Below are 57671 nucleotides of genomic sequence, written 5' to 3' on the forward strand. Positions count from 1 at the left end.
TACAGAGCTGATCAAGCTTGGCCAGGGCACCCCGGTGCTGATCATGACCAGCTATGCCAGCCTGCGCTCGGCAGTGGATTCCATGAAAATGGGCGCGGTGGACTACATCGCCAAGCCTTTCGACCATGATGAGATGCTCCAGGCCGTGGCGCGCATCCTGCGTGACCGGCAGTCGGCCAGCAGCGCACCGACCGAACAGCGCCCCACCGGCAAGGCCGGCGGCGGTGCCGACAAGCCAGGCATTGATAACAGCAATGGCGAGATCGGCATCATCGGCTCCTGCCCACCGATGCAGGACCTGTACAGCAAGATCCGCAAAGTGGCGCCTACCGACTCCAATGTTTTGATCCAGGGGGAGTCGGGTACCGGTAAGGAACTGGTGGCCCGCGCCCTGCACAACCTCTCCAAGCGCGCCAAGGCACCGATGATTTCGGTGAACTGCGCAGCGATCCCCGAATCGCTGATCGAATCCGAACTGTTCGGCCACGAGAAAGGCGCCTTCACGGGCGCCAGCGCCGGGCGTGCGGGCCTGGTGGAAGCGGCGGACGGCGGCACACTGTTCCTCGACGAAATCGGCGAACTGCCCCTGGAAGCCCAGGCGCGTTTACTGCGCGTGCTACAGGAAGGCGAAATCCGCCGCGTCGGCTCGGTACAGTCGCAGAAGGTCGACGTGCGCCTGATCGCGGCAACCCACCGCGACCTGAAGAGCCTGGCCAAGATCGGCCAGTTCCGCGAAGACTTGTATTACCGCCTGCACGTCATCGCTCTCAAGCTGCCGCCGCTGCGTGAGCGTGGTGCCGACGTCAACGAGATCGCCAATGCGTTCCTGCTACGCCAGAGCGCGCGCATCAACCGTACGGACCTGAAGTTTGCCCCGGACGCCGAGCAAGCGATCCGTCATTACTCGTGGCCGGGCAACGTACGTGAGCTGGAAAATGCGGTTGAGCGTGCAGTGATCCTGTCGGAGAGCCCGGAAATTTCCGCCGAGCTGCTGGGCATCGACATCGAACTGAGCGATCTGGACGATGACGACTTCATTGGCCTGGCCCCGCAACAGGGCGGCGGTGGCAATACCAGCCATGAGCCGACTGAAGATTTGTCACTGGAAGATTACTTCCAGCACTTTGTCCTGGAGCATCAGGACCACATGACCGAGACCGAACTGGCCCGCAAATTGGGCGTAAGCCGCAAGTGCCTGTGGGAACGGCGCCAGCGCCTGGGCATTCCACGGCGCAAGACCGGCGTAGCCAGCGAGAGTTGAGGGTGCGCGCCCACAGGTAACACCCTCAGATGTGAAAAAACTGTTACCGCGGATTTTTTGCGTAACAAAAGCCGGGGCTTACGGTAACGAAGCCCCGGCTTTTTTTTGCCCGCAGAAATCAAAAATCAGCTCAACCCCCCGGTTTTGCTGGTCGGCGCAAAAGTTGGCACGCACCCTGCTATATGCTTAGTACAAAAACAATAACAAGCTTTGTACAAGACAATAAAAATAAGACGAATCGACTCACGCACAATAAAAACAACACGGCGGAGGCGCAGCTAACTGATTCTTTTGGAGAGGCGTTGCATTGGGGCTTGCCCCGCAACCAGGCCGAGAACAACAAAAACTGCCCTAAGGCAGAGCCTGAACTGGTTGGATCGTAGATCAGCAACACAGCGACCAAAGCAATCCGTTTGCTCTTGACTCCCGATTGGGAGTGTCATGAAGGTGAAGCTTCATGGCGAGGGCGATCAACAAAAACAAGAAGCCCGAAATCAATAATAAAAATAGAGCACGCAACTACTTCTGGGGGAGCTTCGGCTCCCCTTGTAGTTTCTGGCATTTGGCATTTTCAAGGCTTATGGCGCAAGGCCTGTAGCTTGTTCCTACACCATCCCCTGACTAAATGCTAGAATCCCCGCCCATCATGCGGTCATTCTTCGTTATGGCCGAACATTCCTTCAAACAGTGCATCCCATGCTGAAGAAGTTGTTCCAGTCATTCCGTTCTCCCTTGCGTCGTACGCAACACAAACGCAGCACGCCTGAAGTGCTCAACAGCAGCCAACATTCGCTGCAACGCGCTCAGTTCAGCCGTTATGCAGTGAACATCGTCGAACGTTTGCAGAACGCCGGCTACCAGGCTTATCTGGTGGGCGGGTGCGTACGCGACATGTTGCTCAACATCACGCCCAAGGATTTCGACGTCGCCACCAGTGCCACGCCAGAGCAAGTGCGCGCCGAGTTTCGCAATGCGCGCATCATCGGCCGCCGTTTCAAGTTGGTGCACATCCACTTTGGTCGCGAAATCATCGAGGTCGCTACCTTCCGTGCAGGCCATCCGCAAAACGATGAAGAGGAGGACACCAATCAGTCTTCCCGCAACGAGAGCGGGCGCATCCTGCGCGACAACGTCTATGGCACTTTGGAAGAAGACGCGCAGCGTCGCGACTTCACCATCAACGCCCTCTATTACGACCCGGTCAGTGAGCGCATTCTTGATTACGCCAACGGCGTACACGACATCCGTAACAACCTGGTCCGCCTGATCGGCGACCCAGTGCAGCGCTACCAGGAGGACCCGGTTCGTATGCTGCGGGCCGTGCGCTTTGCGGCCAAGCTGAACTTCGGTATCGAGCGACACACCGCTGCGCCGATTCGTGAACTGGCCCCCATGCTGCAGGAGATTCCCTCGGCGCGCCTGTTCGAAGAAGTGCTCAAGCTGTTCCTCTCGGGCTACGCCGCCGACACCTTCGAAATGCTCGTCGACCTGCAGTTGTTCGACCCCTTGTTCCCGGCCAGCGCCGAGGCCCTGGAATACAACCCGACGTATACCCACACATTGATCAGCGAAGCGTTGATCAATACCGATCTGCGCATCAAACAGAACAAACCGGTAACCCCGGCGTTCCTGTTTGCTGCCCTGCTGTGGCCGGCCCTGCCAAAACGCGTACTGCGCCTGCAAGAACGTGGCATGCCGCCGATTCCAGCCATGCAGGAAGCCGCTCACGAACTGATCACCGAGCAATGCCAGCGCATCGCTATCCCGAAACGCTTCACCATGCCGATCCGCGAAATCTGGGATATGCAGGAGCGCCTGCCCCGCCGCAGCGGCAAGCGTGCCGACCTGTTGCTGGACAACCCGCGCTTCCGCGCTGGCTACGACTTCCTGCTGCTGCGTGAAAGCGCTGGCGAGCAGACCGACGGCCTGGGCGAATGGTGGACCGACTACCAGGACGCCAATGACAGCGAACGCCGCGAGATGATTCGTGAGCTCGGCAGCAAAGGCGAAGGCGCCAGCGAGGGGCCCAAGAAGCGTCGTCGCAGCGGCACCAAGCGTAAACGCAGCGCCGCCGATGCCTCGGGCGCCGCGGGCGAATAAACGTGGAACGCATCTACATCGGCATGGGCAGCAACCTGGCCGCCCCGGATCAGCAATTGCGCAGCGCTATCGAGGCGCTGGCACAATTGCCCGGCACCCGCCTCGTCGGTGTGTCCTCCTTCTATCAAAGTGATTCCCTACTCCCGGGCCAACCGCGCTATACCAACGCGGTTGCGGCCCTGGACAGCAGCCTTGCACCGCTGGACCTGCTTGACGCACTGCAAGCCATCGAGAATGACCAGGGCCGCGAGCGCCTCGAGCGTTGGGGGCCGCGCACGCTTGACCTGGATATCCTGCTGTTTGGTGATCGCCTGATCGACGAACCACGCCTCAAGGTGCCGCACTACCAGATGCACGTGCGCGCGTTTGTGTTGTACCCCTTGGCCGAACTGGCCCCTGCCGACCTGCAACTGCCTGACGGCCAAACACTCAGCAAACTGCTGGCGGCCTGCCCGTTTGTCGGCTTGGAACGCTTACCTTTGTAGGCGCGGGCTTGCTCGCGAAAATCGTCAACGATAACGCGCACGCCCTGATTAAACGTGGTGCCTGCGTGTTCTTCACGAGCACCCTCGCACCTGCAATCGCGTCAGTAACAGCGGTAACATCGCGGTCGTAACAATGCGGTAACACATCCAATTGACTTCCCGTGTCCTCCTCACGACTATAGGCGTCCCGCTGCCGCCAACCCGGCGCTAAAGGGCGCAATCCAGGCCATATAAGCACTGCTTTCAAGACAGTGCGCCTGTATAAACAAAGACTCACGCGCGTTACTCGCTGTTTCCAAGCGCCTGAACGAGGACCCTTTTCATGCCAGACATTACCCTGACCACCTTGCAGAGCCTCAAGCTCAAAGGTGAAAAAATCACCATGCTGACCTGCTATGACGCTACCTTCGCCCACGCCAGCTGCCAGGCAGGTGTCGAAGTGTTATTGGTGGGCGACTCCCTGGGCATGGTTCTTCAAGGGAATGACAGCACCCTGCCCGTTACCACCGATGAGCTCGCCTACCACACCGCCAGCGTCAAGCGCGGTAACGACGGCGCCTTCATCATCGCCGACCTGCCGTTCATGGGTTACGCCACCCTCGAACAGACCTTCCAGAACGCCGGCAAACTGATGCAAGCCGGCGCGCACATGATCAAGGTGGAAGGGGCCGTCTGGCTCGCCGAATCGATCCGCCTGCTGGCTGAACGGGGTGTTCCTGTGTGCGCGCACATGGGCCTGACGCCGCAGTCCGTGAATATCCTGGGTGGCTATAAGGTACAAGGCCGCAATGAGGCCCAGGCGCGCCAGATGCGTGCCGATGCCATCGCCCTGGAGCAGGCCGGCGCCGCAATGATCCTGCTCGAATGCGTTCCCAGTGAGTTGGCGGCGGAAATCACCCACGCCGTTAAAGTCCCGGTGATCGGCATTGGTGCCGGTTCCGCCACCGACGGCCAGGTCCTGGTGCTGCACGACATGCTCGGCCTGTCGATGACTGGCCGGGTGCCGAAGTTCGTGAAGAACTTCATGATTGGCCAGGACAGTATCCACGCCGCTTTGAGCGCCTACGTCGCTGAAGTCAAGGGCGTGACCTTCCCAGGTGCCGAACACGGGTTTTCTGCATGAACACGGTAAAAACCATACGTGAACTGCGGGCCGCCGTGGCCCATGCCCGCAACGCCGGCAAACGCATCGGCTTCGTGCCCACCATGGGCAACCTGCACAGCGGCCACGCTACCCTGGTGGCCAAGGCCGCCCAGCAGGCGGACTTCGTGGTCGCCAGCATCTTCGTCAACCCGCTGCAGTTCGGCGCCGGCGAAGACCTCGACAAGTACCCGCGCACCCTCGCCGCAGACCAGGAAAAGCTCCTGCAAGCCGGCTGCAACCTGCTGTTCGCCCCCACTGTCGAGGAAATGTACCCCGACGGCATGGCCGGCCAGACCCGCGTCAGTGTCCCGCAACTGTCTGAAGGCCTGTGCGGTGCCAGCCGTCCCGGTCACTTTGAAGGAGTGGCCACGGTAGTCAGCAAGCTGTTCAACATGGTCCAGCCGGACATGGCTGTGTTCGGGCAGAAGGACTATCAGCAACTGGCCGTGATCCGCGCCATGGTCCATGACCTGAACATGCCGATCCAGATCATCGGCGAGCCTACCGTCCGCGCCGAAGATGGCCTGGCGCTGTCCTCGCGCAACGGCTACCTCACCGAAGCCCAACGCGCGGTCGCGCCGGTGTTGTACCGCAGCCTCAGCCAGATTGCCGCCGCCATCAAAGGCGGTGACCGCGACTTCGCCAAACTGCGTGCCGAACAGGTCCAGCAGATCGAAGCCGCCGGGTTGCGCCTGGATTACCTCGAAGTGCGCCAAGGCGTGAACCTGCGCCCGGCCACGGCCGAAGATCGCGACGTGGTGATCCTGGTGGCAGCTTATCTGGGGGCCACGCGCCTCATCGATAACCTGCACCTGAACCTCGCCTGACCCCCTCTCGACACCCCGCCTGCGACCCTGCCTGATGTGCCGGTATAAAAAAGTACCGGCCACAGCGCAGACAAAGCCAAGACATATCGACACGCTAGGTTTAATGTAATCGCCCTGCGCTATGGTTAGCGCTGTCCGGCACCCAGCCCTTGATAAAAGACTGGACGTTCCGGGCTTTGAAATGTCCTAAAGGCAGTCCCCGTAATAAAAGGAAACCCGCAGCGATGGCGTACTACCGCACTCCTCATGACGTTACCGCTCTGCCCGCCTGGCAAGCGCTCAATCAACACCGCCAAGCCATGCAGGATTTCAGCATGCGCGAAGCGTTCAATGCCGATCCTCAGCGTTTTTCCCAGTTCACCTTGAGCAGCTGCGGACTTTTCCTCGATTACTCGAAAAACCTGATCACCAGCGAAACCCGCGACCTGCTCGTGGCACTGGCCAAGGAAGTCGACCTCAAGGCCGCCATTGACGCGCTGTACGCTGGCGAGCCGGTCAACTCCTCGGAAGGTCGCCCTGCCCTGCACACGGCACTGCGCCGCCCGGTGGGTGACAAGTTGTCGGTCAACGGTGTGAACATCATGCCGGACGTGCACAAGGTGCTGAACCAGATCACTGACCTGGTTGGCCGCATCCATGACGGCCTATGGCGTGGCTACACCGAGAAGCCGATCACCGACGTGGTGAACATCGGCATCGGCGGCTCCTTCCTCGGCCCGGAGCTGGTCTCCGAGGCACTGTTGTCCTACGCCCATAAAGGCGTGCGCTGCCATTACCTGGCGAACATCGACGGCAGCGAGTTCCATGAGCTGACCATGAAGCTGCGCGCCGAGACCACGTTGTTCATCGTCTCGTCGAAATCGTTCAACACCCTGGAAACCCTGAAGAACGCCCAGGCCGCCCGTGCCTGGTACCTGGCCCAGGGTGGCTCGGAAGCGGAGCTGTACCGCCACTTTATCGCCGTATCAAGCAACAACGCGGCAGCCGTGGCCTTCGGTATCCGCGAAGAAAACATCTTCCCGATGTGGGACTGGGTCGGCGGTCGCTACTCGCTGTGGTCGGCCATCGGCTTGCCAATCGCATTGGCCATCGGCATGTCCAACTTCAAAGAGCTGCTGTCCGGTGCCTACACCATGGACCAGCATTTCCAGAACGCGCCGTTCGAGGCCAACATGCCAGTGCTGCTGGGCTTGCTCGGCGTGTGGTATGGCAACTTCTGGGGTGCGCAGAGCCATGCGATCCTGCCGTACGACCATTACCTGCGCAATATCACCAAACACTTGCAACAGTTGGACATGGAATCCAACGGCAAGAGCGTGCGCCAGGACGGCACGCCCGTGTCCACCGATACCGGCCCCGTCATCTGGGGCGGCGTCGGCTGCAACGGTCAGCACGCCTATCACCAGTTGCTGCACCAAGGGACCCAACTAATCCCGGCCGACTTCATCGTGCCGATCGTCAGCTTCAACCCTGTGTCCGACCACCATCAGTGGCTGTATGCCAACTGCCTGTCCCAGAGCCAGGCGCTGATGCTCGGCAAGACCCGCAGCGAAGCCGAAGCCGAGCTGCGCGACAAGGGCATCCCGGAAGACGACGTGCAGAAGCTGGCCCCGCACAAGGTGATCCCCGGGAACCGTCCGAGCAACACCTTGGTCGTCGAGCGCATTAGCCCCCGTCGCTTGGGCGCGCTGGTGGCGATGTATGAACACAAGGTGTTCGTGCAGAGCGTGATCTGGGGCATCAACGCCTTTGACCAATGGGGCGTTGAGCTGGGCAAGGAGCTGGGCAAAGGCGTCTACAACCGCCTGACCGGTGCCGAAGAAACCAGCGCCGAAGATGCTTCGACCCAGGGCCTGATCAACTATTTCCGCGGTCGTCACCGCGGCTGATACCGGTACGACAGGGTCAACGTCCGTTTGGACGTTGGCCTTGAACCCTCCCCCCACAGGGTGCATCTTTATGACTTGTCGCCAAAACAAGAATAAGGAGCGCTCATGTTCGATATCAGCACCTTTCCCAGCGCCGATGCCGTCCGCCGGGCTGCGCAACTCAGTCAAGAGGACTACCAACGCCTCTATCGCCAATCCATCGAACAGCCAGACACCTTCTGGGCCGAGCAGGCCAAGGCGTTTCTTGACTGGATGAAGCCGTGGCACACGGTCCAGCACTGCGATATCAACACCGGCGCCGCCCAATGGTTTGCCGGCGGCCAACTGAACGTGAGCTATAACTGCATCGACCGTCACTTGGCGCAACGCGCCGAGCAGCCCGCCTTTATCTGGGAAGGCGATGACCCGACCAAGTCCGTCAAGATCACCTACCGTCAACTGCATCAACACGTCTGCCGCCTGGCCAATGTGCTGAAAAGCCGTGGCGTGAAGAAAGGCGACCGCGTGTGCATCTACATGCCCATGATTCCGGAAGCGGCCTACGCCATGCTGGCCTGTACGCGCATCGGGGCGGTGCATTCGGTGGTGTTTGGTGGTTTCTCGCCGGATGCCCTGCGCGACCGTATTCTCGACGCCGATTGCCGCACGGTCATCACCGCCGATGAAGGCGTGCGCGGCGGCAAGCCCGTGGCACTGAAACAGAATGTCGACAAAGCCCTGGCCAATTGCCCGAATGTCAGCACGGTACTGGTGGTGGAGCGTACCGGGGCTGCCGTGAACTGGAGCGAAGGCCGCGACCTCAAGTACCGGCAGGCCCTGGACACCGCGAGCGATGATTGCCCGCCCGAGCCGATGGACGCCGAGGCCCCGCTGTTTATCCTCTACACCTCCGGCAGCACCGGCAAACCCAAGGGCGTGCTGCACACCACCGGCGGCTACCTGCTGCAAGCGGCAATGACCTTCAAGTACGTGCTCGATTATCGCGATGGCGAGGTGTTCTGGTGCACCGCGGATGTGGGCTGGGTCACCGGTCATAGCTACATCGTGTATGGCCCGTTGGCCAATGGCGCCACCTCGCTGATGTTCGAAGGTGTGCCGAGTTACCCGGACAGCTCGCGCTTCTGGCAGGTGATCGACAAACACCAGGTCAATATCTTCTACACCGCGCCAACCGCGCTGCGCGCCTTGATGCGTGAAGGCCATGGCCCGCTTGAGAATACCTCCCGCGCCAGCCTGCGCCTGTTGGGCAGCGTCGGGGAACCGATCAACCCGGAAGCCTGGGACTGGTACTTCAATGCAGTCGGCGAGCAGCGCTGCCCCATTGTGGATACCTGGTGGCAGACCGAAACCGGCGGCATCATGCTCAGCCCGTTGGTCAGCGCCCAGCGGATCAAACCCGGGTGTGCCACCCAGCCGATGTTTGGCGTACAACCCGTGCTGCTCGATGAACAAGGCAAGGCATTCAGCGGTGCCGGCAGCGGCGTGCTCGCGATCAAGGCCAGTTGGCCGGGGCAGATTCGCAGTGTCTACGGTGACCCACAGCGCATGATCGACACTTATTTCAAACCCTACCCCGGCTATTACTTCACCGGTGATGGCGCACGCCGCGATGAAGACGGTGACTACTGGATCACCGGGCGCATCGACGACGTGATCAACGTCTCCGGCCACCGCATCGGCACAGCCGAAGTAGAAAGCGCGCTGGTGCTGCATGACCAGGTCGCCGAAGCGGCCGTGGTGGGCTACCCACATGACGTCAAAGGCCAAGGTATCTATGCCTTTGTGACCCCGATGAGTGGTGTCGAACCCAGCGATGCGCTGAAAAAGCACCTGCTGGACCTGGTCAGCAAAGAAATCGGCAGCTTTGCCAAACCAGAGCTGATCCAATGGGCGCCTGCCCTGCCGAAAACCCGTTCCGGCAAGATCATGCGGCGGATTCTGCGTAAGATCGCCTGCAATGAACTGGACAGCCTGGGCGATACATCGACCCTGGCCGACCCGAGCGTGGTCGACGGTTTGATCGACAAACGCCTGAACCGCTAGGAAATCCGAGTCGCCATGGAATTTATCCGCAGCCGTATAGAAACCCAGTTGATGAGCCTCACCGGCTTGTCGCTGGGCCAACTGGACCTGGAAAACCCCAAGGGCGATCCCGGCCTGTTCGGCCCGGACTCGGTCAGTTGGCAAGTCCATGGCGACTTCAGCAGCATGCTCATCGGCGGCATCAGCGCCTTGATGCTGCAAGCCCTGCACCCCCTGGCCCTGGCCGGCGTGTGGGACCATTCGAATTTTCGCCAGGACATGCTCGGGCGTTTACGCCGTACTTCGCAATTCATCTCCGGCACCACATTCGGCTCGCGCAAAGACGCCGAGTGGCTGATTGAGAAAGTGCGCACCATTCACCTGCAGGTCGTCGGGCACGCCCCGGACGGACGGCCTTACGCGGCCAGCGATCCGGAGTTGCTGACCTGGGTACACGTAGCGGAAGTCAGCAACTTTCTCGCTGCCCACTTGCGGTATCGCAATCCGCAGCTGTCGGGGCGGGACCAGGATCGCTACTACAGCGAAATCGCCCTGGTGGCCGAACGCCTGGGTGCCCGGCAGGTTCCGCGCTCCCGGCAGGAAGTCTCGGATTATCTGGCACGTGTTCGCCCACAACTGCTGTGCGACGAGCGCAGCCGCGAAGTGCTGCGCCTGCTGCTCAATGCGCCCGCCCCCAGCCACCTGGCCAAACCCTTTGGCGCGTTGATGATGCAGGCCGGGATCGACCTGTTGCCGGACTGGGCCAGCGCCATGCTCGAGCAGCACCAAAGTCCGCTGCAGCGCCAGATGATCCGCGCCGGGGTCAAGCGCAGCGCGCCCTTGTTGCGTTGGGCGATGCGCAATGGTTCGGTCCAACGCGCCCATCGGCGGATGGGGCTGATGTAGCCCGCGGCCCATAGCTGTTAGACTCCGCGCCCTCATTGCCCACAATTACCTAAAGCAAGGCGCGCTCCATGTCTCCCCTGAACCAGGCGCTGCGCGCCGCCCTCGATCAACGCCAGGACCTGATCAACGAACTGCATGCCCAGGGCACCGATTGCTATCGGCTGTTCCATGGTAGCCAGGAAGGCGCCGGCGGCCTGACGATCGACCGCTACGGCCCGCAGTTGCTGGTACAAAGCTTCCACCAGGCGCTGGACACCCACGAGCTGCTGGACCTGCACCGGCTGATCAACCAGTACATGGGCCTGGAATTGCTGCTGGTGTACAACGACCGCTCGCGTGGCAACTCGCGCATCGACCGCGAAGACACGGTATACCGCGCCGAGCCTGCGGCGCTGGAGGACCTGGTCGGCCACGAATGGGGCCTCAACTACCGCGTGCGCGGGCGCCATGTCGGGCAGGACCCGCTGCTGTTCCTCGACCTGCGCAACACTCGCGGTTGGGTCAAGGCCCACAGCGCCGGCAAAAGTGTACTGAACCTGTTTGCCTATACGTGTGGGGTCGGCTTGAGTGCCGCCGCCGGTGGCGCACGTGAGGTGTGCAACCTGGACTTTGCCGAAGGTAACCTGGCGGTCGGTCGTGAGAACGGCCTGTTGAATCCGCAATTACCCACCATGGAATTTGTGCAGTCCGATTACTTCCCGGCGATTCGCCAACTGGCCGGCCTGCCGATCGCTCAGCGTCGCGGGCAAAAGCTGCCGAGCTATCCGCGCCTGGAGCAACGTCAATACGACCTGGTGTTACTCGACCCGCCCGCCTGGGCCAAGAGCGCCTTCGGCACCGTCGACCTGCTGCGTGACTACCAGAGCCTGCTCAAGCCGGCATTGCTGGCAACCGCCGACAACGGCGTACTGATCTGCTGTAACAACCTGGCAAAAGTGAGCATGGACGATTGGCGTGACCAGGTACTGCGTTGCGCCGAGAAAGCGGGGCGCCCGGTACGCGACTGGCGCATCATGGCGCCCGGCGCCGATTTTCCTTCGCAAGACCAACAGCCACCGCTGAAGACAATGATCCTGCAGTTATAGGAATTATCGCAAAAGGACTGGCTCTTCGGAACCGAAAACCCGTGCCATACTCCAAGGCACTCCTGTTCGACATAGATGGCGCCGCCCCCATGCCCAAAGGATTGATTCGCGCCGCTGGCGCCTTGTTGACTGCCGTAGCCCTGTACAGCTTGCTGGGCTTTCTGATTTTGCCCGGCATCGCCCTCCGCATAGCCAATCAACAACTGGCCAACTACGCCACGGTGCCAGCCCGCATCGAACGCATCGAGCTCAACCCGTTCAGCCTGGAGCTGACCGTGTGGGGCCTGCAAATCGGCGATCCAGGCAAGGAACAGGTCGGTTTCGAGCGGCTGTATGCCAACCTGCAGCTCGACAGCCTGTGGACCCGCGCCGTGCACTTGGCGGATATGCAACTCGACAAGCCCAAGACCGAGCTGCTGTTCGACAAATCCGGCCAACTGAACCTCGCGCAACTGTTCAAGTTGCCGCCCAGCGAGCCAACCCCGGCCGATCCCAACGCCAAACCGTTCCCGTTGCGTATCGACAACATCAAGCTGGCCGGCGGCTATTTACATTTCGAAGACCTGCGCCCCGGCGAGCCCATCGAGTTCCTCTATGACAAACTCGACTTCGAGCTGAAAAACCTCAGCACGCTGCCGGAAGACAACGCCGACATGACCCTCGTGGCCGCGGGCCCCCAGGGTGGGCAGATCGACTGGAAAGGCAATTTCAGCCTGGTGCCGATCACCTCCAAAGGCACATTGAAGGTCACCGACGGCAAGATGAAAGCCTGGTGGCCGTATGTGCGGGATGCACTGCCACTGGTGCTTGAGGACGGTGCGCTCAACTTCAGTACCGACTACACATTCAGCCTGGCCAATGAGACTGCGCTGAACCTGAACAACACGGCCGCGAGCATCGCGCCCTTTGCCATCAAGGCGCCGGATGGCCGCCCACTGGTACGCTTGGAGCGCCTGGACATCAGCGAAACAACAGTGGACCTGGCCAAGCAGCAAGTGGTGGTCGGCAAGATCCGCAGCAACAAGCTGGAAACCTGGGCCGCCCGCGAAGCCGATGGGCAATTGGACTGGCAAAAACTATTCGCCAGCCAGCCAGGCAAACCGGCCAAGGCACCGGAACCGGCCAGCGCACCGGCCACTGCCGACTCGCCAAAACCTGCACCGGCAGCGCCCAGCAAACCCTGGCAAGTGCTGCTCAAGGATGTGCAACTGCGCAACTACCAGGTGCACCTGGCTGACCGGCAGGCTAAACCGGTCGTCGCGCTGGAGCTGGGGCCGTTGAATGTCGATATGCAAAACTTCGATAGCCTCAACCAAAGCCCCTTCACCCTCAAGATCGACAGCGGCCTGGGCAAACAGGGCAAGATCCAGGCAACCGGCGAGGTCAACCTCAACCCCGTCAGTGCCAAGCTGAAAGTGAATACCCAGGACATCGACCTGCGGGTCGCCCAATCCTATATCAGCCCGTTTATTCGTCTGGAACTGCGTAGCGGCATGCTCGGCAGTAACCTGGATGTGAACCTCAAAAGCACAGACCCACTTAAGCTCCAGGTAACCGGCCGGGCCCAGGTGGACCAGTTGCACACCCTGGACACCCTCAAGACCCGTGACTTCCTCAAGTGGCAACGCCTGGTGCTGGAAGGCCTGAACTACCAGCATGGCGACAGCCTGTCGATCGACAAGGTCAACCTGCAGCAGCCGTATGCACGCTTCATGATCAACGATGACCGCACCACCAACGTGGACGACCTGTTGATTCCCCAGCCAGCCGACAGCGGCGCCAAAGCGGCGGCCAAGCCTGCGGCCAGCCAAGATAAGCCCCTGGGTATCCATATCGGGCAGATTGCGATCAACGACGGCTCGGCCAACTTCGCCGACTTCAGCCTCACGCCCAACTTTGCGACCGCAATACAACAGCTCAACGGGCAGATCGGCACCATCGACAGTCGCCAGGCCAAACCGGCCAACGTCGACATCAAGGGCAAGGTGGACCGCTACGCGCCAGTGACCATCAAAGGCAGCGTGAACCCATTCGACCCCATGGCAGCGCTGGATATCGCCACCAGTTTCAAACGTGTCGAGCTGACCACCCTGACCCCCTACTCGGGCAAGTTCGCCGGTTTCCGGATCCGCAAGGGCCGTCTCAACCTCGACCTGCATTACGTGATCACCAAGGGCCAGTTGAAGGCCGAGAACAAAGTAGTGGTCGAGCAATTGCAGCTGGGTGAAAAGGTCGACAGCGCCGATGCCGTGGATTTGCCGATTCGCCTGGCGATTGCCTTGCTTAAAGACAGCGATGGCAAGATCTCCATCGAACTGCCCATCAGTGGTGACTTGAACAACCCGCAATTCAGCGTGATGCCGATCGTGTGGCAGACCCTGCGTAACCTGGTGGTGCGCGCGGCGAGTGCACCGTTCAAATTCATCGGCGGATTGATTACCGGTGGAGGTTCGGAAGACTTGGGTAACGTGTCGTTCGCCGCCGGCTCGAGTGAATTGAGCAAAGAGGCTGAGGGCGCATTGAACAATCTGGCCAAGGCGCTGAAGGAACGCCCAGCCCTGCGCCTGGAAATCGAAGGCACAGCGGCGGCCAGCAGTGACGGCCCCTTACTGGCCCAGGAGCGACTGGAACGTGAATACCAGTACAACTACTACAAGATGCTGCAGCGTCGCGGCGAGAAGGTTCCAGCCCAGGCCTCCCTGCTGGAGGTTCCGGAAAGCGAGAAAGCCCCGCTGCTCGAAGGTATCTATCGCACTCGCTTGAAACAGCAGCCACCTGCGGAATGGAAAGACCTCAGCCGCGATGAGCGCACGGCAAAGCTGAAGGACGGCTTGATCAAGTTCTGGAGCGGCAGTGATGTATTGCTACGTCAGCTGGGCCAGGACCGGGCCAGCACCATCAAGGATTACCTGGTAGACAAAGGGCAACTGGAAGATGACCGGGTGTACTTCATCGACGCCAATCTGGGCCAGGCCGAGAAAGACGGTCGAGTGATCACACCAATGCATCTGGATGCCGAGTAACCCTCCACAATAGAACAGGCCCCGACACGAATGCCGGGGCCTGTAATGACCACTTCCTTGTGGCCGGTCGCATGAACACGTGAGGTGCATTGAGTGGATAACTGGCTCACTCGTTGCCGCCGCGCCTAGTTCAGGCGATGGGTTGAGCGTTACTCGGCTTTCAAGCCATCAGCCGATACTGCTTTAACGCCTTTGATTTTCTTGGTGATCGCAACAGCAGTGGCTTTCTGCGATTCAGTCACAGCAGTCGTCGAAGACAGGGAAACCACGCCTTTGTTGGTTTCGACTTTGATGTCTGTGCCAGGAATGCCTTTCTCAGTAACCAGGTCAGCCTTCACTTTGGTGGTGATCCAAGTGTCGCTGGTTGCGCCTTTGGCATCAGCGGCTGCGCCCTTGGTTTTGTCGATATTGTCTGCTTTGGTAGCGCCGCCGGCCAACAGGCCATCAGCCGAAACAGCAGTTACGCCTTTGATTTTCTTGGTGATCGCTACAGCGGTCGCTTTCTGAGAGTCAGAGATGGCAACGGTCGACGACAGGGAAACCACACCTTTGTTGGTCTCAACCTTGATGTCCGAACCTGGGATGCCTTTTTCGGTCAGCAGGTCAGCTTTAACTTTGGTGGTGATCCAGGTATCCGAGGTGGACTCCTTGGCCTTAGTCACTTCGCCAGCAGCCAGTGTCATCGGCGCTTGAGACGTTTGAGCGAAAGCAACGTTGGTCATAGCCAGTGTCAAAGCGGTAGCAGTAGCGAGAGCGAACTTCTTCATACGAGTAACTCCTGTTTTATTAAAAGTCTGCAGCGTGTGGACCTTGATGCTGCAGCGTTAACAGGGATATTGCAGGCACTGTGCCAAGTCGAAATTCAGATAAAAACCCTTTAAAAACAATGCATTAACAAATACCCATCTTTTCGAAATCGTGCAACTTGCATGAACCGCGTCGTGCCTGCGTGCAAGTTGCGGTTTTTTGGCTTGGATTAAACAACTGATTTTTCGGGCTTTTTCCGCCGCCATAAAAAAAGGACTCCGAAGAGTCCCTTTTTCAGCGTGAAACCTGCGGGTGATTAAACGCCCGAAGCTTTGGCTGCTGCTACATCTTTGATGGACAGCTTGATACGGCCGCGGTTGTCCACGTCCAGTACCAGCACTTCCACTTCCTGGCCTTCTTTCAGAATGTCGGTCACTTTCTCAACACGAGCGTCGCTCAGCATGGAGATGTGAACCAGACCGTCTTTGCCCGGCAGGATGTTGACGAATGCGCCGAAGTCGACGATGCGTTCAACTTTACCGACATAGATCTTGCCGATCTCGGCTTCCGCGGTGATGCCCAGAACGCGCTGACGCGCGGCCTCTGCAGCTTCCTTGGTTTCGCCGAAGATCTTGATCGAGCCGTCGTCTTCGATGTCGATCGAAGCCTTGGTCTCTTCACAGATCGCACGGATGGTCGCGCCGCCTTTACCGATAACATCACGGATTTTGTCGGTGTCGATTTTCATCGCGATCATGGTCGGAGCGTTTTCCGACAGCTCGGTACGGGACTGACCAATGATCTGGTTCATCTGACCGAGGATGTTCAGGCGCGCTTCCAGGGCTTGGCCCAGGGCGATCTCCATGATCTCTTCGGTGATGCCCTTGATCTTGATGTCCATCTGCAGCGCGGTAACACCTTTAGCGGTACCAGCGACTTTGAAGTCCATGTCGCCCAGGTGGTCTTCGTCCCCCAGGATGTCGGTCAGGATGGCGAACTTCTCGCCTTCTTTAACCAGGCCCATGGCGATACCGGCAACCGGTGCCTTCATCGGCACACCAGCGTCCATCAGCGCCAGGGAAGCACCGCAAACGGAAGCCATGGAGCTGGAACCGTTGGACTCGGTGATTTCCGACACCACACGGATGGTGTACGGGAACACGTCAGCAGCAGGCAGCATGGCCTGAACCGAACGGCGGGCCAGACGGCCGTGACCGATTTCGCGACGACCCGCACCGCCCATGCGACCACACTCGCCCACCGAGAACGGAGGGAAGTTGTAGTGCAGCATGAACGGGTCTTTTTTCTCGCCTTCCAGGGTGTCCAGCAGTTGTGCGTCACGGGCAGTACCCAGGGTCGCGACAACCAGCGCTTGGGTTTCACCACGAGTGAACAACGCCGAACCGTGAGTCTTCGGCAGAACGCCGACTTCGATGTTCAGCGGACGCACCGTGCGAGTGTCACGGCCGTCGATACGTGGCTTGCCGTTAACGATGTTCTCGCGAACGGTGCGGTATTCGATTTCACCGAATGCAGCCTTGACGTCGCTGGCCGAAGGCTGGCCTTCTTCGCCGGACAGCTTGGCAACAACCTGATCCTTCAGCTCACCCAGGCGAGCGTAACGGTCGGCCTTGATGGTGATGGTGTAGGCCTGGGAGATCGCTTCGCCGAACTCGGCACGGATAGCGCCCAGCAGTTCGGTGGCTTCCGGGGCAGCAGCCCAGGTCCAGGTTGGCTTGGCAGCTTCAGCGGCCAGTTCTTTAACGGCGTTGATCACGACCTGGAACTCGTCGTGAGCAAACAGTACCGCGCCCAGCATCTGGTCTTCGGTCAGCTCTTTGGCTTCCGATTCAACCATCAACACGGCTTCCGAAGTACCGGCAACGACCATGTCCAGGCTCGAAGCTTTCAGCTGCTCGTAAGTCGGGTTCAGCAGGTAGCCGGTGCTTTCGTGGAAGGCAACGCGGGCAGCACCGATCGGACCATCGAAAGGAATACCGGAGATGGCCAGGGCAGCCGAAGTACCGATCATCGCAGCGATGTCCGGATCGGTTTTCTTGCTGGTGGAAACGACGGTGCAGACAACCTGCACTTCGTTCATGAAGCCTTCTGGGAACAGCGGACGGATCGGACGGTCGATCAGTCGGGAAGTCAGGGTTTCTTTCTCGGAAGGACGGCCTTCGCGCTTGAAGAAACCGCCAGGGATCTTACCGGCAGCGTAAGTCTTTTCCTGGTAGTGGACAGACAGAGGGAAGAAACCCTTGCCTGGATCGGCTTGCTTGGCACCTACAACGGTTACCAATACGGTGACGTCGTCGTCAACGGTAACCAGCACTGCGCCGGAAGCTTGACGGGCGATACGGCCTGTCTCGAGGGTAACGGTCGACTGACCGAACTGGAATTTTTTGATAACCGGGTTCACGGTGTCCTACCTTCTTTGTGGCTCTTGGGGAACTTGTCTTCTTACGAAATTCTTGGGCAATGTCGGGAGTCGGCCCAACCGTTGTCCAGGGGTAAAACGTGTATCCAGATAAAACTTGAGGCTGGGAGCCTGCCATGAGCCAGCGGGAATCCCACTGACACACGGCAGACAACCAACCTCTAGCGCAATCGCTGATTAGCGACGCAGACCCAGGCGACCGATCAGAGCCTGATAACGACCCAGATCCTTGCCTTTCAGGTAGTCCAGCAGCTTACGGCGCTGGTTTACCATGCGGATCAGACCACGACGGGAGTGGTGATCTTTACCGTTGGCCTTGAAGTGACCTTGCAGCTTGTTGATGTTGTGGGTCAGCAGTGCAACTTGCACTTCTGGCGAACCAGTGTCACCAACAGCTTGCTGATAGTCAGCTACGATTTGTGCTTTTTCTTGAACGTCGAGAGCCATGAGGCAATCCTTTTTTCAGGAAACTGCCCAAAGGGCAGTTTCAACAGGCCAGGGACAAATCCCTGTATCTAAAAATGAGTGTTGACCGTGCCTGTTAACAGCCACACTCGTTCGGTCATTCTGACCGAATCAGTCGACGCGGCGCGATGCGCCCGTCTTCGCTCACTTCACCGATACCGATAAAGCGACCGTTATGATCCTGTACTCGCACCATGCCAAATTTCGGGGCATCCGGGGCACGTACCGGCTGGCCATTGAGCCAATAGAACGCGCTGTGCTCCGAGAAGTGCAGCAATGGCCAATCAAGCAAACCGCTGTCCGATGGCATCAGGAAGCGATCAACCGCCTCGTTGCCGCCTTCGGCATGCACCGCCTCCAACTCTTCCAGCGTGACCGTTTGGGCCAGGCTGAAAGGTCCGGCCTGTGTGCGTCGCAGCTCTGCAACGTACGCGCCGCAACCGAGCTTCTCACCAATATCTTCCACCAGGGTCCGGATATAGGTGCCTTTGCTGCAGTCCACCGCCAAGCGGGCGGTGTCGCCTTCACAGGCGAGCAATTCCAAGCGCGCAATAGTAACAGAACGCGGTTCGCGCTCCACTACTTCGCCCGCACGTGCCAGCTTGTAAAGAGGCTGCCCATCCCGCTTGAGAGCCGAGTACATCGGCGGTATCTGACTGATTTGCCCGCGAAAAGCGGGTAAAACAGCTTCGATATCAGCACGACCAACGGTCACGTCGCGAACCTGCAGAACATCACCTTCGGCATCGGCCGTGGTAGTGGTCTTGCCCAGTTGCATCAGGGTTTCGTAACCCTTGTCGGAGTCGAGCAGGTATTGCGAGAACTTGGTGGCCTCGCCAAAGCACAACGGCAGCACGCCGGTGGCCAGGGGATCGAGGCTGCCCGTGTGCCCGGCCTTTTCGGCATTGAGCAGCCAGCGGACCTTCTGCAACGCGGCATTGGAGGTAAAGCCAATGGGTTTGTCGAGCAGAATGATGCCACTGACATTGCGACGGATACGTTTAACCTGAGCCACCGCTTACTCCTTGGCGTCTTCAGGTGTGGACGGGTGCTGATTATCTTCAGCCACTGCGCGCTCGATCAGTGCCGACAGGTGCGCACCCCGCACGACGCTTTCGTCGTAGTGGAAGTGCAACTGAGGCACGCTGCGCAGCTTCATCTCACGGGCAAGCTGCATACGCAGGAAGCCGGCGGCAGCGTTGAGCACCTTGATGCTTTGCGCGATTTCTTCGCTGCTGTCCTGGCCCATCACGGTGATGAAGATCTTGGCGTGACCCACGTCACGGCTCACTTCAACGGCAGTGATAGTGACCAGGCCAACGCGCGGGTCTTTGACTTCGCGACGGATCAGTTGAGCCAGCTCGCGCTGCATCTGATCGCCGATACGTTGGGTACGGCTGTATTCTTTTGCCATGTCTTGTTACCTGTTACTGCCACACGGTGAAATCCGTGGGGTCTGAAAGCGGCAAACGCCCGGCCTGACAAAAGCCAGACCGGGCGTTGCGTTTAGAGTCCGGACGCGGCGCGGGGCATTTGCATGCCCACACGCGGCGTGGCCCTTGAAGTGCGCGAGTTAGAGGCTGCGAGCAACCTGAACCTTCTCGAAAACTTCGATCTTGTCGCCAACCTTGACGTCGTTATAGCTCTTGACGCCGATACCGCACTCCATGCCGGCACGTACTTCTGAAGCGTCATCCTTGAAGCGGCGCAGGGATTCCAGCTCGCCTTCGAAGATAACGATGTCTTCACGCAGTACACGGATTGGACGGTTACGGTAAACGGTGCCTTCGATAACCATACAGCCGGCGATCGCGCCAAATTTCGGCGAACGGAACACGTCACGTACTTCGGCAACACCCAGGATATTTTCCCGGACGTCGCTGCCAAGCATGCCGGTAAGGGCTTTCTTGACGTCTTCGATGATGTCGTAGATGACGTTGTAGTAACGCATGTCCAGGCCTTCCTGCTCGACGATCTTGCGAGCGCCAGCATCGGCACGCACGTTGAAGCCGAACAGTACAGCGTTGGAAGCCAGTGCCAGGTTAGCGTCGGACTCGGTGATACCACCAACACCGCCACCAACAACACGCACTTGCACTTCGTCGTTACCCAGGCCGTTCAAGGCGCCGTTCAACGCTTCGAGGGAACCACGAACGTCAGATTTGAGGACGATGTTAAGCGTCTTCTTCTCTTCCTGCCCCATGTTCTCGAAGATGTTTTCCAGCTTGCCGGCGTGAGCACGGGCCAACTTGACTTCGCGGAACTTGCCTTGACGGAACAGAGCCACTTCACGGGCTTTCTTCTCGTCGGCAACCACGCTCATCTCGTCGCCAGCGTCCGGGGTACCGTCCAGGCCGAGAATCTCGACAGGGATGGCCGGACCAGCTTCCTTGATGGACTTGCCGTTCTCGTCAAGCATGGCACGTACACGGCCGTAGTTCGAACCGACCAGCACCATGTCGCCTTGGCGCAGGGTACCGTCTTGAACCAGGACGGTCGCAACCGGGCCACGGCCCTTGTCGAGGCGGGACTCAACCACGACACCGCGGCCAGGAGCCGATGGAGTAGCGGTCAGTTCCAGAACTTCGGCTTGCAACAGAACGGCTTCAAGCAATTCGTCAACGCCAGTACCCATCTTCGCGGAGACCGGTACGAATGGAGTGTCACCACCCCACTCTTCAGAAGTCACGCCGTGAACCGACAATTCGCTACGGATGCGATCGAGATCAGCGCCCGGCTTGTCGATTTTGTTCACTGCCACCACCAACGGTACGCCAGCTGCCTTGGCATGCTGAACGGCTTCGATGGTTTGTGGCATCACGCCGTCGTCCGCTGCGACCACCAGGATCACGATGTCGGTCGCCTTGGCACCACGGGCACGCATCGCGGTAAACGCGGCGTGACCTGGGGTGTCGAGGAACGTCACCATGCCGCGATCGGTTTCAACGTGGTAGGCGCCGATGTGCTGGGTAATACCGCCAGCCTCACCTGCTGCAACCTTGGCACGACGAATGTAGTCGAGCAGGGAAGTTTTACCGTGGTCAACGTGGCCCATTACGGTCACGACTGGTGCACGGGAAACGGCTTCACCTTCAAACTTCAGGGACTCGGCCAGGGAATCTTCCAGGGCTGTGTCGCTGACCAGGGTCACTTTGTGGCCCAGCTCTTCCGCAACCAGTTGGGCAGTTTCCTGGTCCAGTACCTGGTTGATGGTGGCCGGGGTGCCCAGCTTGAACATGAACTTGATGATTTCAGCTGCCTTGACCGACATCTGCTGGGCGAGGTCGCCTACAGTGATGGTCTCGCCGATCTTCACTTCACGCACGACAGGGCCGGTTGGGCTCTGGAAACCGTGGGCGTTGCGTTTTTTCAGCTTGGCCTTGCCGCGACCACCACGACGGAAGCCATCGCTTTCTTCGTCGGTAGTCCGTGGCGCAACGCGTGGCGCAGGCGCTTTCTCTTTGACCGAGGCGCGATGCGGAGCGTTTTTGCGCTCGCCATCACCACCACCACCGCGACGATTGTTATCGTCGGCACGTGGCTTGTCCGGACGACGAGGTTCGTCGCGTTTACGAGCGTCAGCAGCAGGTGCTGGTGCAGCGGCAACCGGAGCGGCCTCACGCACAGCTTCTACAGGCGCAGCAGGGGCCGCGACTGCATCAGTGGCAGCAGGTTGCGCAGCAGCAGGCTGGCGACGCGCTTCTTCTTCGGCGCGACGCTTGGCTTCTTCTTCAGCCTTCTGGCGAGCAGCATTTTCTACTGCACGACGTTCTTCCAGTTCGCGTTTACGCTCGGCTTCGATTTCTTCCGGGCTGCGCTGCACGAAGACTTTCTTCTTGCGCACTTCAACGCTAATGCTCTTGCTACCAGCAACACGCAGGGTGCTGGTGGTTTTGCGCTGCAATGTAATCTTGCGCGGTTCTTCCACTTTCGCCTTGTGGCTGCTCTTCAAGTGAGTCAGCAAAGACTGCTTCTCACTATCGCTCACACCTTCATCGGCGGCGGTGTGCGGCAGACCTGCCTCACGCATCTGCTGCAACAGGCGCTCTACCGGTGTTTTGACCTCATCGGCCAGTTGTTTCACCGTGACTTGCGTCATGCACTTCTCTCCTCAGGCCGCGCCTAATTACTCGAACCAATGGGCTCGGGCGGCCATGATCAACTTGCCGGCACGATCATCGTCAATGCCGTCGATGTCGAGCAGATCGTCAATAGACTGCTCGGCCAGGTCTTCGCGGGTAATTACGCCGCGCACCGCCAGTTCCATCGCCAAATCCTTGTCCATACCCTCAAGCGAGAGCAGGTCTTCGGCCGGATGGGCGTCTGCCAGCTTTTCCTCAGTAGCGATGGCTTTAGTCAACAAACGATCCTTGGCCCGAGCGCGAAGCTCGTTGACGGTGTCTTCGTCAAAGCCGTCGATGTTGAGCATTTCTTCCAACGGTACGTAGGCAATCTCTTCCAGGCTGGTGAAGCCTTCATCTACCAGCACCTGCGCCAGATCTTCGTCGACTTCCAACTCGTCGATAAAGTTGCGCAGGATGTCACCGGTTTCAGCTTGCTGCTTAGCCTGGATGTCCGATTCGGTCATCACGTTCAGGGTCCAGCCGGTCAGTTGGCTGGCCAGACGCACGTTCTGACCACCACGACCAATGGCCTGAGCCAGATTGTCTGCGCCAACGGCGATGTCCATTGCATGGGCATCTTCGTCAACGATAATTGCCGCCACTTCAGCCGGCGACATGGCGTTGATCACGAACTGCGCCGGGTTATCGTCCCACAGGACGATGTCCACACGCTCACCGCCCAATTCGCCCGACACTGCCTGGACGCGCGAACCGCGCATACCAATGCAAGCGCCCTGCGGGTCGATGCGTTTGTCCTTGGAGCGGACCGCGATCTTGGCGCGCGAACCCGGGTCCCGGGACGCAGCCATGACTTCGATCAGGCCTTCGGCGATTTCCGGCACTTCGATACGGAACAGTTCGATCAGCATTTCCGGCGCGGTACGCGACAGGATCAGCTGAGGGCCGCGGTTCTCGGTGCGGATTTCCTTGAGCAGCGCACGCAGACGCACGCCGACACGGAAGGTTTCGCGAGAGATGATGTCTTCACGGGCCAGCAACGCTTCGGCGTTGTTGCCCAGGTCGACGATCACGTTGTCGCGGGTAACTTTTTTCACAGTACCCGAGATGATTTCTCCCAGGCGCTCGCGATAGGCGTCAACGACTTGAGCGCGCTCGGCTTCGCGAACCTTCTGCACGATGACCTGCTTGGCGGTCTGTGCAGCAATACGGCCGAACTCGATCGATTCGATCTTTTCTTCGACAACATCACCCACCTTGGCACCAGGATGCGTTTCAGCAACCTTGCTTGGCCAGGTTTCAATGGCCGGATCATCAAGATCGGCTTCTTCGACGACCGTCCAGCGACGGAAAGTCTCATAGGCACCGGTGTGGCGGTTGATTTCCACACGCAGATCAACTTCGTCTTCAAAACGCTTTTTGGTAGCAGTGGCCAGGGCCAACTCCAGCGCTTCAAAAATCACGTTTGCCGGTACGCCCTTTTCATTGGATACCGACTCAACAACCAGCAGTACTTCTTTGCTCATCGTACGCCTCGCCTTTCGCAAGCCATTGGATCCGCGGGATCCGCGTCTCAGTCAAAACTGGGAATAATGTTGGCCTTGTCGATCATATCGATCGGCAACAGGAACTCATGGTCTTCTACCTGCACCACGACGTCCTGCTCTTCTACACCGCGCAGAAGGCCCTGAAAATTGCGTCGCCCTTCAAAGGGAGATCGCAGCTTGATCTTCACTTGTTCACCGGCAAATTTTGCAAACTGATCAATAGTGAACAGTGGGCGTTCCATGCCTGGCGAGGAAACTTCGAGGGTGTATTCAACGGCGATTGGATCTTCAACATCCAGGACACCGCTGATCTGACGACTGACAATGGCACAATCGTCCACCAGCACGCCGCCCTCTTTATCGATATAAACGCGCAACATTGAGTGGCGACCTTGAGCCGAAAACTCAATACCCCAGCATTCATAGCCTAGGGCCACGACCACCGGGGCCAGCAAGGCCTGCAACTCTTCTAGCTTGCTCGACACCTGAACCCCCTCGTGCATGTATGTGCATGCTGTGCAAAATAAAAAAATGGGCGAAACGCCCATCCTTGAAACGCCGTCGAACAGCGGCGTTGAAAGTGTCCAGCTAACAAAAAGCCCCTTAAAAGGGGCTCCGCTAAAACTGGTTGCGGGGGCCGGATTTGAACCGACGACCTTCGGGTTATGAGCCCGACGAGCTACCAGACTGCTCCACCCCGCGACAAAGCTGGGGCGGAAGTATACGACCGATCCCTTACAGGGTCAATGTAACCTTCCACCTACAAGAAAGCCCGCAACAGCGGGCTCTCCTGATAATTGGTACCGAGAAGGGGACTCGAACCCCTACACCCTATGGGCACAACCACCTCAAGGTTGCGTGTCTACCAATTCCACCACCTCGGCAATACAGCGTTTACAACCCTTCTTACTTCTGCTCTTGAGCTGGAGGTACGTCAGTCGCTGGAGTAGCCGACTTTTGCTCTTGAAGCACCGGGACATCATCAGAAGCCGGTTTTGCTTTTGGCACTTCCAACACTGCTGGGTTTGGGAGACCTACTTGAGTCAGCACATGAGCTTTCTCTTTAGCAAAGTAACCTAACCCCAAGCTGGTTATGAAGAAACCGGCGGCAAGTATAGCAGTAAACTTACTAAGAAAGGTAGAGGAACCTTGGCTTCCGAATACAGTATTTGAAGCACCTGCACCGAAAGACGCACCAGCATCCGCACCTTTACCCTGTTGCAACAAAACCAGGGCAACTACGCCCAGGGCAGCCAACAGATGAAAAACGACTACGACTGTTTCCAGCATTTTTTCAGTTTCCCGCGGCGCGACAAATCGCACCGAACTCATCTGCATTCAGGGAGGCTCCACCAATGAGCCCCCCATCGATATCCGGCATGCCGAACAGTTCGACCGCATTGGCCGCCTTCACGCTGCCGCCGTATAGAAGACGCACACCTTGTGCGACTTCAGAATTCTCTGCCGCCAACTGCGCGCGGATGGCTGCGTGCACATCCTGCGCCTGTTGCGGTGTAGCAGTCAGCCCGGTACCAATGGCCCAGACCGGCTCGTAAGCAATTACTGCCTTTGCAAATGCACCAACACCCAACTCTTCAATGATGCTGCCCAGCTGACGCGAGACAACCTCAAGAGTCTTACCCGACTCACGCTGCTCAAGGGTCTCCCCTATGCACAACACTGGAATCAGGCCACAAGCCTGTGCTGCCGCGAACTTGCGGTTGAGCGTTCCATCACGCTCACCCATCATCTGACGGCGCTCGGAGTGTCCGACAAGCACGTAGGAACAACCCGCATCGACCAACTGACTTGGTGCAGTTTCACCCGTCAGAGCACCTTGCATGGCTTCCACTGCAGAATTCTGCGCGCCGACCTGAATCGACTTACCTTTCAAGCCATCAACCACTTGGGTGATATGCAGGCAAGGCGGGAAAACCGCAACATCAACACCGCTAGGCAAGGCCAAGTGACGAAGGCCATTGATCAGCTCAGCGACACTGGCGCGGGTACCGTGCATCTTCCAGTTACCAGCTACCATAGTGCGACGCATGCTGTACCTCGTCGGTCAAAGTGGGCGCAGATGTTACCCAACCACATCATCACTGGCAAGCCGAATTCAGGCGCAAACTTCAGTTACCAGTTTTGCCAGGTCTTCGGCGTGCCCCCGAACCTGTGTTTCATCCTCGCCTTCGACCATAACGCGCACCAAAGGCTCCGTACCGGACTTGCGTAGCAATACGCGACCACGTCCCGCCATCGCCAGGGTCACGCGCTCGCAGGCCTCTTTGACAGCAGGGTGCTCGATCGGATTATCGCCACCGGCAAATCGCACATTGAGCAACACTTGCGGACATTTGCGCAGGGCTTGACGCGCCTGGGCAAGACTCTCGTCGCGTCGACGCAATGCCAGCAGCACTTGTAGCGCGGCAATAATGGCGTCGCCCGTAGTCGTGTGCTGGAAGCACACCACGTGCCCCGAGTTCTCGCCACCCACCTGCCAATTACGCTCCTGCAGTTCGGCGATCACATAACGGTCACCCACATTCGCACGAACAAACGGAACCCCCAGCTCGGCCAAGGCCAGCTCAAGCCCGAGATTACTCATCAGCGTGCCAACGACGCCGCCTTGCAGCTTGTTACGTTCATGCAGGTCGCGAGCGATGATGAACAGCAGGTCATCGCCATCAACCACGGTACCGGTGTGATCAACCATCAGGACACGATCACCGTCGCCATCAAACGCGATACCCAGGTCGGCATGCTCAGCCAGAACGGCTGCCTGCAGTTGCTCCATATGGGTCGAGCCGCAGTTTTCATTGATGTTCAGCCCGTTAGGCTGAGCCGACAGCACGGTAACCTGCGCACCCAATTCCTTGAATACACTTGGCGCCACCTTGTAGGTCGCACCATGGGCGCAGTCGACAACAATCTTCAACCCCGCAAAATTGGTACTACTTGGCACACTGCTCTTGCAGAATTCGATATAACGGCCAGACGCGTCATTGATTCTCGACACCTTGCCCAGCTTACTGGATTCGACCACCGTCATCGGCGCATCCAGAAGCTCTTCGATCATCAACTCGATCTCGTCAGGCAGCTTGGTGCCCTGCCCCGAGAAAAACTTGATGCCATTATCGTCATGGGGATTGTGCGAAGCACTGATCACGATACCGGCTTCAGCGTGGAAAGTACGCGTCAGGTATGCGATCGCCGGAGTCGGCATCGGCCCCAGCAGCATAACGTCAGCACCGGCAGCGGACAGACCCGCCTCCAGTGCCGATTCAAACATATAACCCGAGATACGGGTGTCCTTGCCCACCAGGATGCGGCATGCGCCCATGCTACGGAACGCCATACCGGCCGCCCAACCCAGCTTGAGCATGAAATCAGGAGTAATCGGATATTCGCCGACCCGACCACGGATACCGTCGGTGCCAAAGTATTTTTTAGTCATAAGTGCTCCATCATTCTTATTCGGCTAATTCTACAGCGGCGATCATTCGCACCACATCGACGGTCTCGGCGACATCATGCACGCGCAAGATACGCGCGCCCTTGGTTACCGCAAGCGCCGCAAGTGCAAGGCCACCGTACAACCGCTCACCCACCGGACGATTCAAGGCGAGCCCTATCATGCTCTTGCGCGAAACCCCAACCAACAGGGGCCGACCAAGGGCATGCAAAGCTTCCATATGCTTGAACAGGCTTAAATTGTGCTGCAAGGTCTTGGCGAACCCGAACCCGGGATCAAGGATGATCTTCTCAGGCGGGATGCCAACAGTGGCGCACTGGGCGATCCGTGCAGCAAGGAACCCACTCACTTCACCCACCAGGTCGTCATAGTGAGGGCAGTCCTGCATGTTGCCGGGCTCGCCCAACATATGCATCAGGCACACTGGAAGGCCGGACGCCGCCGCCGCATCCAAGGCACCGTCACGCTGCAGCGAACGCACGTCATTGATGAGTCCCGCACCCAGGCGCGCTGCCTCACGCATCACCGCTGGCGTGGATGTATCAACCGATATGATGACATCCAGTTCACGAGCAATGCGCTCGACAACCGGCGCCACGCGCTCCAGTTCCTCCAACGGAGAAACAAAGCGAGCGCCAGGCCGAGTGGACTCACCACCGACATCAATCAGGGTCGCTCCTGCAGCCACCATCGACTCAGCATGACGCAACGCTGCGTCCAGCTGGCTGAAGCGGCCGCCGTCAGAAAAGGAATCAGGGGTGACATTAAGAATGCCCATGACATGTGTCTGGGCCAAATCAAGAACCCGGTTGCCGCAAGGCAACCGGGTAGAGGACAACGCAAAAGTCATTTCAAACCTTAGTGGTCAGCTGCGGGGCCGCCGATCGGGGTTTCAGGGCGTTCATTCTGCACCACTGGCGGAGTACCCGAGGTACCTGAACCACCTTCCCAATCGCGAGGCTCACGCGGTGTACGGCCAGCCATGATGTCGTCGATCTGATCGGCATCGATGGTTTCGTACTTCATCAGCGCATCAGCCATCGCATCCAATTTGTCGCGATTGTCGGTCAGGATCTGCTTGGCCGTACCGTAGCACTGGTCAATGATGCTGCGCACTTCGGAGTCGATCAGCTTGGCTGTCTCACCAGAGAAGCTGGCGCTCTGACCGCCACCACCACGACCCAGGAATACTTCACCCTCTTCCTCGGCATACATCAACGGACCGAGTTTTTCCGACAACCCCCACTTGGTCACCATGTTCCGTGCAATCTGGCTGGCACGCATGATGTCGTTGGAGGCACCGGTGGTCACCCCGTCGAAGCCCAAGGTCATCTCTTCAGCGATACGACCGCCGTACAGCGAACAGATCTGGCTGATCAGCGCACGCTTGGAGAGGCTGTAGCGATCCTCCTCCGGCAGGAACATGGTGACACCCAGCGCCCGACCACGAGGAATGATCGAAACTTTATAGACAGGGTCATGCTCAGGCACCACACGCCCTACAATGGCGTGGCCAGCTTCGTGATAAGCGGTGTTTTGCTTCTCTTTCTCGGACATGACCATGGATTTGCGCTCAGCGCCCATCATGATCTTGTCTTTCGCCAGCTCGAATTCTTTCATTTCAACGATGCGCTTGCCGGTACGGGCCGCAAACAGCGAAGCCTCGTTTACCAAGTTGGCCAGGTCAGCACCCGAGAAACCTGGGGTACCACGGGCGATCACGGCCGGAGCCACGTCGTCACCCATCGGCACTTTACGCATGTGGACTTTCAGGATCTGTTCGCGACCACGGATATCCGGCAAGCCAACCACCACCTGGCGGTCGAAACGACCTGGACGCAGCAGCGCAGGGTCCAGCACGTCCGGACGGTTGGTCGCGGCGATTACGATGATGCCATCGTTCATCTCGAAACCATCCATCTCAACCAGCAACTGGTTGAGGGTCTGCTCACGCTCATCATGACCGCCGCCCATGCCAGCGCCACGATGACGACCTACGGCATCGATTTCGTCGATGAAAATGATGCACGGTGCGTGCTTCTTGGCCTGCTCGAACATATCGCGAACACGGCTGGCACCGACGCCGACAAACATCTCGACGAAGTCAGAACCGGAAATGGTGAAGAATGGCACTTTGGCTTCACCGGCAATCGCCTTGGCGAGCAAGGTTTTACCGGTACCTGGAGGACCAACCATCAGCACCCCGCGAGGAATACGGCCGCCCAGGCGCTGGAACTTGCCTGGGTCGCGCAGGAACTCTACAAGTTCACCGACTTCTTCCTTGGCTTCGTCGCAACCAGCAACGTCAGCCAGGGTGGTTTTCACCTGGTCTTCGGAGAGCAGGCGCGCCTTGCTCTTGCCGAAGCTCATCGGCCCGCCCTTGCCTCCCGCACCACCTTGCATCTGGCGCATGAAAAACATGAACACGGCGATAATCACCAGGATCGGGAAGCTGGCGACCAGCAACTGGGTCCAGATGCTCTGCTGCTCAGGCTGCTTGCCTTCAACAACCACGTGGTTATCCACTAGGTCGCCGATCAAACCGTTGTCCTGAATTGCCGGACGAATGGTCTTGAAGCTGTCGCCATCGTTGCGTTTGCCGGTGATCACGTAGCCATCAACCGCTACGCGCTCGACCTTGCCATCCTTAACTTGCTGGATGAAGTCGGAATAGTTGAGGGTCTGCGGCTCGTTAGGGCTGGAGAAGTTGTTCATCACCGTCACGAGGACAGCCGCGATGATCAACCACAGGATCAGATTCTTTGCCATATCGTTCAATTAACTACCCTCTGAAGCAAGCTCCGCTACTGGCGCGCGCTTCGCATGATATTCACCGGCCTAACTTACTACATTACCTACAACTCTGGCAGGCGCCGTCTGTAACCCTTTGTGAAACTTTGACTACACAATATTCGTAAAGCTTCGTGACGAAAGCGATATAAAAAAACCTATCGCCCTCCTCGAATTCCTCAAAAACGCTCTTCACTCGCCGCGCCTTCGACACCACGGAAGCCGCGGCACAGCAAGTATTGCTCTCTGGACCTGTCCCGGGAAGAGTCAGGCTTACGCGTCTGCACCTTGTCGAACAACTTGCGGATGTTCTTGTGGTACTCGTCAAAACCTTCTCCCTGGAACACCTTCACCAGGAAATCGCCACCAGGACGCAACACCCGACCCGCCAGATCCAGCGCCAATTCGCAAAGGAACATGGCCCGCGGCATATCAACGGCCGGTAATCCACTCATATTGGGGGCCATGTCGGAAATCACAAGGTCTACCTGCGAATTTCCCACAGCCTCGAGGATCTGGGCGAGCACGGTGTCCTGGGTAAAGTCGCCATGAACGAAGGTCACGTCCGGGATGCTGTCCATTTCGAGGATGTCGGAAGCGATCAGGCGACCTTGACCACCAATCAGACGACTGGTCACCTGGGACCACCCACCAGGGGCCGCACCAAGATCGATAACGCTCATGCCTGGACGAATCAACTTGTCCTTGTCCTGGATCTCCAACAGCTTGTAGCTGGCCCGGGAACGATAGCCATCCTTTTGCGCCTTTTTGACGTAAGGATCGTTGAAATGCTCTTGCAGCCACTTAAGGCTAGTTTTGGAACGGGCCACGGGCCACCTCGAAAATAAAACGGGTCGTGATTAACTGGGCGGTCCCGGACTCGCTCGGGTAAACTGGCCGCCGCTTTTTACAAGATCAGACGCAGGGGTCAGATTATGCCGCTCACTCAAGAGCAGAAGAAACAGTACAAATCCATTGGCCACCATCTGAAACCAGTTTTGATTGTGGCAGACAACGGTTTGACTGAAGGTGTGTTAGCCGAACTTGAACGCGCACTGGGCGATCACGAACTGATCAAGATCAAGGTCAACATCCTTGACCGCGAAGCGCGCCTGGCCGCCATTGCAGAACTGTGCAAGGTGGGCAAGGCGGACCTGGTTCAGGTCATCGGCAAGATGGCGCTGCTGTATCGCAAGAACTTCAGCGTCAACAAGCAACTGTCGAACGTTCATCGCTTCAAATGACAACAAGGGTCACGGGCGCGCCTCGCGCGCCCCGCCACTCCACCCGGGCGCCGGCTGCATGACCAGCACCAGGCCGGAAAACCCTAGCACAAGATAGCTGAATAACTGCCAGCGCAACGCTTCCGGCAGCCATACATGCACCACGCAAAACATCGCGCATGCATACAGCGCCATCAACAGCAGTTGCCCGCGAATATCCCGCCACAAACTCCTCAAGCCTTCGGCCTTGATCAGCACCAGCGCCTGAAGCGTCACGCACGCCGCTGCGAAACTCACCAGCAACGCGCTCAATAATCCATCGATTTCATCGATCAGCAACGGCGCCAGACCAATCAGGCCCAGCGCCGGTACCACGCCAATGTGCAACAGCCACAGGCCACCCACCCAAAGCATCTGGGCAAGCTGCCAAAGCATAGCGCCCGCACGAAGCGGGCGCCGCCTTTCAGATATGGCGGACTTCAACAATCTCGTACTCGATCACGCCGCCAGGCGTCTTGACCGCCACCACATCACCCTCTTCCTTGGCAATCAAGGCGCGAGCCAGTGGAGAACCAACGGAGATCTTGCCGAGTTTGAAGTCAGCTTCGTCCTCACCCACGATGTGGTAGACCACGCTTTCGTCAGTCTCGACGTTAGCGATTTCCACTGTTGTGCCGAAAATCACTTTGCCAGTATGCGGGATGGTCGTGACGTCAATGATCACCGCATTCTGCATACGGCCTTCGATGTCACGGATCCGCGCCTCGACCATACCCTGCTGCTCGCGAGCAGCGTGGTATTCGGCGTTTTCCTTCAAGTCACCCAGCTCGCGGGCCGTACCGATGTCCTGGCTCAGCTTTGGACGTACGACCTTGGTCAGATGGGCGTGCTCCTCTTCCAAGGCCTTCGCGCCTTGGACGGTCATTGGGTATTTGGTCATGCCTTCAATCCTGCGTGTAGATCCTGCAAGCGACGCACGGTCTTTTCCGGACCGAACTTGAGCGCTTCGCAGATAGCTTCGCCAGCAGCAATGGTAGTGGTGCAGTAGATCTTATGCTGCAAGGCGTTACGACGAATGGAGTAAGAGTCCGCAATCGACTGGCGACCTTCGGTGGTGTTGATGATCAGGGTGACTTCGTCATTCTTGATCATGTCGACCACGTGCGGACGGCCTTCCGTCACCTTGTTCACGCGACGCACTTTCAGGCCGGCAGCTTCGATCAGCTTGGCGGTCCCGGCGGTGGCCACGATTTCGAACCCCAAGTTGATCAGATCACGGGCCACGCCTGCAACCAGTGGCTTGTCATCATCACGCACGCTGATGAAAGCAGTACCGCCGGTTGGCAACACTTCGCTGGCGCCCATTTGAGCCTTGGCGAAAGCTTCGCCGAAGGTATCGCCCACACCCATCACTTCACCGGTGGACTTCATCTCTGGGCCCAGGATCGGGTCCACGCCAGGGAATTTGGCGAATGGGAACACCGCCTCTTTCACACTGTAGAAGTTCGGAATGATTTCCTTGGTGAACCCGATTTCCTTCAGAGTCTTACCTGCCATCACACGCGCAGCGATCATGGCCAGGGACACGCCGATGCACTTGGACACAAACGGCACGGTACGCGAGGCACGCGGGTTGACTTCGATGACGTAGATGTCTTCGCCCTGCAGCGCCAACTGTACGTTCATCAGGCCGACCACGCCCAACTCCAGGGCCATTTTCTTGACCTGTTCGCGCATCTCGTCCTGGATGTGCGCTGGCAACGAGTAAGGCGGCAGCGAGCATGCGGAGTCACCGGAGTGAACGCCCGCCTGCTCGATGTGCTGCATGATTGCGCCGATGACCACGTCGGTACCGTCGCAAACAGCATCCACGTCCATCTCGATGGCGCAGTTGAGGAAGTGATCCAGCAGCACCGGGCTGTCGTTGGATACTTTCACCGCATCACGCAGGTAACGCTTGAGCTCTTCTTCTTCGTAGACGATTTCCATCGCACGGCCGCCCAGCACGTAGGAAGGACGCACCACCAGCGGGTAGCCGATCTTGCTGGCTGCACGGATGGCTTCGTCTTCGCTGCGCACAGTGGCGTTTGGCGGCTGACGCAGGTTCAGGCGCTCAACCATTTGCTGGAAGCGCTCGCGGTCTTCTGCACGGTCGATAGCGTCCGGGCTGGTGCCGATGATCGGCACGCCGGCAGCTTCAAGGGCACGTGCCAGTTTCAGCGGGGTTTGGCCGCCGTACTGGACGATCACGCCTTTTGGCTTCTCGACGCGCACGATTTCCAACACGTCTTCCAGGGTCACTGGCTCGAAGTACAGACGATCGGAGGTGTCGTAGTCAGTGGAAACAGTTTCCGGGTTGCAGTTGACCATGATGGTCTCGTACCCGTCTTCGCGCAGGGCGAGAGCGGCGTGTACGCAGCAGTAGTCGAACTCGATACCTTGGCCGATACGGTTTGGACCGCCGCCCAAGATCATGATCTTGTCGCGACCCGACGGCGCCGCTTCGCACTCTTCCTCGTAAGTGGAGTACAGGTAGGCGGTGTCGGTGGAGAACTCGGCCGCGCAGGTGTCAACGCGCTTGTAGACCGGGAAGATTTCCAGTTTGTGGCGGTACGTGCGCAGGTTTTTCTCAGTCACACCCAGCAGCTTGGCCAGGCGCTGGTCGGAGAAGCCCTTGCGCTTGAGGCGGAACATCATGTCGCGATCGATGCTGGCCAGGCCCAGGGTCTTGACCTTCTCTTCTTCCTTGATCAGATCTTCGATCTGCACCAGGAACCACGGGTCGATCATGTTCATGCCGAAGATGTCTTCGACGGTCATGCCGGCGCGGAAGGCGTCAGCGACGTACCAGATACGCTCGGCCCCAGGCACAGTCAGCTCGCGCTTGAGCACACTCATGCTTTCCGGGTTGCTCAGGTCAAGTTTTTCGTCCAGGCCGCAAACACCCACTTCCAGGCCACGAAGGGCTTTCTGCAGGGATTCCTGGAAGGTCCGGCCGATGGCCATGACTTCACCCACCGACTTCATCTGGGTGGTCAGGCGCGCGTCAGCCTTGGCGAATTTCTCGAAGGCAAAACGTGGCAGCTTGGTCACGACGTAGTCGATGGACGGCTCGAAGGACGCCGGGGTCTTGCCGCCGGTGATGTCGTTCGACAGTTCGTCCAGGGTGTAACCCACGGCCAGTTTGGCCGCGACCTTGGCGATCGGGAAACCGGTAGCCTTCGAGGCCAGGGCCGACGAACGGGACACACGCGGGTTCATTTCGATAACGACCATGCGACCGGTGGTCGGGCAGATGCCGAACTGCACGTTAGAACCGCCAGTCTCCACACCGATCTCACGCAGCACCGCCAGGGAGGCGTTACGCAGGATCTGGTATTCCTTGTCGGTCAGGGTCTGTGCTGGAGCCACGGTGATCGAGTCACCGGTGTGCACGCCCATCGGGTCGAAGTTTTCGATGGAGCAGACGATGATGCAGTTGTCCTTCTTATCGCGGACAACCTCCATCTCATATTCTTTCCAGCCGATCAGGGATTCGTCGATCAGCAGCTCTTTGGTCGGAGACAGGTCCAGGCCACGGGCGCAGATTTCTTCGAACTCTTCACGGTTGTAAGCGATACCGCCGCCGGTGCCGCCCATGGTGAAGGAAGGACGGATGATGCACGGAAAGCCCAGGGTCTCGAGGACCGCGTTAGCTTCTTCCATGCTGTGAGCGATACCGGAACGTGGGCACGCCAGGCCGATGGACTTCATGGCCTTGTCGAAGCGGGAACGGTCTTCAGCCTTGTCGATAGTGTCGGCATTGGCACCGATCATCTCTACGCCGAATTTCTCCAGGACGCCTTCGCGTTCCAAGTCCAGGGCGCAGTTCAGGGCGGTCTGGCCGCCCATGGTTGGCAACAGTGCGTCCGGACGCTCTTTCTCGATGATCTTGGCAACGGTCTGCCACTTGATCGGCTCGATGTAGGTGGCGTCGGCCATGGCCGGGTCAGTCATGATAGTGGCTGGGTTGGAGTTCACCAGGATGACGCGGTAGCCCTCCTCGCGCAGCGCCTTACAGGCCTGGGCGCCGGAGTAGTCGAATTCGCAGGCCTGGCCGATTACGATCGGGCCAGCGCCGAGAATCAGGATGCTTTTTATGTCAGTACGTTTTGGCATGGGTTTGTCACTCAAATCCGCAGGTCAGTCGGCAAGCCGTCTTGAACAATCCTTGAAGAGCCTGCGGGGGCCACCGACATTCGGGGCCGCCCGCAAGCCACTCAGTCAGCGTCGCTTGGCCATCTCATTGATGAAACGGTCGAACAGCGGTGCTACGTCGTTCGGGCCCGGGCTCGCTTCAGGGTGGCCCTGGAAGCTGAACGCACTCTTGTCGGTGCGCTCGATGCCTTGCAGGGAGCCGTCGAACAGCGACTTGTGAATCGCGCGGACATTACCCGGCAAAGTCGCTTCGTCCACCGCAAAACCGTGGTTCTGGCTGGTGATCATCACAACGCCAGTATCCAGGTCTTGTACGGGGTGGTTGGCGCCGTGATGGCCATGCCCCATTTTCAAGGTCTTGGCGCCAGAGGCCAGGGCCAGCAGTTGATGCCCCAGGCAGATACCGAACACCGGAATGTCGGTTTCCAGAACGTCCTTGATGGCCTTGATGGCATAGTCGCATGGCTCAGGGTCACCGGGGCCGTTGGACAGGAACACACCATCCGGTTGCAGGGCCAGCACGTCACTGGCCGGGGTTTGCGCCGGCACCACGGTCACGCGGCAACCACGCTCGACCAGCATGCGCAGGATGTTGTACTTGATGCCGTAGTCATAGGCGACCACGTGATACGACAGATCAGCCGCGTCGATGGTCGCGTGGCTGTCGGTCTTCAAGTCCCAGACAGTGGAGCGCCACTCGTACTGTTCCTTGGTGCTGACGACTTTCGCCAGGTCCATGCCCTTGAGGCCAGGGAAACCTTGCGCTGCGGCGATCGCTGCTTCTTCGGAAATATTGTCACCGGCCATGATGCAGCCGTTCTGCGAACCTTTTTCACGCAGGATGCGTGTCAGACGGCGCGTATCGATACCGGCGATCGCCACAACATTGTTGGCTTTCAGGTAATCGGATAGCGACATCGTATTACGCCAGTTGCTCGCAACCAGAGGCAGGTCACGAATCACCAGGCCCGCCGACCAGACACGATCAGACTCGACGTCTTCCGGTGTAGTACCGGTGTTGCCGATGTGCGGATAGGTCAGGGTCACGATCTGTTGGGCGTAGGAAGGATCGGTAAGGATTTCCTGATAGCCGGTCATGGCAGTGTTAAACACTACCTCTCCAACGGTTTGACCGTCGGCTCCAATGGCTTCGCCGCGAAAAATGCTGCCATCAGCAAGGGCGAGTATGGCTGGCTTAGTCAAGAAGACCTCCCGTAAATAAAGCCTGAAAGGGCGATCGCAGGTTGTAAAAAAGCGGAGTGACGTATGGACACGTCACCCCGCTTCTTCACTGAATTATTCTGCGCGCTTTTAGTGGACACACTAAAGCTGTAGCTTACAGAAAAAGGCTTTTTTGGTCCACCGCTAATGAGCCTTAAAGGCAGGAGAATGCGACAGGACGTCGCTTAGCGGGTAAAACGGGGCCTCAGGATAATCCTGAAGCCCCGTTTTAGCTATCGATTAGTGCAGATCCAGCACATCGCGCATGTCGTAAAGCCCCGGCTCGCGACCGTCCAACCAGAGCGCAGCACGTACCGCCCCCTTGGCAAACGTCATGCGACTGGACGCCTTATGCGTGATTTCAAGGCGCTCGCCTTCGGATGCGAACAACACCGTGTGATCGCCAACTACATCACCACCGCGAACGGTAGCGAAGCCGATGGTGTCACGCGCACGCTCGCCGGTATGACCTTCACGGCCGTATACCGCCACTTTCGACAGGTCGCGACCTAACGCATCGGCAATAGCCTCCCCCATACGCAACGCGGTGCCCGAGGGCGCATCGATCTTGTGCCGGTGATGGGTCTCGATGATTTCGATATCCGCCTCATCCCCCAGCACGCGAGCTGCGAGATCAAGCAGCTTGAGCGAAAGGTTCACACCCACACTGAAGTTAGCGGCAAACACGATCGGAATATCCTTGCCCGCCGCCACCAGCAACTGCTTCTGCTCCGCACTCAAGCCCGTCGTACCGATCACCATGGCCTTGCCTGCCTTGCGACAGAACGCCAGGTTCTTCAGCATCACGTCCGGCAGGGTGAAGTCGATCAGTACGTCGAACTCATCAGCCACCTGCTCCAGATTGCCGGACAACGACACACCAATGCGCCCCAACGAGGCCAATTCACCCGCATCCGCACCAATCAGCGTGCTGCCAGGGCGAACGATCGCCGCCGTCAACCCGGAGGCCGGCGATCGCTGCTGCACCGCCTCGACCAGCGTCTTGCCCATGCGCCCGGCAGCGCCCATTACGGCTATACGTCGCATACTCAACTCCTTACAGGTCGCCGAAGAAGCGCTTCACGCCATCGAAGAAGCCCGTGGTCTTCGGCGAATGGGAGTCATCACCTTCCAACGAACTGCGAAACTCTTCCAGCAACTCTCGCTGACGACGACCCAGGTTGACCGGAGTTTCCACCGCCACACGGCACATCAAGTCACCGGCACCACCACCACGCACCGGCGCAACGCCCTTGCCACGGATACGGAACTGCTTACCGGTCTGCGTCCCCTCAGGAATCTTGAGCTTGACCCGACCATCCAGCGTCGGAATCTCCAACTCACCGCCCAGGGCTGCATCGACAAAGCTGATCGGCACTTCGCAGAACAGGTGCTTGCCGTCGCGCTGGAAGATCGAGTGCTCGCGCACATTGATCACCACATACAGGTCGCCCGTCGGACCACCCTGCGTCCCCGCCTCGCCTTCGCCCGACAGACGAATGCGATCGCCGGTATCCACGCCTGCAGGCACCTTCACCGACAGCGTCTTGTACTCTTCGACGCGGCCTTCGCCGTGACAGGAGTCGCACGGATCGGAAATGATCTTGCCCTGCCCATGGCAACGCGGGCAGGTCTGCTGCACCGAGAAGAAGCCCTGCTGCATGCGCACCTGACCGATACCGCCACAGGTCGGGCAGGTGATCGGCGAGGAGCCTTTCTTAGCCCCCGAACCGTCGCACGGCTTGCAGTTGACCAGCGTCGGCACGCGGATATTGACGCTGGTGCCGCGCACGGCTTCTTCCAGGTTCAGCTCCAGGGTGTAGCGCAGGTCGCTGCCCCGCTGGGCACCACCCCGCTGGCCACCGCGGCCGCCGCCGAAGAAGTCACTGAACACATCGCCGAAAATATCGGAGAAGTTCTGACCGCCGAAGCCGGCTCCGCCGCCACCCATGCTTGGGTCGACGCCGGCGTGACCATACTGGTCGTAGGCCGCACGCTTGTTGGGATCACACAGGCATTCGTAGGCCTCGTTGGCCTCTTTGAACATTTCTTCGGATTCTTTGTTATCCGGATTACGGTCCGGGTGGTGCTTCATCGCCAGGCGACGGTAAGCCTTTTTCAGGTCCGCCTCGCTGGAGCCACGCTCCACACCCAATACTTCGTAATAGTCACGCTTTGCCATAAGTCTTTGCACTCTTAAGGACGTTCGGCCAGACCCTCCTGAGCCCTGCCAAACTCGTTGAGCCCCAATACAGGCCCGGACCCAACTCACGTCAATTCAACGATCCTGGTCATAACTGCTTTCAGCCAGGGACCCGGCCAAAAACGCGGTGACTGTCGCCCGGGAAGCAGGAGCATTCCCGATCACACCGCCAGCATCCGAACGTTGTCGCATGCTGTAAAAATTCGCATACCCCAGACACACCAACGCGGGAGCAAGCTCCCGCGCGGCGACATCCTACCAGTCACCGCTTGATAGCGGTCAACCGGCCAAGCAGATTACTTCTGCTCTTTGACTTCTTCGAACTCGGCATCGACAACGTCGTCGTGCTTGGCTTCAGGCTCTGCGTGTTGCGCAGCGCCTTCAGCTGGCTGGCCTTGCTCGGCGTACATTTTCTGGGCAACTGGCGCGGAAACTTTCGACAGTTCCTCAACCTTGGCTTCAATGGCAGCCTTGTCGTCACCTTTAACGGCGGCTTCCAGGGCAACCACGGCAGCTTCGATCGCAGCCTTCTCTTCGGCAGTTACTTTATCGCCAGCATCAGCGACCATTTTGCGTGTCGAGTGAACCAGGGCATCACCCTGGTTACGCGCAGCGGCCAGCTCTTCGAACTTGCGATCTTCTTCGGAGTTGGCTTCAGCATCGCGAATCATCTGCTGAATTTCTTCCTCGGACAGGCCGGAGTTGGCCTTGATCACGATCGATTGAGTCTTGCCGGTGGCCTTGTCCTTGGCGCCTACGTGCAGAATGCCGTTGGCGTCGATGTCGAAGGTCACTTCGATTTGTGGCACGCCACGTGGCGCTGGTGGAATCTCGGCCAGGTCGAACTTGCCCAGGGACTTGTTCTGCGCAGCCTGCTTACGCTCACCTTGCAACACATGGATGGTCACGGCGCCCTGGTTGTCATCGGCAGTCGAGAACACTTGCGATTTCTTGGTAGGAATCGTGGTGTTTTTCTCGATCAGCGCCGTCATCACGCCACCCATGGTTTCAATACCCAGGGTCAGCGGGCTCACGTCCAGCAGCAGCACGTCTTTCACGTCACCGGCCAATACCGCACCTTGGATCGCAGCACCCATGGCAACCGCTTCGTCCGGGTTCACGTCTTTACGTGCTTCCTTGCCGAAGAACTCGGTAACCAGCTTCTGAACCAGTGGCATACGGGTCTGACCGCCAACCAGGATCACGTCGTTGATCGCGCCAACGTCGATACCAGAGTCTTTCAGCGCGATACGGCAAGGCTCGATGGTGCGCTGAACCAGGTCTTCAACCAGCGCTTCCAGCTTGGCGCGCGAGATCTTCACGTTCAAGTGCTTAGGACCGGTAGCATCTGCAGTAATGTACGGCAGGTTAACGTCGGTCGACTGAGCGGAAGACAGCTCGATCTTGGCTTTCTCAGCGGCTTCTTTCAGGCGCTGCATGGCCAGCGGGTCACCCTTAAGGTTCATGCCGCTTTCTTTCTTGAATTCGTCAACGAGGTAGTCGATCAGACGAATGTCAAAGTCTTCACCACCGAGGAAGGTGTCACCATTGGTGGCCAACACTTCGAACTGGTGCTCGCCGTCAACTTCAGCGATCTCGATAACGGAAACGTCGAAGGTACCGCCACCCAGGTCATAAACGATGACGGTGTGATCGCCCTTGGCCTTATCCATGCCGTAAGCCAGTGCAGCGGCAGTGGGTTCGTTGATGATACGTTTAACGTCCAGGCCCGCGATGCGGCCGGCATCCTTGGTCGCCTGGCGCTGGCTGTCGTTGAAGTAGGCCGGAACGGTGATCACCGCTTCGGTCACCGCTTCACCGAGGTAGTCTTCGGCAGTTTTCTTCATCTTTTTCAAGATTTCAGCCGAGATTTGCGGCGGCGACATTTTCTGGCCGTTTACTTCAACCCAGGCGTCACCGTTATCGGCCTTGGCGATTTTGTAAGGGACCATCTTAATGTCTTTCTGTACGACTTCTTCTTCGAACTTACGACCGATCAGACGCTTCACCGCGTACAGGGTGTTATGCGGATTGGTCACAGCCTGACGTTTGGCCGACTGACCAACGAGGATTTCACCGTCGTTGGCGTAAGCAATGATCGACGGCGTGGTACGCGCGCCTTCGGCGTTTTCGATAACTTTTGCAACGCCGTTTTCCAGCACAGAGACGCAGGAGTTGGTGGTCCCCAGGTCGATACCGATAATTTTGCCCATGATTTACTCTCCCGAAACTTGAATTTGGATGCCGCAGCAGTGGTAGCTAACTGCGGTAGCACTTAATCGCTTGACTTATAGATGGGGGCCTTACGGCAAATTTCAAGCCTGCTCATCAATAGAAGGTGCAACAGGTGCTGGCGCCTTGCTCACCACCACCATTGCCGGGCGCAACAGGCGACCATTGAGCTGGTAACCCTTCTGGAACACTTTCAACACGCTGTTAGGCTCCAGGTCATGGCTTTCCTGCATGGCCATGGCTTGGTGATGCTCGGCGCTGAACGGCTCGCCGCCTTGTGGATCGATAGCTTCCAACTGATAACGCTTCAGGGTGTCCTGGAACATTTTCAGGGTCAGCTCAATCCCTTCGCGCATCGGACGGATGTTTTCGTCATCCGGGTTGGACAACTCCAGCCCACGCTCCAGGCTGTCGATGATCGGCAACAGATCACCGGCGAATTTTTCCAGCGCAAATTTATGAGCCTTCTCCACGTCCTGCTCGGCACGACGGCGGACGTTCTGCAGATCGGCGGCAACACGCAAAGACTGATCCTGCGCAGCGGCCAATTGCTCTTCGAGCACTTGTACACGGGTCGCCAGCTCATCACCGGCCGCCGGATTGGCGTCTGGAGTTTGCGTATCCTGCGTCTGTTCGTCAGCCATAGATTTCTCCTTTCAAAATCATGCGCGAACTCAACTCGCGCTTCTGTTCCCGTATATGGGGCCACAATTTCCAGGTTCAAGGGCGCAAGCCTTACCAAAAGTCTTTCAATTGCTCCAGATCAACTCCTGCACGCTCATTCCCCATCGCACTAAAAAAAACCCACATTCAAGCAAATCGAGCTAAGCGTCAGGATTGTCAGCCCAGAACAAAACACTGTATAAATAACCAGACCTAAAGCCTGGGAGCGGCCGTCATGCTCGTGCACCTGTCCGTACATAACTACGCCATCGTTGAACATCTGGATCTCGAACTGGATCGCGGGATGAGCGTAATCACAGGCGAAACCGGCGCCGGCAAGTCGATCATGCTCGACGCCCTGGGCCTGGCCCTCGGCGACCGTGCCGACAGCGGCGTAGTGCGCCCCGGTGCGGACAAGGCCGACATCCTGGCCACCTTCGACCTGGCGGACATCCCCGAGGCGGAAGCCTGGCTCGCCGAACGCGACCTTAATAATGAAGGCCCCTGCATTTTGCGCCGAGTCATCACGGCCGAAGGGCGCTCCCGCGGCTATATCAACGGCACCCCCTGCCCCCTTGGCGACCTGAAGGCCCTGGGTGAGCTGCTGATCGATATCCACAGCCAGCACGAACACCAATCCTTGCTGAAAACCGACACCCATCGCCGCCTGCTCGATGAATACGCCGGCGCCACAGACCTCGCCCGCCAGGTTCTCCTGGCCGCCCAACGCTGGCGCCAGACCCGCCTGGAACTGGAGCGACTCTCCAACTCCGGCGACGAACAACGCGCGCGCCATCAACTGCTCAGCTATCAGCTCGAAGAACTCGAAAGCCTGGGCCTTGGCGAAACCGAGCTGGAACAGCTCGAACAGGAACACAAGAACCTCACCAACGCCGAAACGCTACTGGCTATTTGCAGGCAAGTCGTAGAGCAATGCAGTGAAAGTGATTCGGGCAATGTACTCAACGCGCTGACGGCCAGCCTCAATCGGCTATCCAGCGTGAACAATGCGTCCGGCTCGCTGAACGAGGCCACCACCCTGCTGACCAGTGCGCAGATCCAGGTCGAGGAGGCCGTGGGCGAACTCAACCGCTTCCTTGATCACTTCGACGCAGACCCAGCACGCTTGCAGGAAATAGAAGAACGCCTGGACACCATCTACACCCTGGCGCGCAAACATAGAATCCAGCCTACCGAATTGGCGGCCATGCAGCAGAAACTGCTGGATGAAATCGAAACCCTGAACGCGAACGACGAATCCATTGAGCGGCTGGGCGACGAACTCGCCTCCTTCGCTCGCCATTACCAGGAGAAGGCTCGCGAATTGAGCGATCTTCGCCAGCAGGCAGCGACCAGCCTGGCCAGTGCTGTAGAGCAGGAAATCCAGCGCCTCGGCATGCCGGGTGGGCGCTTCAGCATTGAGCTGCACACCAATACCAGCGATGAACTGCAACCCCACGGCCTTGAGCAGGTGGAACTGTTGGTCAGCGCCAACCCTGGACAACCACTCAAAGCGTTGGCAAAAGTGGCCTCGGGGGGTGAGCTTTCGCGGATTAGCCTCGCGATCCAGGTGATTACGGCCCAGACTTCACGCGTCCCGACGCTGGTATTCGATGAGGTGGACGTCGGCATTGGCGGGCCGACCGCCGAAATCGTGGGTCAATTGCTCCGTCGCCTGGGGGATCGCGGCCAGGTGCTGACGGTGACCCACTTGCCGCAAGTGGCCGCCCAAGGGCATCAGCACTTGTTTGTGCATAAAGTGCGAGGCAACGATAAGACCCATACCGCTGTGTCCAAGCTGAACAAGTCAGAGCGAGTGGAAGAAGTGGCGCGCATGCTGGGCGGTATCGACTTGACCAAGGAGTCCTTGGCTCACGCGAAAAAAATGGTCGTGGCTGCGAAAGCCTAAGCCGAACATTTCCTTTCTTAAGACAGCACGAAGGCGACCCTAGGGTCGCCTTCATTCGTTTGCAGAACACGTCTGCGTCGAATTTTACTTTTTCTTACGGATGTACAGCACCAGATTGTGGTCCACCAAATCGAAACCATGCTCTTCGGCGATAGCCTTCTGGAGCTTCTCGATTTCCGGACTGGTGAACTCGATAACCTCATTGGTATCCAGGTCAACCATGTGGTCGTGATGACCACCGTCAGCCAATTCGAACACCGCATGACCGCCGTCGAAATTATGACGAACCACCAGCCCTGCGGCTTCAAACTGGGTCAGCACACGGTAAACCGTGGCCAGGCCAACGTCCTCATTAGACTCCATCAGCGCCTTGTAAACATCTTCGGCACTCATGTGGCGCTGCTCAGCAGAATCGAGCATTTGTAGAATCTTGACTCGTGGCAGAGTCACTTTAAGACCGGCTTTGCGTAGTTCGCTATTTTCAACCATGGTTAGCTTTCTCGCGGATGCTGCTTCGCAGCTTCTCTTAATACGGGTATGATCGGCGTTTACGTTGTCCCAGCCAAGATAGTGGAAGTCGCCCACCGATGCAAAACACCAAGCTCTTGCTAACCAGTTTCACCTTTGTGGGACTGCTCGCACTCGCCGGTTGTTCATTCCCCGGGGTTTACAAAATCGACATCCAGCAGGGCAATGTCGTCACGCAGGACATGATAGACCAGTTACGTCCGGGAATGACCCGACGGCAAGTACGGTTTATCATGGGTAATCCCCTGCTGACTGACACTTTCCATGCCGATCGCTGGGATTATCTCTACAGCATCCAGCCTGGTGGCGGTGAACGCCAGCAGGAGCGCGTCAGCGTCATCTTCAATGGCAATGACCAGCTCGTCAGCCTGTCCGGTGACTTCATGCCCGGTGTAAGCCGTGATGAAGCCTTGCTGGGCAAAGACAACGGCACCAACGTGACTGCGCCTGCGCAGGAAAGCGAGAAGCCGAAGTCCGAGGTACCGGCCAAGCCTGGCTCCTTGCTCGACAAGATCCAGAAGGACGTCGACGGCGTGCAAACTGTTCCAGTCCCGACGCCACAGCCTCTGGATACCAGCCCGCAGTAAGTTTGCGGCGCTCAACAAAAAGCCCGGCGTGCCGGGCTTTTTGTTGCCTATCAGTAATCGGCAAGCCTACGCCCCCTGCTTCCTGGCCAGCGCTGCCTTGGCCGCACGCAGCCGGCGCACCTCTTTAGGGTCGGCCAGCAAGGGGCGGTAAATCTCGATACGGTCACCCGGCTGAACGGCGCGCGCATCGGCGTCCGCCACGACCTTACCGAATATACCCAATGGGCAACCAGCAAGGTCCAACCCAGGAAACTGCAATCCGATCCCCGACGCCTGGACCGCCGCTCGCAGACCAGTCCCCGCCGGCACCTTCACCGTCAGCAACACCTGGCGATCCACGGCGGCATGCACCACCTCAATCTCAACCATGCAGTTGCTTGGCCCGCTCACAGAACGCGTCCACCAGAGTATTGGCCGCCTGATTGAACAGAGGCCCCAGCGTTGCCCGCACAATGGGGCCAGCGTAATCAAACGACAGATCAAGGCTGATCTTGCAGGCTTTCTCGGTCAGGGCCTTGAATACCCATACACCATGTAATTGGGTGAAGGGCCCCTCCTGCAGGTTCATCTCGATGGATTTTCCCGGAACCAACACATTACGCGTAACAAAGTGCTGACTGAGCCCCCCCTTGGCCACGCCAACACTGGCAACCATGTGCTCGTCACTGCTCTCCTTCACCTCAGCGGTCGAGCACCAGGGCAGGAATTCCGGGTAACGCGCCACGTCGTTGACCAGGTCATAAAGCGCCTGAGCCGGATAAGGCAGCAGGGCCGAACGTTGAATATGCGTCGTCATGTGAGCGTTACTTCCACAGCTGAGCGGCAAACATCGCGAAAGAACAGCCCGATCCGCGAGAGAAAAAAACCAAAGAACTGCCGGCATTGTCCGGGATTCGTCCAACACGCTCAAGCACACAGGTTGACCGTAGCCGACACGCTCGCAACTCCCTATAATGCCGCCCCTATGGCTAAACAAAAGAAACACCCCACAGGGACCATCGCGCAAAATAAAAAGGCGCGACACGATTACTTCATCGAACATCGGTTCGAGGCTGGTCTGGTCCTGGCCGGCTGGGAAGTAAAAAGTCTGCGCGCCAGCAAGCTGCAACTGGTCGACAGTTATGTGCTGCTCAAGGATGGCGAGGCATGGCTGCTGGGCAGTCATATCACCCCGCTGACTACCGCGAGCACTCACGTGATTGCCGACCCGGTACGCACACGCAAGCTGCTGCTCAATGCCCGCGAACTCGACAAGCTGGCTGCCGCCGTACAGCAGAAAGGCTATGCCTGCGTCTGCCTGTCCTGGTACTGGAGCAAGCACCTGGTCAAGTGCGAGATCGCCCTGGGCAAGGGTAAGAAGGAATACGACAAGCGTGACACCGAGCGCGAACGCGATTCCAATCGTGAACTGCATCGCGCCGTGCGCAACAAGGGCAAGGAAGAATAATCCTTGTGACGCCGTAGCTTGGGTGCCTCACCCAAGCTACATGCCCTTGCGTCGCTCCGCCCGGGCCATACGCTGAACTTCCTGACGCACTTCCTCCAACACCTCCTGCACATACAGCAGGTGACGGGTTGAGACCTCGCGCGCCTGCTCGGCCCGCCCTTCGATAATCGCCAGGTACAGATCCCGGTGCTGACTGATCAGCATGTCGCGGGTTTCCGTGCGCTGCTGGTACATCCCGCCGATATTGGTGACCACGTTACGCTTGAGCAGATCGAACAAACCACGAATGGTGTGCAACAAGACAGCATTGTGGCTCGCCTCGGCAATGGCCAGATGGAACCTCGCATCAGCAGCCCCCTCCTCGGCCCGGCTCACTTTATCGTCGCGCGCATAACAATCCTGCAGCGCTTCAAAAGCAGCCGTCAGCCGCTCACGGTCGACCTCGGTAGCACGTAACGCCGCGTAGTAAGCGCAAGAGGCTTCAAGGGTCTGGCGAAACTCCAGCAGATCACGCTGAGCCTCGGGGTTGTTCTCCAGCAGATGCAGCAGCGGATCGCTGAACGTCGAGCCCAAGGACTCAGCCACATAATTGCCACCACCCTGGCGGCTGACCAACAACCCCTTGGCCGCCAGCTTCTGAATCGCCTCGCGCAGCGACGGGCGCGAAACCCCAAACTGCTCAGCCAAAGCGCGCTCGGCCGGCAACCGCTCGCCCGACTTGAGCGTGCCCTCAAGGATCATGCCCTCAAGCTGCTCGACAATATCGTCAGACAAACGGCGCTGACGCACCTGATCAAACCCCATAACTCACTCTCCACGATCCCGACCACTCGCCGGGGCCTCTATTCTGGCCTATCGCCGCACTTGCGGCACCTATCAGAGTGCTCTCGATTCATCCGATCAGAGCACCGGCACGCGCCCCTACGACCAAAGTTTCGCAGGCGGCAAATTGACACACCGCTATCCAGGCTTTTACTCTAGCCAACAGCGGCTGTAAATTGGTCTTACCAATTATCCACGCCGACTAAAGTGCCTGACCAACAACAATTAGGGGCCACCCCATATGCAAACCTGGCAACAGCTCTACAGCCCGCTCGGCAGCCTCGGCCTGTCCGCACTGGCAGCCGTCATTCCCATCGTATTCTTCTTCCTGGCCCTGGCCGTGTTCCGCCTCAAAGGCCACGTCGCCGGCAGCATTACCCTGGCGTTGTCGATCCTGGTGGCGATCTTTGCCTTCCAGATGCCGGTGGATATGGCCTTGGCCGCAGCTGGCTACGGCTTCGCCTACGGCCTGTGGCCCATCGCATGGATCATCGTGGCCGCGGTATTCCTCTACAAACTGACCGTCAAGAGCGGCCAGTTCGAGATCATCCGCAGCTCAGTGCTGTCGATCACCGACGACCAACGCCTGCAAGTCCTGCTGATTGGCTTCTGCTTCGGCGCGTTCCTCGAAGGTGCCGCCGGCTTCGGTGCGCCCGTGGCAATTACTGCCGCGCTGCTGGTCGGCCTGGGCTTCAACCCACTGTACGCCGCAGGCCTGTGCCTGATTGCCAACACCGCACCCGTAGCCTTCGGCGCACTCGGTATTCCGATTATCGTCGCCGGGCAAGTCACGGGCATCGATGCATTCAAGATCGGCGCCATGACCGGCCGCCAACTGCCGTTGCTGTCCCTGTTCGTGCCGTTCTGGCTGGTATTCATGATGGACGGCCTGCGCGGCGTGCGCGAAACCTGGCCCGCAGCGCTGGTTGCAGGCTTGAGCTTCGCCGTCACCCAGTATTTCACCTCCAACTTCATCGGGCCGGAACTGCCGGACATCACCTCGGCGCTCGCCAGCCTGGTGTCTCTGACCCTGTTCCTGAAGGTCTGGCAGCCCAAGCGTACTGCTGGCGCACAGATTGCCGGCGCTACCTCCAGCGCAGCGGTCACCGCCAGTGCCGGCGGCTTCGGTCTGCCGCGCAGCACAGTCGCCTCGCCGTTTAGCCTGGGCCAGATCTTCAAAGCCTGGTCGCCGTTCCTGATTCTGACCGTGCTGGTAACCATCTGGACCCTCAAGCCCTTCAAGGCGATGTTCGCCGCGGGCGGCTCGATGTACAGCTGGGTGTTCAACTTTGCGATCCCGCACCTGGACCAACTGGTCGTCAAGGTTGCGCCCATCGTGACCAACCCGACAGCCATCCCGGCGGTGTTCAAACTGGACCCGATTTCGGCGACCGGCACGGCGATTTTCTTCTCCGCGCTGATCTCGATGCTGGTACTCAAGATTGACATCAAGACTGGTCTTACCACTTTAAAAGAGACCTTCTACGAACTGCGCTGGCCTATCCTGTCCATCGGCATGGTTCTGGCCTTCGCCTTCGTCACCAACTACTCCGGCATGTCCTCGACCATGGCCCTGGTACTGGCGGGCACGGGTGCGGCCTTCCCCTTCTTCTCGCCATTCCTCGGCTGGCTGGGGGTTTTCCTGACGGGCTCCGACACCTCGTCCAACGCCCTGTTCAGCTCGTTGCAAGCCACCACCGCCCACCAGATCGGCGTCAACGACGTCTTGCTGGTAGCGGCAAACACCAGCGGCGGCGTAACCGGCAAGATGATTTCGCCACAATCGATCGCGGTTGCCTGCGCCGCCACTGGCCTGGTCGGCAAGGAATCCGACCTGTTCCGCTTCACCCTCAAGCACAGCCTGTTCTTCGCGACTATCGTCGGGCTGATCACCTTGGCCCAGGCCTACTGGTTCACCGGCATGCTGGTGCATTGAGACCACACGCAATAGGGTAAAAACCGACGCCGAACAACGATTTCGGCGTCAGCTTTCCACAACCTGTCTGCAGGGTCGTAGAGCAAAGCGACCCTGGCGGACAGATAACCGGGACCACCCGGAGAATGCGCCTGATGAGCGAGCTTTTTTACAACGCTGTGCCGAACGCCACCCGTGTCGCAGCGCCTCTGGCCCCGCCACGTGAATACCCCAGCGTAAAACCACCGAAGGTCTACCTGTTCGGCACCTGCGTGGTGGACTTGTTCTACCCCGAAGCCGGCATGGACGCGATTCACCTGCTGGAGCGCGAAGGGATCCGCGTGGACTATCCGCAAGGGCAAAGTTGCTGCGGGCAGCCGGCCTACACCTCAGGCTACACCGAGCAGGCCCGGCAAGTGGCGCGCGCCCAACTGGCACTGTTCACCGACAATTACCCGGTAGTGGTGCCCTCCGGCTCTTGCGCGGGGATGTTGCGCGAGCACTATGCAGACCTGTTCAAGGATGAGCCTGAAACGCTGCAACACGTGCGGGCCCTGGCCGCGCGGACCTATGAGTTGGCCGAGTTCCTGTTGTTCGTATGCAAGGTGCAACTCAACGACAGCGGCGCCCCCATTAAAGTCGCCCTGCACACCTCATGCTCCGCACGTCGGGAAATGAACACCCACCTCCATGGCCGCGAACTGCTGGGCCAACTGCGCAATGTCGAGCGCGTCGACAACAGCCATGAAAGCGAATGCTGTGGCTTTGGTGGGACGTTCAGCGTGCGCATGCCAGACATTTCCGGTGCGATGGTGGCCGACAAGACCCGGGCCTTGCAGGAGTCCGGCGCCCATCAGGTACTGAGTGCCGATTGCGGGTGCCTGATGAACATCAACGGCGCCCTGGAGAAACAGCACGCGGCCTTGCGCGGTCAACACCTGGCCAGCTTCCTGTGGCAACGCACCGGAGGTGGACGATGAACCCTGCCGCGCTGATTCCGACCGTCGAGGTGTCAGAAGACTTCCGCACCCGCGCCCACCAGGCATTGGGCGACGCGCAACTGCGAAACAACTTTCGCAAGGCAATGGATTCCCTGATGACCAAACGGGCAACGTCCTTCAACGATGCCCACGAACGTGAACACCTGCGCGCCCTCGGCAACGCGGTGCGTGCCCGCGCGCTGTCCAAGTTGCCGGACCTGCTGGAGCAATTGGAAGCCAACCTGACCCGTAACGGCGTCACCGTACACTGGGCGCAGACGACAGCAGAAGCCAACGCGATCGTGCTGTCGATCATTCGCAAGCGCGAAGCCACGCAAGTGATCAAAGGCAAGTCCATGGTCAGCGAAGAAATGGACATGAACCACGTGCTCGCCGCCCAAGGCATCGAATGCCTGGAGTCGGACATGGGTGAGTTCATTGTTCAGCTCGACCATGAGAAACCGTCCCACATCATCATGCCGGCGATCCACAAGAACGCCAGCCAGGTCGCGTCGTTGTTCCACGACAAACTTGGCGTGGAATACACCCAGGATGTCGACCAACTGATTCAGATCGGTCGCCGCGTGCTGCGGGAAAAGTTCTTCGAGGCCGATATCGGCGTCTCGGGCGTCAACTTTGCCGTGGCTGAAACCGGCACATTGCTATTGGTGGAAAACGAAGGCAATGGCCGCATGTCGACCACGGTGCCCCCGGTGCATATCGCCGTGACGGGCATCGAGAAGGTCGTTGAAAACCTGCGCGACGTGGTGCCGTTGCTATCGCTGCTGACCCGCTCGGCGCTGGGCCAGCCGATCACCACCTACGTCAATATGATCTCCGGCCCGCGCAAGGCCGATGAACTCGACGGCCCGCAAGAAGTGCACCTGGTGCTACTGGATAACGGCCGCAGCCAGGCGTTTGCCGACAGCGAATTGCGCCAGACACTCAACTGCATTCGCTGCGGTGCCTGCATGAATCATTGCCCGGTCTATACCCGAATCGGTGGTCACACCTATGGCGAGGTGTACCCCGGCCCTATCGGAAAAATCATCACGCCGCACATGGTCGGCCTGGCGAAAGTGCCGGATCACCCCAGTGCCTCCTCGCTGTGTGGCGCCTGTGGTGAAGTGTGCCCGGTGAAGATCCCGATTCCGGCATTGCTGCGCCGCCTGCGCGAAGAAAATGTAAAAGCACCGAATAGCCCACACCCCGCGATGCGCGGCCAAGGCAGCAAGTATTCACGCAAAGAACGATTTATCTGGAACACCTGGGCCCTGCTCAATCGCTCACCGAGGCTGTACCGGTTGTTCACCCTGGCCGCGACTCGCCTGCGCGCTCTGGCACCGAACAATGTCGGGCCCTGGACGCAAAACCATAGCGCGCCGAAACCCGCCGTCCGCTCGCTGCATGACCTGGCACGCGAGCATCTGGCCAAACAGGGAGAACGTTGATGAGCGCCAAGCAGAATATCCTCGACAAATTGCGCCAAAGCCTGACAGGCACTACACCGGTGCCCGACCATTTTGACGAAGCCCTGGTAACCGAGATCTATACCTACCCGCCCGAGCAGCGCATCGCGCAACTGCGCAAGCTGATGGAAGCGGTGCACACGGAGATCCACCTCACCCACAGCGCCGACTGGCCGGCCTTGCTCGCACAACTGCTGCAAGCACGCGACCTGCCCAGCTTGCTGATTGCACCAACAACGCCCCACGGGCGCCGCATCACCGAACATTGGGCGAACAATCCACAACTGCCGGTGCTCAAAGCCTACGACCGGCCGGTGGAAGAATGGAAAGCCGAACTGTTTAACGAGACACCGGCCAGCCTGACCACTACCCTCGGAGCGATTGCCGCCACGGGCAGCCTGATTCTTTGGCCGACGCGGGAAGAACCGCGCCTGATGAGCCTGGTACCGCCGGTGCACTTTGCGCTGCTCAAGGCCAGTGAGATTTACGACAACTTTTATCAGGTCCAGCGCCAATTCGCCTGGGCCCAAGGCATGCCCACCAATGCCCTGCTGGTGTCCGGCCCGTCGAAGACCGCCGACATCGAACAAGTACTGGCTTATGGCGCCCACGGTCCGAAAGACCTGGTGGTGCTGATCCTGGAGGACCAATGAGTCTGCCTGCTGCTTTTCTCACTGACGTCGCACAGCTGATCCCGAGCAATCGACGCTTCGACGACCCACTTTCCACCCTGGCATTCGGTACCGATGCCAGTTTTTACCGACTGATCCCACAACTGGTGATCCGCGTGGAGTCGGAAGACGAAGTCGTGGCGCTGCTGCAACTGGCTCAGCGTGATCATGTGCCAGTGACGTTCCGCGCGGCAGGCACCAGCCTCTCCGGGCAGGCCATCAGCGATTCGGTGCTGATCGTACTGGGAGACAACTGGAACGGCCGTGAGATTCGTGGGCAAGGCACGCAAATCCGCCTGCAACCCGGCGTGATTGGCGCCCAAGCCAACGCCTGGCTGGCGCCGTTCGGGCGCAAGATCGGGCCGGATCCGGCGTCGATCAACGCGTGCAAAATCGGCGGCATCGTTGCCAACAATGCCAGCGGCATGTGCTGCGGTACGGCGCAAAACACCTACCACACCCTGGCCGGCATCCGCCTGGTATTGGCGGACGGCAGCCGCCTGGACACTGAAGATCCGGCCAGTGTCGCGACCTTTCGCACACAGCATGGTGCGCTGCTGGAACGCCTGGCGAGCCTCGGTCGAGAGACGCGGGCAAACGCCGAATTGGCTGCAAAGATCCGCCACAAATATCGTCTGAAAAACACCACCGGTTTGTCACTCAACGCCCTGGTGGATTTCGATGAACCGCTGGATATCCTCAGCCATCTCCTGGTGGGCTCCGAAGGCACGCTGGGCTTTATCAGCGCGGTCACCTACGACACCGTGATTGATCATCCGCACAAGGCGTCAGCGCTGATCGTATTCCCGGATGTCGAGACCTGCTGCAACGCCGTAACAGTCCTGAAAACCCAGCCAGTCTCAGCCGTTGAGCTGCTGGATCGACGCAGCATGCGCTCAGTGCAGGACAAACCCGGCATGCCCGCGTTCGTACAGCAGTTGTCGGAAAACGCCTGCGCACTGTTGATTGAATCCCGCGCCGCATCATCCTCTTTGCTCCACGAACAACTGGCGCTGATCATGGCGTCCCTGGCCGCTTTCCCGATGGAAAAACAGGTCGACTTCAGCGAAGACCCAGTGGAAAACGCCCGCCTGTGGGCGATTCGCAAAGACACCTTCCCTGCCGTCGGCGCCGTGCGAAAAACCGGCACCACGGTGATCATCGAAGACGTGACCTTCCCGGTCGAGCAACTGGCCATCGGCGTCAACCGCTTGATTGAGCTGTTCGACAAACATCACTACGACGAAGCCATCCTTTTCGGACACGCCCTGGAAGGCAATCTGCACTTTGTGTTCACCCAAGGCTTCAACAGCGCCGAGGAGGTCACACGCTACCAGGCGTTCATGGATGACGTCGCGCAACTGGTCGCGGTGGAGTTTGGCGGCTCGCTGAAAGCCGAGCATGGTACCGGTCGCAACATGGCACCGTTCGTCGAGCTGGAATGGGGCAGCGACGCCTATCAATTGATGTGGCAACTCAAGCGCCTGCTCGACCCCAACGGCATTCTCAACCCCGACGTGGTGCTCAGCAACGACCCGCAAATCCATCTCAAGCACCTCAAACCGCTGCCCGCCGCCGACGAGCTTGTGGATAAGTGCATCGAGTGCGGTTTCTGCGAGCCCGTGTGCCCGTCGAAAGGGCTGACCTTGAGCCCACGCCAACGCATCGTGATCTGGCGTGACATCCAGGCGAAAAAACGCGCCGGCGTCGACACCACCGAATTGGAAACGGCCTACCACTATCAGGGCATCGATACCTGCGCGGCCACCGGCTTATGCGCCCAACGCTGCCCCGTAGGAATCAATACCGGCGACCTGGTGAAAAAGCTTCGCGCCCGCGACGCCGACCATACGAAAACCGCCGAATGGCTCGCCAGCCATTTCGCCACGGCATTGCAAGGTGCGCGCTTTACCCTGCACGTCGCCAATGGCGCCCGCATGCTGCTGGGCGCCCCGCGTCTGGCGAGGCTGTCGGCCAAAGTGACTCAACTGTCCAAGGGGCAAATCCCGCAATGGACCAACGCCATGCCGCAGCCGGAAAAAGCCATTCGCTTCAGCCCTCCGGTCACGGACGAACGGCCACGGGTGGTCTATCTCGCCGCGTGCGTCTCGCGCGCCATGGGCCCTGCGGCTGGGGATAAAGAGCAAATGTCGCTGTATGACAAAACCCGTGGCCTGCTGGAAAAAGCCGGTTACCAAGTCGTGCTCCCCGACAACCAGGACAACCTGTGCTGCGGCCAGCCGTTCGCCTCCAAGGGCTACGCCGAACAGGCCGAACACAAGCGCCAGGAACTGATCGGCGCCCTGCTCCACGCCAGCCGTGGCGGTCTTGACCCGATCTACTGCGACACCAGCCCCTGCACCCTGCGCCTGGTGCAAGACCTGGGCGAAAGCCGCCTGGATCTCTACGACCCCGTGCGTTTTATCCGAACCCACCTGATGGACCGCCTCGACTTCACACCGCAGGAAGCGCCGATCGCGGTACACGTCACCTGCAGCACCCAACACCTGGGGGAAAGCCAGGCACTGATCGACCTGGCGCGACGCTGCTCGAAAAACGTGGTGATCCCGGAAGGCATCCATTGCTGTGGTTTCGCTGGCGACAAAGGCTTTACCACACCGGAACTCAACGCCCATTCCCTGCGAACGCTCAAGGAGGCGGTGCAATACTGCAGCGAAGGTATCTCCACCAGCCGCACCTGCGAGATCGGCCTGAGCCAACATGGCGGCATCGATTACCACGGTTTGGTGTACCTCGTGGACCGGGTCACCCAGGCACGGGCGCATTAATCCGGCAAAAAAACAGAACCCCTGCGCACCGGCGTAGTCATCTGCATAGGCCTCGGCAACCGAGGCTCATCAGTGATGTCGCTGGCAGCCCATGACGGCCAGCAGCGTCGAGCCCTATTTCGCAAGGAGATACCCTATGAAGCGTTCCGCTCTTGCTGGCTTGTTCATTACTGCTGCGATGCTGGCGTCACCTGTTTTCGCAGCCGGCGAGCCCGACCTGTGCAAGATCAACCTGGACAAAATCAACAATGGCAAAGCGCTGCTAGCCACCGACACCAGTGGCAAAAGCGGCGAGATCGATACCGCCGTGTCCCAGGCCCAGGCAGCCCACGCGGCAGGTGATGACAAAAGATGCATCGAAATCACCTCCAAAGCGTTGCAGGACCTGCAAGACAGCGACAAAGGCGGCAAATAGTCCATTGGATGCTCAAGACCAACCTTCGGGTTGGCCTTCTGTGACCGTTTGACGTACACTGCACAGGCTTGTCACTCACTAAGAAACAACGAGTTACAAGCACGGGGCCGTTTAGGATTCGACGCCGGTCGCGAAACTTTAGGTGCATGCCGAGTTGGTAACAGAACTCGTAAATCCACTGTTGCAACTTTCTATAGTTGCCAATGACGAAACCTACGGGGAATACGCTCTCGCTGCGTAAGCAGCCTTAGCCCTTCCCTCCTGGTACCTTCGGGTCCAGCAATCATCAGGGGATGTCTGTAAACCCAAAGTGATTGTCATATAGAACAGAATCGCCGTGCAGTACGTTGTGGACGAAGCGGCTAAAACTTACACAACTCGCCCAAAGCACCCTGCCCGTCGGGTCGCTGAGGGTTAACTTAATAGACACGGCTACGCATGTAGTACCGACAGCGGAGTACTGGCGGACGGGGGTTCAAATCCCCCCGGCTCCACCACTTCAACATCTAAAGACGTCCACGGACGTCTTTTTTTATGCCTGAAATCCAGTGAATACGGGGGGTTCAAGGCTGCGGGGGGCTTTCCAGGTTTTTTGAGTTCCAGGCGGTTTGGTATTCCCATGTTGACATTCCACTTGACAGATGGTTACCTTTCCAATAGACCGTGGCGCTCTGCTCGTTAAGAGCCGTCTAGGTGCAAAGGGCCGGTGAAGCAGGCCCTTTGCACCTAGACGGCACCCTACCCATGCATTTCGTCGGTAATCCCTTGCAATCACAGCCTTTCGACTGCAAATGCGCCGACTGAATGTGCTAACCTCAAATCCAAGTCCATTTCACCCTTATGGGTACTTTCGCCATGATCAGCGGCCACCAGCATTCAAAAGACCTTAGCTTTGCGGAAATGATGAGCCTTAAAAGCAGCTCACGTGACCGCCAGGTTGATGCTGTCTATGCAGCTGACCCTCAGATGCTTGAAATGGCTGCTGCCCGTGCCAAAGCCGCCCTTCGTGGCAACTCTGCTTCAATCGCTCGCCCACAACGATTCTCTGCGCTAAGCAACTGATGCCCGAAGCGGTAAACGAAGACGCTCCGTTCGCCCTACTTGAACGTTCAGAGCTCTTCGCTTTCCTGCTCGATCTAATTCAGCGCGTCTACCGTCCCTCAATTCAATCAGCTGTCACCGATTACGGCCTTGTGATCGTTGGCGGGCAATCGCTTACGCTTTGGGCCCGGCAATACCTCATCGACGAAATGACAGGCGAGGATGTCGGATTCGTCACTAGCGATGACTTGGACTTTATCGGCAAGCCCAACTCTATTGATTATTGTGCCCAGATGATGGGCGTCCCTTTTCGCAAAGCGAAGATGGAAGACAATACGATCAATATTGCCGCCGCGTACATTGACTGGGTTGACGGCAAAGAGGTCATCGTCGATATCCTGGAAATGGACAGCGTTGGAGGCGCGCCCAAAAAAGAGATTTTAAAGTATTTATCCGTCCTGGATATCGAAGGTGTGCAGGTCGCCGTCATCGACCCGATCACATGTCTGAAGTCTCGTTTATTCAATTTATTCGCTTACTGGCAGGATCGGCCACATCGGGAATCCGTGCGGGTGAAGATTGCACTTCGCGCGTCGAACCATTATCTGCGCGACCTGCTTGCACATGATGGATACCGAGCCATATCAGAGCATATCCGCCGAATTAAGGCTTTGGCCCTGACACCGCTCGGCAAGCGTGTTTATGTCGAATATGGAATCGACATGCTGGACGCCATCCCCTACGATCCGGAGCTGTTTCCAGCGGCCTACATGGATCGGGAACGACCGAACATGCTTCGCCAAATTGGTGATGTACGCCGACGGAAGTTAATTCAGTACCAACGATTCGCTTGTGGTCCTATCCACCCTAGCCATCTTCAGCCCGCTGCAGAGAACGATCCCAGATAAAAGAATCTGGGAGACGCAAAACACTCGCACTGGCATGGCCTCGACTCATCTTGCCTACAGCTTCAACCACCAAAATCTGATCTTCCCCCGTGCCACTATCAAACAAGGTACATTTACGCCCATCGAGCACGATCAGCAGTGCCGGAATGGAGCGACCAGGCCGGCT

At 58.7% G+C, this 57671-nt stretch carries 47 protein-coding genes, 2 tRNA genes and 1 other RNA gene (1 of these 50 running past the window's edge); 22 read left to right on the forward strand and 28 right to left on the reverse strand.

Going from position 1 to position 57671, the window contains the following annotated elements; genetic code table 11:
• From P2T68_RS31430 to P2T68_RS31475, 10 genes are all read left to right on the forward strand, one after another.
• Window positions 1-1261: the 3' portion of a sigma-54 dependent transcriptional regulator gene (locus P2T68_RS31430; RefSeq protein ID WP_024077422.1), read on the forward strand. The gene continues 179 nt to the left of window position 1, outside the view; 1261 of the gene's 1440 nt are visible here — the last part of the coding sequence; the start codon falls outside the window, past its left edge; the stop codon is at window positions 1259-1261.
• A gap of 696 nt (window positions 1262-1957) precedes the next feature.
• Window positions 1958-3361 (forward strand): polynucleotide adenylyltransferase PcnB, encoded by a 1404-nt coding sequence (locus tag P2T68_RS31435; RefSeq protein WP_024077423.1) that lies wholly within the window; start codon window positions 1958-1960, stop codon window positions 3359-3361.
• A 2-nt stretch (window positions 3362-3363) separates the two neighbouring features.
• Window positions 3364-3846 carry a 2-amino-4-hydroxy-6-hydroxymethyldihydropteridine diphosphokinase gene (gene folK, locus P2T68_RS31440; RefSeq protein WP_024077424.1) on the forward strand — a complete coding sequence of 161 codons (483 nt, stop codon included), beginning with the start codon at window positions 3364-3366 and terminating at the stop codon, window positions 3844-3846.
• Window positions 3847-4168: 322 nt separating this feature from the next.
• Window positions 4169-4969 (forward strand): 3-methyl-2-oxobutanoate hydroxymethyltransferase, encoded by an 801-nt coding sequence (gene panB / locus P2T68_RS31445; RefSeq protein WP_024077425.1) that lies wholly within the window; start codon window positions 4169-4171, stop codon window positions 4967-4969.
• Complete coding sequence (gene panC, locus P2T68_RS31450) at window positions 4966-5817, forward strand: pantoate--beta-alanine ligase (protein ID WP_024077426.1); 852 nt, start codon at window positions 4966-4968, stop codon at window positions 5815-5817. The genes panB and panC overlap by 4 nt, the downstream gene beginning before the upstream one ends.
• A gap of 224 nt (window positions 5818-6041) precedes the next feature.
• The gene (gene pgi / locus P2T68_RS31455; RefSeq protein WP_024077427.1) at window positions 6042-7706 is read left to right on the forward strand and encodes a glucose-6-phosphate isomerase; all 1665 of its coding nucleotides are present in this window, start codon (window positions 6042-6044) and stop codon (window positions 7704-7706) included.
• Between the two features lie 105 nt (window positions 7707-7811).
• Entirely contained in the window at window positions 7812-9749 is a 1938-nt protein-coding gene (acs, locus tag P2T68_RS31460) for an acetate--CoA ligase (RefSeq protein ID WP_277378738.1), read from the forward strand.
• Between the two features lie 15 nt (window positions 9750-9764).
• The gene (locus P2T68_RS31465) at window positions 9765-10634 is read left to right on the forward strand and encodes an oxygenase MpaB family protein (RefSeq protein WP_193689815.1); all 870 of its coding nucleotides are present in this window, start codon (window positions 9765-9767) and stop codon (window positions 10632-10634) included.
• Between the two features lie 68 nt (window positions 10635-10702).
• Window positions 10703-11719, forward strand: a complete 1017-nt coding sequence (locus P2T68_RS31470; protein WP_193689816.1) for a class I SAM-dependent methyltransferase — start codon at window positions 10703-10705, stop codon at window positions 11717-11719.
• Window positions 11720-11808: 89 nt separating this feature from the next.
• Window positions 11809-14742, forward strand: coding sequence for a DUF748 domain-containing protein (locus P2T68_RS31475; protein ID WP_277378739.1), 2934 nt, complete (start codon window positions 11809-11811; stop codon window positions 14740-14742).
• A gap of 149 nt (window positions 14743-14891) precedes the next feature.
• Here the strand turns inward: P2T68_RS31475 and P2T68_RS31480 are convergent, their stop codons facing one another.
• The 16 genes from P2T68_RS31480 to rlmE all read right to left on the reverse strand — a co-directional run bounded on the left by P2T68_RS31480 (window position 14892) and on the right by rlmE (window position 31115).
• Window positions 14892-15509 (reverse strand): BON domain-containing protein, encoded by a 618-nt coding sequence (locus P2T68_RS31480; protein WP_024077432.1) that lies wholly within the window; start codon window positions 15507-15509, stop codon window positions 14892-14894.
• Between the two features lie 296 nt (window positions 15510-15805).
• Window positions 15806-17911, reverse strand: coding sequence for a polyribonucleotide nucleotidyltransferase (pnp, locus tag P2T68_RS31485; protein ID WP_024077433.1), 2106 nt, complete (start codon window positions 17909-17911; stop codon window positions 15806-15808).
• A 195-nt stretch (window positions 17912-18106) separates the two neighbouring features.
• Window positions 18107-18376 (reverse strand): 30S ribosomal protein S15, encoded by a 270-nt coding sequence (gene rpsO, locus P2T68_RS31490; protein ID WP_003176135.1) that lies wholly within the window; start codon window positions 18374-18376, stop codon window positions 18107-18109.
• Between the two features lie 115 nt (window positions 18377-18491).
• A complete protein-coding gene (gene truB, locus P2T68_RS31495) occupies window positions 18492-19409 on the reverse strand; it encodes a tRNA pseudouridine(55) synthase TruB (RefSeq protein ID WP_010562682.1) in 918 nt (305 codons plus the stop codon).
• Window positions 19410-19412: 3 nt separating this feature from the next.
• The gene (gene rbfA, locus P2T68_RS31500; RefSeq protein WP_024077434.1) at window positions 19413-19808 is read right to left on the reverse strand and encodes a 30S ribosome-binding factor RbfA; all 396 of its coding nucleotides are present in this window, start codon (window positions 19806-19808) and stop codon (window positions 19413-19415) included.
• A 159-nt stretch (window positions 19809-19967) separates the two neighbouring features.
• Entirely contained in the window at window positions 19968-22493 is a 2526-nt protein-coding gene (gene infB / locus P2T68_RS31505; protein WP_024077435.1) for a translation initiation factor IF-2, read from the reverse strand.
• 27 nt (window positions 22494-22520) lie between these two features.
• On the reverse strand, window positions 22521-24002 hold the full coding sequence (gene nusA, locus P2T68_RS31510) for a transcription termination factor NusA (protein ID WP_008057419.1): 1482 nt from the start codon (window positions 24000-24002) through the stop codon (window positions 22521-22523).
• A 47-nt stretch (window positions 24003-24049) separates the two neighbouring features.
• A complete protein-coding gene (gene rimP / locus P2T68_RS31515) occupies window positions 24050-24508 on the reverse strand; it encodes a ribosome maturation factor RimP (RefSeq protein ID WP_032865935.1) in 459 nt (152 codons plus the stop codon).
• Between the two features lie 140 nt (window positions 24509-24648).
• Window positions 24649-24725: transfer RNA gene (locus tag P2T68_RS31520), tRNA-Met, on the reverse strand.
• Between the two features lie 96 nt (window positions 24726-24821).
• Window positions 24822-24907: transfer RNA gene (locus P2T68_RS31525), tRNA-Leu, on the reverse strand.
• A 22-nt stretch (window positions 24908-24929) separates the two neighbouring features.
• On the reverse strand, window positions 24930-25313 hold the full coding sequence (gene secG / locus P2T68_RS31530) for a preprotein translocase subunit SecG (protein ID WP_010206600.1): 384 nt from the start codon (window positions 25311-25313) through the stop codon (window positions 24930-24932).
• 4 nt (window positions 25314-25317) lie between these two features.
• Window positions 25318-26073, reverse strand: coding sequence for a triose-phosphate isomerase (tpiA, locus tag P2T68_RS31535; RefSeq protein ID WP_069077025.1), 756 nt, complete (start codon window positions 26071-26073; stop codon window positions 25318-25320).
• Window positions 26074-26139: 66 nt separating this feature from the next.
• Complete coding sequence (glmM, locus tag P2T68_RS31540) at window positions 26140-27477, reverse strand: phosphoglucosamine mutase (RefSeq protein ID WP_024077437.1); 1338 nt, start codon at window positions 27475-27477, stop codon at window positions 26140-26142.
• Window positions 27478-27493: 16 nt separating this feature from the next.
• Complete coding sequence (gene folP / locus P2T68_RS31545; RefSeq protein ID WP_277378742.1) at window positions 27494-28345, reverse strand: dihydropteroate synthase; 852 nt, start codon at window positions 28343-28345, stop codon at window positions 27494-27496.
• Between the two features lie 8 nt (window positions 28346-28353).
• On the reverse strand, window positions 28354-30264 hold the full coding sequence (ftsH, locus tag P2T68_RS31550; RefSeq protein ID WP_032803717.1) for an ATP-dependent zinc metalloprotease FtsH: 1911 nt from the start codon (window positions 30262-30264) through the stop codon (window positions 28354-28356).
• A gap of 200 nt (window positions 30265-30464) precedes the next feature.
• Window positions 30465-31115: a 23S rRNA (uridine(2552)-2'-O)-methyltransferase RlmE gene (gene rlmE / locus P2T68_RS31555; RefSeq protein WP_015885924.1), complete on the reverse strand. Its 651-nt coding sequence runs from the start codon at window positions 31113-31115 to the stop codon at window positions 30465-30467.
• Window positions 31116-31220: 105 nt separating this feature from the next.
• Between rlmE and P2T68_RS31560 the strand changes: the two genes are divergently transcribed.
• Window positions 31221-31529: a YhbY family RNA-binding protein gene (locus P2T68_RS31560; protein WP_017139256.1), complete on the forward strand. Its 309-nt coding sequence runs from the start codon at window positions 31221-31223 to the stop codon at window positions 31527-31529.
• Window positions 31530-31538: 9 nt separating this feature from the next.
• On the opposite strand, the gene P2T68_RS31565 is transcribed toward P2T68_RS31560, so the two are convergent.
• From P2T68_RS31565 to grpE, 8 genes are all read right to left on the reverse strand, one after another.
• Window positions 31539-31943 (reverse strand): MFS transporter, encoded by a 405-nt coding sequence (locus tag P2T68_RS31565; protein WP_168233245.1) that lies wholly within the window; start codon window positions 31941-31943, stop codon window positions 31539-31541.
• A gap of 28 nt (window positions 31944-31971) precedes the next feature.
• A complete protein-coding gene (gene greA, locus P2T68_RS31570; protein WP_024077441.1) occupies window positions 31972-32448 on the reverse strand; it encodes a transcription elongation factor GreA in 477 nt (158 codons plus the stop codon).
• Entirely contained in the window at window positions 32445-35666 is a 3222-nt protein-coding gene (carB, locus tag P2T68_RS31575) for a carbamoyl-phosphate synthase large subunit (RefSeq protein WP_024077442.1), read from the reverse strand. Before carB ends, greA begins: the two co-directional genes overlap by 4 nt.
• A 105-nt stretch (window positions 35667-35771) precedes the next feature.
• Entirely contained in the window at window positions 35772-36908 is a 1137-nt protein-coding gene (gene carA / locus P2T68_RS31580; protein WP_024077443.1) for a glutamine-hydrolyzing carbamoyl-phosphate synthase small subunit, read from the reverse strand.
• Window positions 36909-37166: 258 nt separating this feature from the next.
• The gene (gene dapB / locus P2T68_RS31585; protein ID WP_024077444.1) at window positions 37167-37973 is read right to left on the reverse strand and encodes a 4-hydroxy-tetrahydrodipicolinate reductase; all 807 of its coding nucleotides are present in this window, start codon (window positions 37971-37973) and stop codon (window positions 37167-37169) included.
• A gap of 10 nt (window positions 37974-37983) precedes the next feature.
• Window positions 37984-39108 carry a molecular chaperone DnaJ gene (gene dnaJ, locus P2T68_RS31590; RefSeq protein ID WP_024077445.1) on the reverse strand — a complete coding sequence of 375 codons (1125 nt, stop codon included), beginning with the start codon at window positions 39106-39108 and terminating at the stop codon, window positions 37984-37986.
• Between the two features lie 317 nt (window positions 39109-39425).
• The gene (dnaK, locus tag P2T68_RS31595; protein ID WP_024077446.1) at window positions 39426-41342 is read right to left on the reverse strand and encodes a molecular chaperone DnaK; all 1917 of its coding nucleotides are present in this window, start codon (window positions 41340-41342) and stop codon (window positions 39426-39428) included.
• Window positions 41343-41444: 102 nt separating this feature from the next.
• Entirely contained in the window at window positions 41445-42005 is a 561-nt protein-coding gene (grpE, locus tag P2T68_RS31600) for a nucleotide exchange factor GrpE (protein WP_024077447.1), read from the reverse strand.
• Window positions 42006-42259: 254 nt separating this feature from the next.
• Between grpE and recN the strand changes: the two genes are divergently transcribed.
• A complete protein-coding gene (recN, locus tag P2T68_RS31605) occupies window positions 42260-43933 on the forward strand; it encodes a DNA repair protein RecN (protein ID WP_024077448.1) in 1674 nt (557 codons plus the stop codon).
• An 84-nt stretch (window positions 43934-44017) separates the two neighbouring features.
• On the opposite strand, the gene fur is transcribed toward recN, so the two are convergent.
• Window positions 44018-44422: a ferric iron uptake transcriptional regulator gene (fur, locus tag P2T68_RS31610; RefSeq protein WP_024077449.1), complete on the reverse strand. Its 405-nt coding sequence runs from the start codon at window positions 44420-44422 to the stop codon at window positions 44018-44020.
• Window positions 44423-44520: 98 nt separating this feature from the next.
• Between fur and P2T68_RS31615 the strand changes: the two genes are divergently transcribed.
• Window positions 44521-45048, forward strand: coding sequence for an outer membrane protein assembly factor BamE (locus P2T68_RS31615; protein WP_024077450.1), 528 nt, complete (start codon window positions 44521-44523; stop codon window positions 45046-45048).
• Between the two features lie 66 nt (window positions 45049-45114).
• On the opposite strand, the gene P2T68_RS31620 is transcribed toward P2T68_RS31615, so the two are convergent.
• Together P2T68_RS31620 and P2T68_RS31625 are read right to left on the reverse strand one after the other, a co-directional pair.
• Window positions 45115-45417: an RnfH family protein gene (locus P2T68_RS31620; protein ID WP_024077451.1), complete on the reverse strand. Its 303-nt coding sequence runs from the start codon at window positions 45415-45417 to the stop codon at window positions 45115-45117.
• Window positions 45410-45844 carry a type II toxin-antitoxin system RatA family toxin gene (locus tag P2T68_RS31625; protein WP_024077452.1) on the reverse strand — a complete coding sequence of 145 codons (435 nt, stop codon included), beginning with the start codon at window positions 45842-45844 and terminating at the stop codon, window positions 45410-45412. The genes P2T68_RS31620 and P2T68_RS31625 overlap by 8 nt, the downstream gene beginning before the upstream one ends.
• A 168-nt stretch (window positions 45845-46012) precedes the next feature.
• Between P2T68_RS31625 and smpB the strand changes: the two genes are divergently transcribed.
• Window positions 46013-46495, forward strand: a complete 483-nt coding sequence (gene smpB / locus P2T68_RS31630; RefSeq protein WP_024077453.1) for an SsrA-binding protein SmpB — start codon at window positions 46013-46015, stop codon at window positions 46493-46495.
• 36 nt (window positions 46496-46531) lie between these two features.
• On the opposite strand, the gene P2T68_RS31635 is transcribed toward smpB, so the two are convergent.
• The gene (locus P2T68_RS31635) at window positions 46532-47299 is read right to left on the reverse strand and encodes an FCD domain-containing protein (RefSeq protein ID WP_024077454.1); all 768 of its coding nucleotides are present in this window, start codon (window positions 47297-47299) and stop codon (window positions 46532-46534) included.
• A gap of 259 nt (window positions 47300-47558) precedes the next feature.
• Here P2T68_RS31635 and P2T68_RS31640 point away from each other — a divergent pair, with 259 nt between their 5' ends.
• The 8 genes from P2T68_RS31640 (at window position 47559) to P2T68_RS31675 (ending at window position 57505) form a co-directional block, all read left to right on the forward strand.
• Window positions 47559-49253, forward strand: coding sequence for a lactate permease LctP family transporter (locus P2T68_RS31640; protein ID WP_024077455.1), 1695 nt, complete (start codon window positions 47559-47561; stop codon window positions 49251-49253).
• A 134-nt stretch (window positions 49254-49387) separates the two neighbouring features.
• A complete protein-coding gene (locus tag P2T68_RS31645; protein ID WP_277378752.1) occupies window positions 49388-50212 on the forward strand; it encodes a (Fe-S)-binding protein in 825 nt (274 codons plus the stop codon).
• The gene (locus tag P2T68_RS31650; protein WP_277378753.1) at window positions 50209-51663 is read left to right on the forward strand and encodes a LutB/LldF family L-lactate oxidation iron-sulfur protein; all 1455 of its coding nucleotides are present in this window, start codon (window positions 50209-50211) and stop codon (window positions 51661-51663) included. Before P2T68_RS31645 ends, P2T68_RS31650 begins: the two co-directional genes overlap by 4 nt.
• Window positions 51663-52334, forward strand: a complete 672-nt coding sequence (locus P2T68_RS31655) for a lactate utilization protein (RefSeq protein ID WP_168233249.1) — start codon at window positions 51663-51665, stop codon at window positions 52332-52334. Before P2T68_RS31650 ends, P2T68_RS31655 begins: the two co-directional genes overlap by 1 nt.
• On the forward strand, window positions 52331-55141 hold the full coding sequence (locus tag P2T68_RS31660) for an FAD-binding and (Fe-S)-binding domain-containing protein (protein WP_069077030.1): 2811 nt from the start codon (window positions 52331-52333) through the stop codon (window positions 55139-55141). Before P2T68_RS31655 ends, P2T68_RS31660 begins: the two co-directional genes overlap by 4 nt.
• A 136-nt stretch (window positions 55142-55277) precedes the next feature.
• Entirely contained in the window at window positions 55278-55556 is a 279-nt protein-coding gene (locus P2T68_RS31665; protein ID WP_277378754.1) for a hypothetical protein, read from the forward strand.
• A gap of 103 nt (window positions 55557-55659) precedes the next feature.
• Window positions 55660-56053: a transfer-messenger RNA gene (gene ssrA, locus P2T68_RS31670) on the forward strand.
• Between the two features lie 564 nt (window positions 56054-56617).
• Window positions 56618-57505 carry a hypothetical protein gene (locus P2T68_RS31675; protein ID WP_277378756.1) on the forward strand — a complete coding sequence of 296 codons (888 nt, stop codon included), beginning with the start codon at window positions 56618-56620 and terminating at the stop codon, window positions 57503-57505.
• Window positions 57506-57671 lie beyond the last annotated feature (166 nt).

It is taken from the genome of Pseudomonas sp. G11 (assembly GCF_029457515.1).
Classification (GTDB): Bacteria; Pseudomonadota; Gammaproteobacteria; order Pseudomonadales; family Pseudomonadaceae; genus Aquipseudomonas; species Aquipseudomonas gorinensis.

Excerpts from the sequence above, each read along its gene's own strand:
- grpE (WP_024077447.1), bottom strand. The coding sequence starts at position 42,005 with ATGGCTGACGAACAGACGCAGGATACGCAAACTCCAGACGCCAATCCG.
- greA (WP_024077441.1), bottom strand. The coding sequence starts at position 32,448 with ATGACCAAATACCCAATGACCGTCCAAGGCGCGAAGGCCTTGGAAGAG.
- P2T68_RS31675 (WP_277378756.1), top strand. The coding sequence starts at position 56,618 with ATGCCCGAAGCGGTAAACGAAGACGCTCCGTTCGCCCTACTTGAACGT.
- P2T68_RS31615 (WP_024077450.1), top strand. The coding sequence starts at position 44,521 with ATGCAAAACACCAAGCTCTTGCTAACCAGTTTCACCTTTGTGGGACTG.
- smpB (WP_024077453.1), top strand. The coding sequence starts at position 46,013 with ATGGCTAAACAAAAGAAACACCCCACAGGGACCATCGCGCAAAATAAA.
- P2T68_RS31645 (WP_277378752.1), top strand. The coding sequence starts at position 49,388 with ATGAGCGAGCTTTTTTACAACGCTGTGCCGAACGCCACCCGTGTCGCA.
- carB (WP_024077442.1), bottom strand. The coding sequence starts at position 35,666 with ATGCCAAAACGTACTGACATAAAAAGCATCCTGATTCTCGGCGCTGGC.
- panB (WP_024077425.1), top strand. The coding sequence starts at position 4,169 with ATGCCAGACATTACCCTGACCACCTTGCAGAGCCTCAAGCTCAAAGGT.
- P2T68_RS31650 (WP_277378753.1), top strand. The coding sequence starts at position 50,209 with ATGAACCCTGCCGCGCTGATTCCGACCGTCGAGGTGTCAGAAGACTTC.
- acs (WP_277378738.1), top strand. The coding sequence starts at position 7,812 with ATGTTCGATATCAGCACCTTTCCCAGCGCCGATGCCGTCCGCCGGGCT.
- P2T68_RS31465 (WP_193689815.1), top strand. The coding sequence starts at position 9,765 with ATGGAATTTATCCGCAGCCGTATAGAAACCCAGTTGATGAGCCTCACC.
- dnaJ (WP_024077445.1), bottom strand. The coding sequence starts at position 39,108 with ATGGCAAAGCGTGACTATTACGAAGTATTGGGTGTGGAGCGTGGCTCC.
- P2T68_RS31625 (WP_024077452.1), bottom strand. The coding sequence starts at position 45,844 with ATGACGACGCATATTCAACGTTCGGCCCTGCTGCCTTATCCGGCTCAG.
- dapB (WP_024077444.1), bottom strand. The coding sequence starts at position 37,973 with ATGCGACGTATAGCCGTAATGGGCGCTGCCGGGCGCATGGGCAAGACG.
- rbfA (WP_024077434.1), bottom strand. The coding sequence starts at position 19,808 with ATGGCAAAAGAATACAGCCGTACCCAACGTATCGGCGATCAGATGCAG.
- panC (WP_024077426.1), top strand. The coding sequence starts at position 4,966 with ATGAACACGGTAAAAACCATACGTGAACTGCGGGCCGCCGTGGCCCAT.
- P2T68_RS31475 (WP_277378739.1), top strand. The coding sequence starts at position 11,809 with ATGCCCAAAGGATTGATTCGCGCCGCTGGCGCCTTGTTGACTGCCGTA.
- infB (WP_024077435.1), bottom strand. The coding sequence starts at position 22,493 with ATGACGCAAGTCACGGTGAAACAACTGGCCGATGAGGTCAAAACACCG.
- recN (WP_024077448.1), top strand. The coding sequence starts at position 42,260 with ATGCTCGTGCACCTGTCCGTACATAACTACGCCATCGTTGAACATCTG.
- P2T68_RS31560 (WP_017139256.1), top strand. The coding sequence starts at position 31,221 with ATGCCGCTCACTCAAGAGCAGAAGAAACAGTACAAATCCATTGGCCAC.
- tpiA (WP_069077025.1), bottom strand. The coding sequence starts at position 26,073 with ATGCGTCGCACTATGGTAGCTGGTAACTGGAAGATGCACGGTACCCGC.
- dnaK (WP_024077446.1), bottom strand. The coding sequence starts at position 41,342 with ATGGGCAAAATTATCGGTATCGACCTGGGGACCACCAACTCCTGCGTC.
- glmM (WP_024077437.1), bottom strand. The coding sequence starts at position 27,477 with ATGACTAAAAAATACTTTGGCACCGACGGTATCCGTGGTCGGGTCGGC.
- secG (WP_010206600.1), bottom strand. The coding sequence starts at position 25,313 with ATGCTGGAAACAGTCGTAGTCGTTTTTCATCTGTTGGCTGCCCTGGGC.
- P2T68_RS31470 (WP_193689816.1), top strand. The coding sequence starts at position 10,703 with ATGTCTCCCCTGAACCAGGCGCTGCGCGCCGCCCTCGATCAACGCCAG.
- pgi (WP_024077427.1), top strand. The coding sequence starts at position 6,042 with ATGGCGTACTACCGCACTCCTCATGACGTTACCGCTCTGCCCGCCTGG.
- P2T68_RS31565 (WP_168233245.1), bottom strand. The coding sequence starts at position 31,943 with ATGCTTTGGCAGCTTGCCCAGATGCTTTGGGTGGGTGGCCTGTGGCTG.
- P2T68_RS31665 (WP_277378754.1), top strand. The coding sequence starts at position 55,278 with ATGAAGCGTTCCGCTCTTGCTGGCTTGTTCATTACTGCTGCGATGCTG.
- P2T68_RS31660 (WP_069077030.1), top strand. The coding sequence starts at position 52,331 with ATGAGTCTGCCTGCTGCTTTTCTCACTGACGTCGCACAGCTGATCCCG.
- P2T68_RS31640 (WP_024077455.1), top strand. The coding sequence starts at position 47,559 with ATGCAAACCTGGCAACAGCTCTACAGCCCGCTCGGCAGCCTCGGCCTG.
- P2T68_RS31435 (WP_024077423.1), top strand. The coding sequence starts at position 1,958 with ATGCTGAAGAAGTTGTTCCAGTCATTCCGTTCTCCCTTGCGTCGTACG.
- fur (WP_024077449.1), bottom strand. The coding sequence starts at position 44,422 with ATGGTTGAAAATAGCGAACTACGCAAAGCCGGTCTTAAAGTGACTCTG.
- P2T68_RS31620 (WP_024077451.1), bottom strand. The coding sequence starts at position 45,417 with ATGGTTGAGATTGAGGTGGTGCATGCCGCCGTGGATCGCCAGGTGTTG.
- P2T68_RS31480 (WP_024077432.1), bottom strand. The coding sequence starts at position 15,509 with ATGAAGAAGTTCGCTCTCGCTACTGCTACCGCTTTGACACTGGCTATG.
- rpsO (WP_003176135.1), bottom strand. The coding sequence starts at position 18,376 with ATGGCTCTCGACGTTCAAGAAAAAGCACAAATCGTAGCTGACTATCAG.
- folP (WP_277378742.1), bottom strand. The coding sequence starts at position 28,345 with ATGACTTTTGCGTTGTCCTCTACCCGGTTGCCTTGCGGCAACCGGGTT.
- ftsH (WP_032803717.1), bottom strand. The coding sequence starts at position 30,264 with ATGGCAAAGAATCTGATCCTGTGGTTGATCATCGCGGCTGTCCTCGTG.
- nusA (WP_008057419.1), bottom strand. The coding sequence starts at position 24,002 with ATGAGCAAAGAAGTACTGCTGGTTGTTGAGTCGGTATCCAATGAAAAG.
- P2T68_RS31635 (WP_024077454.1), bottom strand. The coding sequence starts at position 47,299 with ATGGGGTTTGATCAGGTGCGTCAGCGCCGTTTGTCTGACGATATTGTC.
- P2T68_RS31655 (WP_168233249.1), top strand. The coding sequence starts at position 51,663 with ATGAGCGCCAAGCAGAATATCCTCGACAAATTGCGCCAAAGCCTGACA.